The organism is Amycolatopsis albidoflavus, assembly GCF_039525725.1.
GTDB lineage: Bacteria > Actinomycetota > Actinomycetes > Mycobacteriales > Pseudonocardiaceae > Amycolatopsis > Amycolatopsis albidoflava.
This window is the reverse complement of sequence record NZ_BAAAHV010000003.1, coordinates 629,833-676,116: the sequence shown is the minus strand read 5'-3', so window position 1 is coordinate 676,116 and position 46,284 is coordinate 629,833. Positions and strand designations below refer to the sequence as shown.

Genomic DNA, 46,284 nt, shown 5'->3' with positions numbered 1-46,284 from the left:
CGGGAAAGATGCCTTGACAAGCACCCCCAGACCGCAGGGGAGCTTCGTATCGGGGTGCGGGGGTGGTGTGGGTGCCTCGATTTGAGTGCATCGGTGCGGGTTTAGGGACGTGAGGGGAACCCTGAGGGACTCTGAGTCCTTCAGGGTTCCCCTCACGGAAAAGTGCGGCTTACGACTCGCCGGTTGGGTTGGCGGGCTTGGCCAGCGGCCCGGGTGACCAGATTCCGGAATGCGTTACCGACTGCTGGTGCAGCGCCGCCGAAGCCGGAAGTGCGTTCGAGACCTCGGGAGTCACCTCGTACAACGTGCCCCAGTCGCGGTCGACATCGCCTTCCAGGTACGTCGGCAGTGCCTGCATCTGGGTGGCCACGTTCATCCACACGAACGACCCGCCGCCCGCCGGCGAGGACCAGTACTTGCCGACTGTGCGCAGGTCGTCGCCCGCGCTGATCCGGTACTTCGGCACCTCGGCGATTCCGTTGTGGATCGACGAGGGGCGCAGGCACGGGTGCTGCGCTGCGGCGGCCCACTCCAGGAACACCGGGTCCTGCCCGACGACATCGGTCATCTTCGCGATCTTCGGCGCCCGCGGCGCGCTGAACGCGACCCAGCCGTCGCTGCCGAGCCCGCGGCCCTTCGCCACGATCCGCACCTGGTCCGCGCCCTCGGGCACGCTGACCCGCGCGTCGCGCCAGTTGGTGTCCTTCTTCTTCGCGTCGAGTTGCTCGCGGCCGAGCACCTGGAATCCGGCGGGGGTGTTCTTGCCGAATTCGGCGGTCAGCGAGTTCGGGTCGTCGGCCTTGCCCGCGAGGGCGACCACGATCGGCACCGAGCCGTCGCGCGCCCGCTCCGGGACCGAGTACCACGGGGTGCGCAGGTCGCCCGCGTTGTCCCCGGACTTGTGGTAGCTGCCCCAGATCGGGGCCCCGTCCTTGCCGAATTGGTACGGCGGGTTCCAGCTGTCGGCGTTCTCGGTCGGCAGCCCGCCGTTGGTGACGAAGCCCTTCTGGGTGCTGGCCAGCCAGTCCTTCGGGGTGACGCCGCGGTCGGCGTCGGCGGGCACTGTCCAGCCGGGTGCGGCGTTCTCCGGTTGTTGCGGCGCGGCTTGCAGCAGCCCGGCCTTCGGGTCGCGTTCGACCTTGATGTAGTCGGACAGCCCGCAGCTCTGCCCGGCCAGCTGGCGGATGTTGTCGGCACCCATGTTGTAGGTGTCCCAGCGCTTTTGGATGCCCTTGGCGATACTGCCGATCTCGAACAGCACCAGAATCGCGCACACCGTCGACAGCGGTGCGAGCCCGAGCCGCAGCGCGCGGCCGCGGTTTTCCAGGTCGCCCTTCGCCACCGGTGCGGGCGGAACGAACGGTTCGTGCTCGTTGTGCTTCATGTGCTCGATCGCCGCGATCGCCAGCGCGACCGCCGCCGCCACGAGCGCCATCGTGCTCAGCTTGATGCCGAACACCTGCGGCGGCAGGTCGAACCACGGCACGCCCCAGGCCGACACGTACCACCAGGCGTTCGGCCCGGTGGAGGCCAGCGCGACGATCACCATCAGCCCCGCGAAGAACGCCGCGCGGTTGCGGCGCGACAGCAACACCGTCGTGCTCGTCGACAACGCGGTGAGCGCGGCGAGCGGTCCGCCGACCGCGACCAGCATGCCGAAGTGGTGCGTGTGCTTGGTCGGAGCCAGCGCCAAGACCACAAAGGACAGTGCGCTGATGCCGAGCAGCCTGCGGCTCGGGCCGAGCGCGGCGCCGCGGATGTTGCCGCGCCGCAGCAGCACGACCGCGCAGGTCGCCAGGCACAGGAAGATCAACAGCACCGGGAACCGGCGCGTCATGGAGCCGTCCGGGCCGTTGCTGAACAGCATCGAGTACCGGTCGAGCTCGTCGTACCAGGAACCGGTCGGTCCGAGCGACGACCGCAGCCGCACCGATTCCAGCGCGCCGCGCAGGGTCTGGTCGCAGAAGATCAGCGCGAGAATCACCAGCCCGGCGGCGGCGATCGGCGCGATCACCGGCACCCAGCCGAACTGGCGGGCATGCCGCAGCACGATCTTCGCCAGCGGCTTCAGCCCGACCACGAACGGCAGCACGGCCATCAGCCCGTGCGGGTTGACCGCGACACACAGCGCCGCGACGGTCAGCCCGATCGCCGCCGGACCCAGCCGCCGGGTCGCGACCGCGCGTTCGACGGTGCAGATCGAGATCAGCGACAGCAGCGCGACCAGGTTCTCCGGGCGCAGGCCGTTGTCGTAGGGCAGCCAGAAGGCGAGGAAGACCGCGCCCGCCGCCCAGCCGGCCGCGCTGCTGATCCGCACCTGCCTGCCGAGCCGCGGCAGCACGCCGCGGCTGATCAGCATCCAGCAGGCGACACCCATCAACAGCGACGGCAGCCGCATCCACGGCGTGAGCGAACTGACCTTGGCCATCGCCGCGTAGACATCGACAAACCACGCCATCGGCGCGTCCGGCGCGGCGAACCATCGGTAGTACTCGCCGATGTAGCCGGCGTCGCCGCGGACGCGCGCCATGGTCGTGAAGTAGCCGTCGTCGGCGGTCATCGCGCCGATCAGCCACCAGACGACGAGCGTGCCGAGCACCGCTATGTCGAGAAATTTCAGCTTCCACCAGCCGCGCGCGGCGAAGCGGGGCGCGCGCCGGCCGGTAAGCCGGTCCAGGCGGTACAGCGCGAGCACCGCGCCGATGAAGCAGAGCACCGACAGCACGATGGCGGCGAGCTTGATGCCGGTCGCGGTGCTCGCCCAGCGGTTGTCGACCTGTGCGGAGACCGACAGACCGTGCGTGTCGTCCTGATTCGTGAGGTCTGAGTAGTAGCCGGTGAGCTGCGGCCGGTGGTCGTCGGTGACGTCGGCGATCCGGTTCCCGCCGACGGACGCTGTCGTCCGCTTCGCGTCGGTGTGCACGGTGATCGTGCAGTCGCCGTCGCCGACCGGGGCCGAGCCGAGTTGCTGGCCCTGTGAGGAAAGCGTGAGCTGGCCGTTTCCGACCTGCAGCGCCATCCCGGTGACGACGCCGATGCCGGAGTTCGGCGGGTTGGTGCTGAACAGCACGGCGCTGCCGTCGGTGCGCGCGTCGAGGGCCCGCGCCGTCGTGCAGGGGACCTTCGCGTCGAGCGAGATCGGCGCCTGCGCGGTCAGCGGGGCGGTCACCGCTCTGGTGCCCTGGGCGGTCGGCCAGTCCAGGGTCGTTTGCTCGAGCGTGACGGGCAGGAACGGGACCGCGATCGCGAGGATCGCGCCCGCGATTCCGAAAACCGCAGCGAGCAACCGCGCCCGACGACCGGCTTGGCTCTTGCCGATAGCTGTCGGAGACGCCGATTCGGCGGCAACGGATTCGAGGTCGACCACGCCCCGCAGGCTATCCAAGCGGAAACGGGCCTCCCGCTGGGGACTCTCCCGGGGGCGGCCCCACCTGGTCGAGCCGGGATTCCCTCGACAAATAACTACGGTCGGTAAAGGAAGCCCGACCTCGCTTACGGCGAACGGGTGACATCGAGCAGGTCAGGGCCAGGAGTCCGGCGGACCGTTTCACGATCCGGAAACGGTCCGGACTCGGTTGCCGAAAGCGGACTCGGCGAATCGATGAACTCAGCCGGGCGCGAAGGTAAACGGCGGTCCGGAAACTGTCCATCCGTTGTCGATGACCGGTTTTCCGAGCACTTCGGCGCCCACGTGCTGGCTCCGGGTAGCCGGAACACCCAGGGTAGAAGCGGTGCTCGTCCGTGCCGCCGCGATGTCCGCCGCCGACAGCTCGCCGTGGAACCGGTCCGTGCGCTCGGCGGTCGACTGGCTCGTCGCGGCCAGCGCGTGCACCGGACCGAGGTCGCCGGACACGCTGTGCCGCTCGGCCGACTCCAGCCGCGCCACGTCGAGCTTGCCGGTGAACTGGCCGAGTACGTTTTCGTCCGAGTTCGCGACCACCGAGCCCGCCGGGCCGAGGTCGACGGCGTCGGCGGAGGTGCGTTCGAAGCGAGTGCCGCTCATCAGGTCGCCGGAGAACCGGCCGGCCAGACCAGTCTCGGCGCCGGTCTTGCTGCTGGAGAGCGCGTCGACGCCATGGGGCAGCTGCACGCCGTGCCGCATGGACTGGTCCAGACCGGCCACGTGCGCACCGTCGAACGGCCGCGTGTGGTGCACGCCGAGGTCGTTGCCGGTGAACGCGCGACCCGGCTCGCCGAGCCGCAGGTCGTGGGTCTGGGACTGGCCGGCGGTGTCCTGGCCGAGCGTCTGGCGCAGGTTCGACGCGGCGGACGCAGGCAGGTCGCGGCTGGCGATCGTCTCGTCGCGAGTGAACTGGAGGTCGGAGGAGGAACCGTGTTGGTGCAGGTCGAGCGGCAGTCCCCCGCGCGGGGTGTCCGCCAGCGCCGCGGCCGGGCCGGCGAGCAACAGAGCGAGGGGCGCCGCACCGGCGGCCATCCGGGGCAGATATCCGGGCGTCCGCTTGGTGTGCTTGCCCATGCGCCGGACCATACTGCGCCACCAGGGCGAACGCAGCTGAAAAACGGGTAGCTTCACCCACATGACCACCACTTCTCTGATCACCGGAGCCACCGCGGGCATCGGCGCGGAATTCGCGCGCCGGCTCGCCGCCGAGAAACACGCCCTCGTCCTGGTCGCGAGGGACGAGGAACGGCTGAACGCGCTGGCCGGGAAGTTGCGCGCGCAGCACGGTGTCGAGGTGACCGTGCTGTCCGCCGATCTGTCCGAAGTGGACGGCCGCGCGCAGGTCGCCGAGCTGCTCGAAACCCAGCCGATCGACCTGCTGGTCAACAACGCGGGCTTCGGGCTGAGCGGCGAGTTCTGGGAGATCCCGGCCGAGGACCTGCAGCGCCAGCTCGACGTGAACGTGACCGCCGTGCTGCAGCTGAGCCGGGCGGCGCTGCCGGGCATGGTCGAGCGCGGGCGCGGCGACGTCATCAACGTCTCCAGCGTCGCTGGGTTCTTTTCCGGCCGCGGCTCGACCTATACCGCCAGCAAGAACTGGGTCACGTCGTTCACCGAGGGCATCGCGATGTCGCTGCCGAAGGGCGTGCGGATGATGGCGCTGTGCCCCGGCTTCACCTACACCGAGTTCCACGAGCGCGCCGGGCTGCAGCGGGAGGGGCCGAAGGCGCTGTGGCTCGACGTGGCCCAAGTCGTCGACGAAGCCCTCGCCGACCTGCGCCGCGGCAAGGTGATTTCGGTGCCCAGCCTGCAGTACAAAGCCCTGGTCGGGATCGGCGGACTGCTGCCGAGGCCGGTGCTGCGCAAGCTCGCCGGAGGCTTGGGCAACCGCCGCCGCACCTGAGGGGGGTAGGGAAAGCCCTACCCCGTCCCGGCGTGTGCGCCCCAGGGTGTTTTCTCCCGTAAACCCATAGCGTTTTCCCCATGGCGACTGGGGAAGCGGTGCGGCTCGAATCCGTCCGCAAGGAATACGGCCGGGTCACGGCACTGGACGGGGTGAGCCTGTCCTTTCCGCGCGGCGGGTTCACCGCGGTGATGGGTCCGTCGGGTTCGGGCAAGAGCACGTTCCTGCACTGCGCGGCCGGGCTCGATCGGCCGACCAGCGGTTCGGTGCTGCTCGACGACCAGGAGCTGGGCAAGCTCTCCGAGACCCAGCTGACGAAGCTGCGCCGGGACAAGATCGGGTTCGTCTTCCAGGCGTTCAACCTGCTGCCCGCGCTGACCGTCGAGCAGAACGTCGTGCTGCCGCTGCGGCTGGCCGGGCGTCGTCCGGACCGCCGCCGCGTCGCCGAGATGCTCGGGCACGTCGGGCTGAGCGACCGGCGCAAGCACCTGCCGGGCCAGCTGTCCGGCGGCCAGCAACAGCGGGTGGCGATCGCTCGCGCGCTGGTCAGCCGTCCGGCGGTGCTGTTCGCCGACGAGCCGACCGGCGCGCTCGACACGCGGACCGCGGGCGAAATCCTTGGCCTGCTGTCGGAATCGGTGCGCGGTGGGCTGACCGTCGTGATGGTGACGCACGATCCCGTCGCGGCTTCCTATGCCGACCGCGTTGTGTTTCTCGCTGACGGCCGCGTCGCCGGCGAGCTGCTCCGGCCGACCGCGGCCGCAGTCGCGGAACGCATGACCCACCTCGGCGCCTGGGCCGACCGGACGCCGGTGGGCGGCTTCTGATGTTCAGTCTTGCCTTGCGCACCTTGCGTTTCCGCACCGGCGGGTTCATCGCCGCGTTCGTGGCCGCGTTCCTCGGCGCGGTGATCGTGTCCGCCTGCGCCGGTCTGATGGAGACCGGGATCCGGTCCGCGACCCCGCCGCACCGGCTGGCCTGGGCGTCGGCTGTCGTTGCCGGACAACAGGAATTCGAGATGCGAAAGAATTCCGAAAAGCCCAAGACGCAGGCGGTCGCGCTGTCGGAGCGGGTCCGGCTGGACCGGTCGATGGCGGACACGATCCGCGCGATGCCCGGTGTGTCCACTGTGGTCGGTGAGGTGAATTTCCCGGTATCGCTGGGCAAGCAGCCTCTCGTCGCGCACGGTTGGGAATCTGCTCGGCTTCCCGGCCCCGCGCCGCGAGCCGACGAGGTGGTGCTTCCTGCGGCTAGCGGCGTGCCGGTTGGGTCCACTGTGGATCTCGCCGTGCAGGGTTCGATGCGCCAATACCGCGTCGCTCAGGTCAGCGACCGTCCCGACGCGTTCTTCGCCGACAATGTGGCCGACCAGCTCTCCGGTCACCCCGGAACGGTCGACTATTTCGGTGTGGTCACTGACAATCCCGCCGCTTTGCAGCTGGGTTCGGGCGTTTCCGTGCTGACTGGGGATGAGCGCGGACTCGCCGAATTCCCGGAGGCGCAAGCGAGCGGCGGCAGGCTGATCCCATTGTCCGGCGTCGCGGGCGGGCTGTCCCTTTCGGTCGCCGTGTTCGTCATCGCGAGCACGCTGATGCTGTCGGTGCGGCAGCGACAGCGGGAATTGGCTCTGCTGCGTGCGATCGGCACGACGCCGCGACAGTTGCGTCGCATGGTTCTCGGCGAAGCGCTGGTCATCGGCGTGCTCGCGACCGGAGCCGCGGCGGCGCTGGGCCCGGTGTTCGGCGGGTGGCTGTTCGGGCAGTTCACCTCGGGCGGGTTCATTTCGCCCGCCGTGCAGTTCCACCAGGGCTGGATCCCGATGATCATCGCGGCGGGCGCGACCCTGCTGGCCGTCGGGATTTCCGCGCTGGTGGCCGGATTCCGGGTCGGCCGCATCCGGCCGACCGAGGCGCTCGCCGAGGCCTCCGTGCCGCGCGGCTGGCTGACTCCGCTGCGGCTGATCCTCGCCATCCTGTGCTTCGGCGGCGGGACCGCGCTGGCCATCGTCACGCTCGCGGTGATGACGGGACCCATCGCGGCGAGCACCGCGGGTCCGGCGGTGATGCTGTGGGCGATCGGCGTCGCGATGATCAGCCCGGGCGTCACGAAGCTGACCGCGATCCTGTTGCAGGGCCCGATGCGCCTGTTCAGCGGCGTCACCGGCTGGCTGGCGATCACCAACACGCGCAACGCGGCCACCCGGGTGGCCGGCGCGGTCACGCCGATCATGCTCGCCGTCGGCATCGCGACCGCCAACATCTACCTGCAGACCACGACCACCGCCGCTTCCGCGCAGTCCTTCGCCGAAGACCTCCGCGCCGACGCGGTCGTCGCGGGTCCCACCGGGGTCTCGCCCGAGGCGATCGACCGGATCCGGCACGCGGACGGCGTCGCGGCGGTCTCGACCTACGTCTCCAGCCGCGCGTTCATCACCGCGCCGTTCGACGAGAACCAGACCAAGAAGGGCTACCCGGCGCTCGGCCTCACCGACGCGACGACCAACGCTGCCACGGTCGTGAAGGGCAACCTGGCGGACCTCAAAGGTGACACGATCGCCTTGCCCGACGCCGCCGATGTGTCCCGTTCAGTCGGCGATTCCGTCACGCTCCGTCTCGGCGACGGGACCGACCGGACCCTTCGCATCGTCGCGATCGTGCAAGAGCGGGCCGGGGCCGAACAGCTCCTGCTGCCCGCCGAACTGCTCGCCGGGCACACCACGTCCGGCCTCGCCAAGCAGGTGCTCGTCCGCGCCGCGCCTGGCGTTGATCAGGCTCGGCTGACCCAGAGCCTGACCGCCGCGACCGCCGGCCTCCCGGTGTCCGTCGGCGACCGGAGCACGCTGGCCGCCGCGAACGCCAAGAACGACGAGACCGGCGCGTGGGTGAACTACCTGCTGGTCGGCATGATCGTCGGCTACACGGTGATCTCCGTGGTGAACACCCTGGTCATGGCGACTTCGCGACGGCGGCGGGAGTTCGGCCTGCAGCGGCTCGGCGGTTTCACCCGCGGCCAGGTGCTGCGGATGGCCGCGGGCGAAGGCGGCCTGATCGCCGCGATCGGCATCCTGCTCGGCACCGTGGTGTCGGCGGGCGCGATCGTGCCGTTCTGTCTCGTCGCGACCGGCCGGGTGCTGCCGGACGGGCCGATCTCCATCTACCTGGTGATCGTCGCGACCGCTGTCGCGCTCGCCTTGGTCGCCGCGGTCGTCCCGGCTTGGGTGGCGACCCGGACGCGTCCGGTGACCGCCGTCGCGACCGGGGAGTGACGCGCGGAAGTTGTCGGTGGCGTGTGTAAGACTCTCGGCCGTGGCGTACCCCGGGTTGGATCAAACTGCGAAGCTCGAACTGGCCAGGCTGGTCAGCGAACTGGCCGTCGTGCACGGCAAAGTCACCTTGTCCTCGGGCAAGGAAGCCGACTACTACGTCGACCTCCGGCGGGCGACGCTGCAGCACGCGGCCGCCCCGCTGATCGGCAAGCTCCTGCGGCAGCTCACCGCTGACTGGGACTACGTCGCGACCGGCGGGCTCACGCTCGGCGCGGACCCGGTGGCGCTGGCGATGCTGCACTCGGCGGCGGCCGAGGGCGTGGTGCTCGACGCGTTCGTCGTCCGCAAGGCGATCAAGGAACACGGGATGCAGCGCCGGATCGAGGGCGTGGAGGTGCGCGGGCAGCGGGTGCTGGCCGTCGAGGACACCTCCACCACCGGCGGCAGCGTGCTCACCGCGGTCGAGGCGCTGCGCGAAGGCGGGGCCACCGTGGTCGGCGTCGCGACGGTCGTGGACCGCGACACCGGTGCGCGCGAGGCCATCGAGAAGGCCGGGCTCGAGTACCGGTACCTGCTGAACAAGGACGACCTCGGGCTCAGCTGAGGCTTAACCGAGGCTTCAACCGAGCGGGAGTGAGCACAGTCACCCACAATGCGTGCGTGACGAATGCCCGCCATGCGGTGTCCCCCTGACGGAAGGGGGTGCCGTGACCACGACCAGTGTCCCGCTCGACGACGCCACCCTCGTCGGCCGTGCGCGAGACGGCGACGTGCGCGCGTACGAACAGCTCGTGCTGCGTTATCAGGGCCCGATGTTCCGGCTCGCCCTGAAAATGCTGCACCACCGCGGCGACGCCGAGGACGTAGTGCAGGAAGCGTTCCTCGGCGCGTGGCGGAAGCTGGCGCAGCTGAACGACGACAAGGCGTTCGTCGGCTGGCTGTACCGCGGAACGACCAACCGCTGCCTCAACGTGATCCGGGCGCGCCGCCCGCAGGCCGACGTCGACCTCGACCTGGCCGAATCGCCGCGCCGCGACACTCAGCCCGAGCACGCCGCGCAGGTCAGCGGCCAGCTCGCGGCGCTCGACGACGCGCTTCAGACGCTGACGCCGCAGCAGCGCGCGTGCTGGCTGCTGCGCGAGGTGCACGGCCGGTCGTACGACGAGATCAGCGAGATCGTCGGCGCGAACCCCACCGCGGTCCGGGGCCGGATCGCCCGGGCCCGTGCGCAGCTGGCGGAGGTGATGAAGCCATGGAGGTGAACCAGGACTACGGATTGCCGTGCGGCCGGGAACTGGAGACGGTCTGGGAGAACCTGGACGAGGTCGACGAGCATCAGCTGGACTGCGTCCACTGCCGCACCGCGCGAGAAAGCCTGCTGGCTCTCCGCGCGGCGACCCAGGAGCTGATCGACGAGCCCGACCCGACCCCGCCGGACCTGGTAGGACGGATCATGTCGGCTGTCCGCGCCGAAGTGCGTCGCGGACAGATGCTGGACCTTCCGGCTGCCGAACCGGGCTCCGTCGAAGTGAGCGAACAAGCCGTCGCGGTCGTGCTTCGCTACGCGGCCGACTCCGCCGGCAACGTCCGCGCCCGCCGGGTGCGCGTGCGGAAGGTCGGCGTCGACTCTTCGGGTGCCGCTCAGGTCGAGGTCGAACTCACCCTCACGACGCGGCTGGGGAACACCAGCGGCGCGGACACGTTGGCCCGCGTACGAGAACTGGTGTCCGCCGCCGCGAGCTCACGAGTGGGTATTTCGTTGGTAAGCCTGGATCTGCTGGTGGAAGACGTGTACGAGGACGGGGAATGACCGCCGAATACGTGATCGCCGCCCCGGTGATCGCGAGTGTCGCCGCCCGGGCGGCCGCCGAAACCGCCGGAGTCGTGCGCCTGGAGCCCGGCCTGCGCGGTTTGGCGACCGCCTGGACCCGCGCCGCCCGGCAACGCTGGAAGGGCCTGGAACCGGCTCCCGCGGACGGCGTCCGGGTCCGCGCCCACGAGGACAGCCTGACCGTCGAGGTCGACGTGGTCATCTCGGGCGCGGACCAAGCCGCCGCCGTGGGCCGCGCCGTGCAGCTCGCGGTGTTCCGGGAAGTCCTGGCGCAGACCGGCCGTTCCGTGGACGCCGTCCGAGTGTCCATTTTGGACATCGAAGTGGGGCGGCAGTGACCGATCCGCGTTCGCTGGCCGGAAGACTCGCCGACGCCCTGTCCGCCATCGACGGCCTTCGCCCCGCGACGAGCGTGGCCGCGGAGATCAGCTGGCTGTCGACCGATCCCGCTGGTGGGTCGATCGATCTGACCTCGGAGTCAGTCGAGATTCGGTTGGTGGCGCTGCGATTGCCGCTGCCGCCCTTGCTGTCGGCCGCCGAGACGCGGGTGCGCGAGCTGCTCGAGGGGACGGAGTGGGCGGACGCGCGTCTTCGCTTGGTGGTGACGGACATCGACGGAGCGGCGTTCGCTGACTGAACGCTCCTGCTCATGCCTTTGCGGTGGTCGGCTTGTTTGCGTGGCGAGAGGGGCTTCGTTCGAGGTTGCGCTGACGGTATTCGCCGCTGTGCGGGACCGCGATGGTCGCTGCGTCCTCCCAGCTGAGCGAGTCGCTTTCAGCCGGGACTCCTCTTGCCGCGTTGTCTGCCCGAGCTTCGTGCCGTGGCGGACCTCTTGGCTCTCCAGGACGGTGGAGCCAGGGTTTCGCAGCTCAGGGATAGGTGCGTGAGCGACTGGCGTGTTGGAAATCGCCTGGTCGTTCATCGACATGCGGGACGTGCGGTCCCCTCTAGCCCCCGAAAGTGAGCCTGGCCAGGTGTCGATCGATCGGCCGGGGTTCTCCATGCTCCCCGCAGCGGCGGGCTGAGAAGGGCAGCCTGACCTACTGTTGACCGACAACGGGGATCTTGACTACGCTGGTTTCGGTGCTCTTTTTGTTCTCCGTGTAGTTAACCATGGCGACCAAGTACATTATCGCGGCACGCGTGACTTGCAGGGCTTGAATTGCCACCCTTTCTAGGCTGTCGATTCCGATCAAGCTGATAGAATCGCGACCCAGGTCCTTAGTTTCGTCCAATGTTGCGACTACGATCCGATGGGTTCCGGCATTTCTAAGGTTATACGCATCTGGATATAGGCCGTTTGGATTTACGTCGTCGACGAGTTCTCGTAGTGCGACAAGTGCGGGGATTACGTCCAGCTTGGAAATAACTTCCGCGCGAAAGCCTGTCTCGCCTTTTTTTGCCAAAAAGCTGCGGAAGGATACTGACGATGGTCTATCCCCGATCTCGAAGTGTTCGTTGATGCAAACGCAAATCTTGTCTAGGACGTCGAGTGTTGCTCGCTGGCCAAGCACGAACATTCCGGGAATTTTTCCATAAACTCTGTTGTCCTCGGTGTCCGCGTACCAACCTGTATCTGACGGGTGTTGGAGCCCCTCGGACTCTTCCGCCATCTGGCAAGCGGTATATATTATACTTCTTGCAACCAGGTACTCTGCCTTGATTGAGTTAATCATGGCGAAGATTTTTGGTGGCCCACCTTGGGTTACTGGGGTATGCACGGTATCGATATGAGCGCTATCCCACTTGGTCTCTGCGGAGCCAAGTCCTTCCAGTGCTGTAGTAGCAAGTATCAATCGATGTTCGATAAGCCACTTCTGAAGATGGTTATCCGGGTTGCCGGGATGCCAGTGGTCCTCGACGTCGAAGAGTTCCATGCTGGCCCAAAAATCTGCGGTCTGTTGGCCGGCCAGTTCCGAAACCCTACCTAGGTGGTCGTGCGCGATCCGAAGAAACCTGTTGTGCAGCACTGCGGCGTGGCCGACGTCAACGGTACCTTCATGCATGGCGATACGTAGAAGCAGGGCTGCGTTGCCTGCCGCGTTGCCGTTCGTTGGATCGATGGCCAGTGCGCTCAGGTACGCATCATAGGCCTCGACCCATCGGCCAGAGAAGTCCAACTGGTTCGCCAAATTGCAAAAACTACGTCCTCGTTGATCAATGTCAAGATGCTCGTTCATGCCAGCGGAGTAGTAGAGGAGGCGGGATTCCGTGAGAGATGAACGGAATTTGAGTCTATGTGCTAGATATTCTAGCTTGATTTTCTCTTCGTCTGCATCTTCGTTAGCCGACTCTGAACGAGTTTTTGAAAACTCATGATCAATAATTGACGTGAGACAGTTTGCCCGGTTGTACTGTGCTTGTGCAACCTGCCCCTTTGTTAAGTGAGTGGATCCTATGAGTTCGGCTGTCAGTTCTGCCGCGATGTCTAGTGCTTCTTTGTTGTTGGCTCGAGATCCAGCATCTATTAGGAGGCTTGAACAATTTAGCAAAACCTGCTGTTGGATCGGCCCGGACGTGATGTCGTGAACGCGATCAAATACCTCCTTGGCTGCATATACGGCGTCGCCGGGTAGATTGTCAACGTCTGCGTATGCTGCAGCAATCGCTGAGTCGGCTAAGAACAAGATCTCATGATTGGTGAGGCTCATTTGAGCCCAATCGGGGCTTCCGGGGTCGTTGTTACACGTTGTCCAGGCGGTGCAGGGATGGTTCTTGAACTGTGATCCTCGTGCGTCGCTGGTGGCACAGTGGCGCGTAGTGCGCCCGGTGTGCATGACAGTCACGCACCATCTGGGAAGCGGCGGTTTTGTGGCAATGACCTATGCGGCGCGAGGACGCCAGTTGGCCGGATGCTTGCGCGACCACAGCGGAGGCTCGTGATCAGCAGTTGCGCTGATCACGAGCCTTTGTGTTGTCCGTCAGGCTGACAGGGTTTGAACCTGCGACCCATTGGCCCCAGTCAAGTGATTGCTGCCGCGTCGATCGCAGGCGTCAACTCCTTGGCTATCGGCTCCCTTTGTCGCGTTTGCTACAGCCCTTCCGTCGCAGCCACGGACTGCTCGCCTCCCGTCGCAGCCACGGAGCAGGGTGCCTAACGCCGCATTGGGTCGCCCGTGGCAGGTGTCGCGGCGGGTCTCCTACCCGGAGTGATCCCTCCGTTACCTGCCGGGTGAACTCGTTGCTCCGGTGGGTCGAACATCACATCGAGTCCCCCGATATCCCGCTCCCGGTGCGGTAAATCGGAGTAAAGTCGCTGGTGGGTGCACTGGAAGGGGGCGAAGGTGGACACGACGGTCGCGCACGTTCTCGCCGACGTAACCGTGGCGGTGCACATCCTTGCTCTGCTCTTCATCGGTTTCGGCGGATTCCTCGCCTGGCGGTGGCCGAAAGTCATTTTCGGGCACATTTTCTTCGCGGTGTGGGGCGTGCTGGTCAATGTCACGCCGATTCCGTGCCCGCTCACCGCGCTGGAAGATTTCTTCCGGCATCAGCAGGGTCTCGGCGATCTGCCCGGCGGATTCAACGCCTACTACCTGTACGGGACGGTCATCCCGCGCTCGCTGCTGCCGGTGGTGGTCGTAGTGGCCTTGGCGGTGCTGGTGATCTCGTACCTCGGGGCCTACCTGCGCTGGCGACACCGCCACGACGACAGTCCGGCGCACGGCGTCAGCCTCGGCTGAGCGAGAATCGTCCTTCGTGACGACGGAACACCCCGAAGCGGGCCCCACCGAGTGGGTGAACCGCGAGGAGGTCGGCGTCGGTCCGTGGCCAGGAACCTGGCCGGACGACCCGCGCTACGACCCCGAACTCCTGACCAACGGCGACCGCCGCAACGTGGTCGACGCCTACCGCTACTGGCGCCGCGAAGCCATCGTGTCCGATGTAGACACCCGACGGCACCCGTTCCACGTCGCGATCGAGAACTTCCAGCACGACCACAACATCGGAACGGTCGTCCGCACCGCGAACGCCTTCGCCGCCGCCGAGGTCCACATCGTCGGCCGCCGCCGCTGGAACCGCCGAGGCGCGATGGTGACGGACCGCTACCAGCACCTCCGCCACCACGAGGACGTCGCGACCTTGCTGGAATTCGCCACCGCCGAGGGCTTGACGGTGGTGGCTGTCGACAACACCCCCGGCGCCGAACCGGTCGAGACTGCCGAGCTGCCGCGCAAGTGCCTGCTGCTGTTCGGCCAGGAAGGCCCCGGCCTGTCCGAAGCCGCCCAGTCGGACTCGGCGAAAGTCGTGTCGATCGCCCAGTTCGGCACGACGAGATCAATCAACGCGGGGGTAGCGGCGGGGATCGTGATGCACGCTTGGGTTCGGCAGCACGCGGACTTGTCCAAGGCCTGGTGACCCCCGACGCCGCGCCGCCGACGGGGTGTCTCGTGAGTGGGTGCGCCGGTTAGAACCGGTATAGCCACTGACGAGAACCCAGACTTGGCTCTGGCCGCGGAATTGGCTGTAACTCGCGCCAAGCAGTTCGAGCGCGCGCTGGCAGATCGCTCCATTCTTGATCCCCGCCCGGCTAGCGCCGCCGACTGGGGCAGTCCAGCCGCGGCGGCCGGTCCGCTCGACACGGCACTGGTTGCAGGGCTCTTGAGCGATTGGCGTGGCAAGGCTGCGGGCTCTCGAGCGATCGGCGCGGCAATTGGTTGGCCGACGGCAGTAGCGGCGGTGGCTGCTCGGGCGGCCTGGCGGATCCCCCGAGCTGTTCCTCGGTCGGCAAATGTCGTGGAGAGGCAAGTTTTCCGTAGCGCAGGCAGAATCGGCCTATGACCGCCGATCCATCCGAGCCCGGTAAGCCCGCCGATTCCGCTGCGAGCAGCGCTGCGACCGGTCCTGCCGAGGGCGCGGCCGATCCCGCTGGGCGTGCCGGGGCGGTCGACCCTGCCGAGGGTGCGGCCGATCCCGCAGGAGGCACCGGAACGACCGACCCTACAGAGGGCATGGCCGGCCCTGCAGTGCCTGCCGCTGCGGTCGATCCCGGCGAGGGCGCGGCCGATTCCGCAGCGCGAGCCGCGGCGGCCGGGCGAGCCGCGGCGGCTGACCGGGCCGCGGCCGGGCGATCCGCTGCTGCTGACCGGGCGGCGGCGGCTGAGCGGGCCGTATGCGCCCGACACCTCCGTCGGCTATGGGCGCTGCCCGGCACCGTCCTCGGTCGCAGTGGGTGGCCGCCTACCTTGGGGCAGCGGGTTCACTGGCACTGGAACTACTGGTGGCAGGCCCATCTCCTCGACAGCCTCGTCGATGCCCAACTCCGCGAACCCGCCGAAGACCGCGCGCGGCTGATCAATCGGTTCGTCACGACGGTGCACCGGCGCAACTTCGGCTCTTGGGTCAACGACTACTACGACGACATAGCCTGGCTAGGGCTCGCGTTGCAGCGAGTTCGCCAACTCCAACTGTCCACAGTGGACGAAGCGACGATTAACCAAGCGATCGAGGCCATCGACAAACGGCTGCATGAAGGCTGGACAAACGACCTTGGCGGGGGAATCTGGTGGCGGCGGGGCGACTCCTTCAAGAATACCCCCGCAAACGGCCCGGCTGCTATCTTTCACGCTCGTGTGGGTGATCAAGACCGTGCCCGCGCGATGACGCAATGGCTCACCGACACCCTCGTCGACCCGGAAACCGGACTCGTCTGGGACGGGATAAGGGCGGACACCGGCGAAGTCGTCAAGCATATTTTCTCGTACTGCCAAGGGGTTTACCTCGGCGCGTGCCTCGAACAGCAATGGTGGGAAGATGCGGCCCGCACCATCCGGGCGGTCGAGCAACACGGAGCACCCGGCGGCATCCTCCCCGGTTCGGAAGGCGGCGACGGCGGGCTCTTCTCGGCGATTTTGGCTCGCTACCTAGCACTTGCGGCGAAAACGCTCCCCAAGACGGAAGCAGAGACGGCTAAGAAGCTAGTCCAGAAGTCGGCCGAAGCGTGTTGGAACGGGGCGACGCAAGAGAAAACCGGGCCACTCTTCAGTGCGGAGTGGGCAAGGCCAGCACCAAACCCGCCAGGAAAAGCGGAGAAAGACTTGTCTGTCCAAATTGGAGGATGGATGTTGCTGGAGGCAGCGGCCACCCTGTAAAGATCAGCAGCCGCAAGAAGCGCGGTGCAAGAACCGTGGCGCGAGACGGACTGACTCCGGCCGGCGCTCCGGCTCCCGGCAGCGCGCCAGCAGCAACTGCACCGCCCGGCGGCCGATCTCCGAGATCGGTTGCGCCATCGTCGTCACGCCAGGCGAAACCGTCCGCGCCCAGTCCATATCGCCGTAACCGACGACCGCCAGTTCCGACCCGATCCGGATTCCGCGGCGGTGTGCTTCCCACTGCACCCCGATCAGCATCGCTTCGCCGGCGACCACCAAGGCCGTGGGCGAAGGCCAGCCGTCCAGGAGTTTGGCCGCTGCTCGGGCCGCGCCGCCAGCCGTCGACTGGCCGGAGGCGACCAGTTCTGGGTGGTAGCGCAACCCGGCGCGGCCTAGGCCCAGGCGGTAGCCAAGGGCGCGTTCTTCGCTGACGGTGGTCCCCTCGGTGCCGGTGATTAGCGCGATCCGCCGGTGCCGTCGCGCGGCCAGGTGCTCGACCAGTGCGGACATGGCCTGGAAGTTCTCCGACCCGACCTGGTCGACGTCGTTGCGGCCGGCGATCCGGTCCACCAGCACGGTGGGCACGCCGGTGCGCACGAGTCCATTGACCACCGCCTCGTCACCGGGGGCGGGCACCAAGAGCACACCGTCGACGCGGTCCGCCTGCAGGGCGCGCAGCACTTCGGCTTCCTCGCGCGGGCAGTCGCTGGTGTCGGCCAGCAGCAGGTCGCAACCCGCCCGCGCGGCAGCGCCGCGGATCGCACGCAGCAGCTGGTCGTGGTACGGGCTGGCGTGCCTCCCCAATGCCACCCCGAACCGATGGGTGACCGGCAGGTCCCAGTGGGAGACCTCCGGCGCCAGAACGGTCATTTCTCATGGCCCTCGTCGTAGATACCTACCCAACAGTAGCCACTGTCGGGCCGCCTAAGAGAGGGTCCGAGACGATCGGGTCCCGAGAATCACTGAGGTGAGTGAACGAAGCACGTGCTTGGTTACACCGGGCAGTCAAGACCGGCGGCTACGCGCACCCGCAGGAAGCCCGGTGCCGCAAAGTCGGCGGCAACCGCACAGTCTCGGCGGGACGTCCGGGATCCGCCAGTCGAGCCAGCAGCAACTGCACCGCGCGGCGGCCGATCTCGTCGATCGGCTGGGCCATGGTCGTCAGCGGCGGGTCCACGAGATCGGCCCATTCGACGTCGTCGTACACCACCACCGGCAAGTCCTGGCCGATCCGCAAACCCCGCCGCCGCGCCTCGTGCAGGACGCCGACCATCATGCTGTCGTTGGCCACCACCAAGGCCGAAGGCGGTTCCGGCAGCGCCAGCAGCGTGCTCAACGCCAGGCCGCCACCGTCGCGAGAGGACTGTCCGCACGCCACCAGGTCCGGCGACCAGCTCAAGCCCGAGCGGCCCAGGCCAAGCCGGTAGCCCAGCACGCGTTCGTCGCTCGTCGTGAGACCGGGCGCGCCGGAGATCATGCCGATCCGGCGATGGCCCAGCGACGCCAGATGCGCGGTCAGCGCCGAGGTCGCCTGGATGTTCTCCGCTCCGACCTGGTCGATGTCGGTCCGCGTGGTCAGCCGGTCCATCAGCACGGTCGGCACGTCCAGCGACACCAGTTCGCCGAGCACTGACCCGTCGCCGGGCGCGGGCGTGATCAGCAGGCCGTCGACGCGGCGCGATCGCAGCGCGCGCACCACGTCCCGCTCAGTGCCCGCGGTGTCGTGCGTGTCCGCCAGCAGCACGGTGTATCCATTTGCCGACGCCTCCCGCTCGATCGCGTGCATCAGCGCCGCGAAGTACGGGTTCGCGACCAGCGAGATCGCCATCCCGATCGACCGCGTACCCCCGGTGACCAGCGAACGGGCGATCGCGTCGCCGGTGTACCCGGTGGTCTCGATCGCCCGCAGCACCGCGGCTTTCGTCTCCTCGGCCACCGCCCGCGTGCCGTTGACGACGTGCGACACCGTCGTGATCGACACGCCCGCCATTTCGGCGATGTCGCGCTGGGTCGGGCGGGCGGAGCGGGGTCGCGGCATGTCTGTCCTTCACCAAGCGAGCGAAACCAGGAGCGTTGGCAAGCGTTTGCGCAAACGCTTGCGTCATGGCATGAGTCTGTCTACCTTCCCGTCCATCGGCAAGCTCGCACCTCGATTCGGAGGGCATCCCCATGAGACACCGGAGTCTCACCGCACTCGCCTTGGCGGCCGCTGTCGCGGTCTCCACCGCCGGGTGCACCGTCGAACGCCACTGGGGCGGCAGCTCCAAAACCGGCGGCAGCGGCAAGGCCAAGGTCGGCCTCGTCACGAAGACCGACACCAACCCGTACTTCGTCGAACTGCGCAACGCCGCGTCCGCCGCGGCGAAGGCCAACGGCGCTGACTTCAGCGCGCTCGCCGGGCAGTTCGACGGCGACAACGACGGTCAGGTGCGCGCCATCGAGAACCTGATGCAGCAGGGCGTCAACACCATCCTGATCACCCCGAGTTCGTCCACCGGCGTACTCAAGGCCATCAAGGACGCTCGCGACGCCGGCATCCTGGTGATCGCCCTCGACACCGCCACCGACCCGCCGGACGCGGTCGACGCCACCTTCGCCACCGACAACTTCGCGGCAGGCGAGCAGCAGGGCGCGTACGTCAAGGCGGCGCTGAAGGGCACCGACCCCAAGCTCCTGATGGTCGACGGCACCGCGGGCGCTTCGGTCGACACCCAGCGGCACGGCGGGTTCCTCAAGGGCATCGGGCTCAAGGACGGCGCGCCGGAGATCAAGGGGCACGCCAACGCCAACGGCGACCAGAGCCTCGCCCAGCAGGGCATGGAGAACCTCCTGCAGCGCACCACTGACCTCAACGCGGTGTACACGATGAACGAGCCAATGGGCCGCGGCGCGTACGCGGCGCTGAAGGCGAGGGGCCTCAACGCGCAGCTCACTGTCGGCTCCATCGACGGCGGTTGCGAGGGCGTGCAGAACGTCAAGAACGGTCAGTTCGCCGTCACCGTGATGCAGTTCCCGCGGAAGATGGCCGAACAGGGAGTGCTCGCGGCGGTCGAGTACGCGAAGACCGGGAAGAAGCCGAGCGGGTTCGTGAACACCGGATCGACCGCGATCACCGACCACCCGATGCCGGGTGTGCCGAGCAAGGACACCGCCTGGGGTCTGCAGAACTGCTGGGGAGGCGGGAAATGACGACCGCGACGGCAAAACCGGTCAACAACCGCGAGCGCGAAACGCTCGGCGAGTTCTTCCTGCGCGCCCCGGCGGTCGGCCCGGCGCTGGCACTGGTCGTGGCGATCGTGGTGTTTTCCTTTGCCACGGACACCTTTTTCGACCTGGACAATCTGTCCACAGTGGTCCAGCAGTCGCTGGTGGTCGGCACGCTCGCGCTCGGCCAGACGCTGATCATCCTGATCGCGGGCATCGACCTTTCCAACGCGTCGTCGATGGTCGTGGCGACGCTGGTGATGGCGAAACTGGCCGCGGTCACGAACGTTTTCTTCGCACTGCTGGCCGGGGTCGCGCTGACCGTCGTCGTCGGCCTGTTCATCGGCACTCTCGCGACGCGGATCAAGCTGCCCGCCTTCATCATCACGCTCGGCACGTTCACCGGCCTGACCGCGGTGGCGAAGCTGATCGCGGGCGGCCAGGCGGTTCCGGTGTCCGACGGCCTGCTCACCTGGCTCGGCACGAAGCGGTACCTCTTCGGCGGCATCCCGATCACCTACGGCATGACGCTCGCGCTGCTCATGTTCCTCGCCGTTTGGTACGCGCTCACGAAAACCGCGTGGGGCAAGCACGTTTACGCCGTCGGCAACGCGCCGGAATCCGCGCGGCTGTCCGGGATCAAGGTCAACCGCACCGTGCTGTCGGTCTACCTGGTCGCCGGTTTGTGCTTCGGCATCGCCGCGTGGCAGGCGCTCGGCCGCACGCCGAACGCCGACCCGAACCAGTTCCAGCTCGGCAACCTCGACTCGATCACCGCCGTGGTGCTGGGCGGCACGAGCCTGTTCGGCGGCCGCGGTTCGGTGCTGGGCACGCTGTTCGGCGCGCTGGTCGTCGCGGTGCTGCGCTCGGGCCTGACGCAGATGGGCGTGGACGGCAACTACCAGGACCTGGCGACCGGCGCGTTGCTGATCGCCGCGGTGGTCGTGGACCGGATCGCACGGAGGCAGCAGCAGTCATGACTACCACGCAGCAGCAGCCGACTCTTTCCGCGCGCGGCCTGGTGAAGCGCTACGGCCGGGTCACCGCCATCGACGGTGCCGATTTCGACCTCTACCCGGGCGAAGTGCTCGCCGTGGTCGGCGACAACGGGGCTGGAAAGTCCAGTCTCATCAAGGCATTGTCCGGAGCGGTGGTGCCGGATGCCGGAGAGATCAAAGTGGACGGCAAGACGGTCCACTTCAAGTCCCCGTTGGACGCACGGCACTACGGAATCGAGACGGTGTACCAGGATCTGGCGGTCGCGCCGGCGCTGGACATCGCGTCGAACATGTTCCTCGGCCGGGAAAAGCGGCTGAAGGGACCGTTCGGGATCGGGTTGCGCAAGCTCGACAGCGCGACCATGCGCACCGAAGCGCAGCGAATCCTCGACGACCTCGGCATCAAGGTCAAATCCATTACCCAGCTGGTGGAAACGCTGTCGGGCGGGCAGCGGCAAGGCGTCGCGGTGGCGCGGGCGGCGGCGTTCGGCACCAAAGCGGTGATCATGGACGAGCCGACGGCCGCGCTGGGCGTCGCGGAATCCGCGAAGGTGCTGGAGCTGATCGGCCGGATCCGCGACCGCGGCCTGCCGGTGGTGCTGATCAGCCACAACATGCCGCACGTCTTCGAGATCGCCGACCGCATCCACGTGCACCGGCTCGGCAAGCGCGTCGCCGTGGTGACGCCGAAGTCGCACAGCATGAACCAGGTCGTCGGCCTGCTCACCGGTGCGCTGAAGCTCGACGACAACGGCGAAGTCGTCGAGGTCGCGTCCACCACGCACGCCGGGTTGACCTGACGTGCGAGTGCTGCTGGCGGGATTGTGCACCGTCGATGTCGTACAACGGGTCGCGGAATTTCCGGAGCCGAGCGAGAAAGTGCAGTCGCTGCAGGTGGATGTCGCGGCGGGCGGGCCGGCGACGAACGCCGCGGTGACCGTCGCGGCGCTCGGTGGCGAAGCGACTCTCGTGACGGCTCTCGGTGCACACCCGCTGGCCGCACTCGCGCGGGCTGACCTCGAAGCCTGCGGCGTCGACCTGGTCGATCTCGCTCCAGAACGCACGCAGGCACCGCCGGTCAGCGCGGTCGTGGTGCGAGACGGCGACGGCGAACGCACCGTCGTCTCCCGCAACGCCGCCGCCGACGAGCCGCTGGAACTGCCTGACCTAGCACCGCTTTTCGACGGAGTGGGAGCTGTCCTCGTCGACGGCCACCACCCCGAGCTAGCGCTTGCTGTCGCCGAGGAAGCCGGTACCCGCGATGTGCCGGTCATCCTCGACGCGGGCAGCTGGAAACCGGTACTGGACCAGTTGCTGCCACTGGTCCGCGTGGCAGCCTGTTCAGCGCGGTTCCGTGCTCCCGCACCGAGTTTGGCCGAACGCGGAGTGTCAGTGACGATCACGACGGCAGGCCCGGAGCCGGTCGCCTGGAGCACTACGGAAGACTCTGGGCAGGTCCCCGTGCCGCTCGTCGAAGCGCGCGACACCCTGGGGGCCGGAGACGTGTGGCACGGCGCGCTCGCGTACGCCGTGGCGAACCGGGACAGCGCCGTCCCCGACTGGATCGGATACGCGAACGCGGTGGCCGCGGAACGCGTCCGGCACGTGGGTCCGCGTTCGTGGACCGGGCCGGTCGGAGAACTGGCGAAGAGCAGAGAAGAGGGAGTGCGATGACGGCGTTCGAGGACCTCCTGGCGCGGGCCGAAAAGCTGGCCAAACCGCGGGAGCGGCACGTGCTCGGCATCATCGGCGCGCCCGCCTCCGGCAAGACCACGCTGGCCTGGGCGATCGCCAACGCGCTCGGTTCGCGCGCCGCGGTCGTCGGGATGGACGGCTTCCACCTGGCCCAGGTCGAACTGCAGCGGCTCGGCCGCACCGATCGCAAGGGCGCGCCGGACACCTTCGACGCGGCCGGCTACGTGCACCTGATCCGCCGGCTCGCCGAGGGCCGCGAGACGGTCTACGCGCCGGAGTTCCGCCGCGAGATCGAGGAGCCGATCGCCGGCGCGGTCCCGGTCGCGCCCGAGGTGCAGCTGGTCATCACCGAGGGCAACTACCTGCTGCTTCCGGACGACCCGTGGAGCGGCGTGCGGCAGTACCTCACCGAGGCGTGGTTCCTCGCGCCGGACGAGCCCGAGCGGATCGAGCGGCTGGTGTCCCGGCACCGGCGCTACGGCCGTTCGCTGGTCGAGGCCCGGCAGCGCGCGCTCGGCTCCGACCAGCGCAACGCGGACCTGATCGCGAACACTCGCGACCGCGCCGACCTGGTGCTCGAGAACCTGCCGCTGACGAACTTCGCCCTCTGAGCGGGCTCTGCGCAGGTGATGTTCGACGATCCGGCGACGACGGATCCCTACGCCGGCGCGGTCACCTGGGACCGGGCCGGCGACGCCCGGATCGCCGTGCTGTACCCGCCGTACGTCCCGCTCGTGCGCACGCACCTGAACGGACTGCGGGCATTGGTCGAGCGGCAGTTGACCGAGCCCGCGGTGCCCGCCGCGGATCCGAGGGTGGTGCTGCTGGTGGAGCGGATGCGCGAGACCAGCGCCGAGCCGCAGCTGGAGCCGGAGGTGCTCGCCGACGTGCGGACCCGGCTGGACTGGGCGTTGTCGGTGCTGCCGGAACACGGCGGGGTCCTCGAACTGCACACGCCGATGCACCAATGGTGGTGGGGACGCGCGCTGCTCGACGTGTGCACGGCGATCACCGCGCTGCTGGGAGCGTGGTTGCGCGGAGAGGCGGTCGACGGGCAGCACTGTCCGGACGACGCGACGTGGTGGATGTGGATGGCGCAGATGCGCTGGCTCGACGCCCAGTTCGTCGAGCCGCTCAAGCCAAGCTGACGAGGGAGTGACCTGTGGGGGTTTTGGTCGTCACCGGCGGCAGCCGGGGCATCGGAGCGGCGATCTGCGACCTGGCCGCCACCCGCGGCTACGACGTGGTGGTGAACTACTCCGGCGACCCGGCTCCGGCCGAGGAGGTCGCCGAGCGGGTGCGTTCCCACGGTGCGCAAGCGCTTGCGTACCGCGCCGATGTGTCCGATGAACAGCAGGTCAGCGAGCTTTTTTCGGCGGCGGCCGAGTTGGGGCCGATCGTCGGGCTGGTGAACAACGCGGGCATCACCGGCAACAGCCCGGGCAGGCTCGACGAGCAGAGCGCCGAGACCGTGCGCCGGGTGCTGGACATCAACGTCACTGGCGTTTTCCTGTGCTGCCGGGAGGCGGTGCGGCGATTGTCGACTCGCTACGGCGGGTCGGGCGGCGGGATCGTGAACATCTCGTCCACGGCGTCGCGGACCGGGTCATCGGGCGAATGGGTGCACTACGCGGCGTCCAAGGCCGCGGTCAACACGCTCAGCTTCGGCCTCGCGCAGGAAGTCGCCGACGAGGGGATCCGGGTCAACGTCGTGTCGCCCGGCCTGGTCGAGACCGGATTGCACGCCGCCGCGGGAATGCCCGACCGGCCCGAGCGGTTCAGCGCCCTGATCCCGCTCCGGCGCGTGGGCCAGCCGGAAGAGATCGCCGCAGCCGTGCTGTGGCTGTTGTCCCCGGAGGCGTCCTTCACCGTGGGCGCGGTGCTCGAGGTCGGCGGCGGTCGCTGATCGATCTCGGACTGTGAGACGCCCGGAGACGGGCAGATCACGATTGACCCCGGAACTCGGTCAACTCGCCCGTAGCGGTTGTGCCGGTGTGCGAGTCTGGAACGAGGGGTTGAAAGGACGGCCGCGAAAGTCATGCCCAAGCTCACGTCTGTGCACCATCTGGCGCTCACCGTGACCGATGTGGACCGAAGTGTTCCCTGGTACGTCCGGGTGCTCGACCTCGAGGAAAGCCATCGGCGCGAAGACCCGGAAACCGGGGTGCGCAAAGTAGTTCTGCGTTCGGCGGGAGACGGTTTCTCCGTGGTGCTGGTCCAGCATCCGGACACTGAGAGACCCGCGTTCGACGAAAGACGCACTGGTCTGGACCATGTCGCGTTCTCGGTTTCGTCGCGCGCCGAGGTCGCCGAATGGGAGGACCGCCTGCGGGAGTACGGCGTTTCCTACCTGCCCGCGACGGAATCGCAGACCTTCGAGGATTCGGCGGTGATCGTGTTCCGCGATCCGGACGGCATCCAGCTGGAAGTCTGGTCCGACCCGGCGTGAGAACTCAGGCGTGCGCGTCGTCGGGTTCGTCGACCGGACGCCGCATTTCCTGGCGGTAGCGCAGCACGCCGTACGCGGTGCCGAACACGAAGAACGCGATGCTCACCCACAGCGCCGCGGTCTTGACCCACGGGATCGCGTCCAGCAGGCCCGCGCCGTAGTAGCCGAGCAGCACCAGCGTCGGCACCCACAGCAGCCCGCCGACAGTGGTGGCGAGCAGGAACCGGCGCGAATCCATCCGCGCGGCTCCGGCGATGAGCGGGGCCAGCGTGCGGATCCACGGGATCCACCTGGCCGCGACGATCGCGAAGAAGCCCTTGCGGTCCAGGAACTCCTGCGCGCGTTCGAGGTTGCGCCGGTTGAGCATCCGCCCGCCGCGCCGGGCGATCAGCGTGGTGCCCGCGCCGCGGCCGATGTAATAGCCGATCTGGTTGCCGAACACGGCGGTGAGCAGCGCGGCCCCGGACAGCAGCCACGCGTTGAGGTCCGATCCGTGCTGCGCGAGCACCACGCCCGCGCCGAACAGCAGCGAATCGCCGGGCAGGAAGAGCCCGATGATGAGCGCGCATTCGATGAGCACGAACGACAGCACGATGACCCAGACGAGCACCGGGCCGGCGGTGTCCAGCCAGCTCAGGCCGATTCCCGCGGCGTGCGCGGGCTGGGCGGCGTCGAGGTTCACGCGAAGAGCCTACGTGGCTGGGACCGGCTGCAGCACGCAACCATCGAATCCTCCGCATTCGGTGACTTTGGGTATTCCTGGGATAACCAGACTGTTCACCCTTTTCGCCCAGGACAACGAACAGGCCGCCCGGAACAGTTCCCGGGCGGCCTGTCGCGGTTTTCTCTAGAACTGCGGCAGGGACTCGCCCTGCACCGCCTCGATGTCCAGCTCCACCTTGACGGTCGTGCCGATCGCGGCCACGCCCGCCCGCACCATCGCGCTGTAGTTGATCGCGAAATCGTTGCGGTGCAATTGCGTTTCGGCGTGGAACGCGGCGCGCACGCCGCCCCACGGGTCCGGGCCGTGCCCGGTGTAGCGCAGGTCGAGCGTGACGTCGCGGCGTTCGCCGTGCAGGGTCAGCACTCCGCGCAGCGCCCAGTTGTCCGTGCCGAGCTGGGAAAGCCCGGCGCTTTCGAACGTGATGAGCGGATACGCGTCGACGTCGAGGAATTCGGCCGAACGCAGGTGGTCGTCCCGCATCTTGATGCCGCTTTCGATGCTGCCCGCCTTGATCTCGGCGTGCACCGTCGACCGCTCCACCGGGCGGGCGACGTCGATCCGCCCGGCCACGTCCGGGAACCGCACCTTGATGCTCGCGATGCCCATGTGCCGCGCGGTGGCGACCACCGACGAGTGCATCGGGTCGATCGTCCACGGACCCTCCGGCGGCAGCTCGACCGCGCCGGAAACCGGCACGAGCGCGATGTCGCCGAGCAGCCCGGCCCCGTCGGAGCCGATCTGCACGGTGCGGGCCAGCGGCGTGTACCCCGGCGCGGTGATCACGGCGGTGTAGACGCCCGGGGGCAGCGGGTCAGTGACCACTGCCCCCTTCGCGTCCGTGACCTGCCGCGCGACCTGGCGACCGTTCAAGTCGGTGACCGTGAGCACCGCGTTCTCGACCGGCCAGCCGCCGTTCGAGCGCAGCTGTGCGCGCAGGCCCCCGCTCATGACCGGTCGACCAGCTCGTCGAGCGCCTGGTCGTAGCTCAGCCGCACGTCGTGCTGGGCCTCGCCGTCGTTCAGCGTCACCTGGCTGGTGGCGGGCGGGTAACCGCTCGCCACGACCGTGTACGAGCCGATCGGCAGGTCGCTGACCACGTACCGGCCCTCGCTGTCGGTGCGGGCCACCGCTGCGACGTTGCCGTTCGCGTCGAGCACGGTGATCCGCGCGTCCGGCACGATCCGGTCGCCCTCGGTGCGCGCGACGCCCTGGAGCAGCACCGCGCCGGCGAGTTCGACGTCGTGGCGCAGCACACCGCTGTCCGGAACCGTCAGCGTGACCGCGACCGGGCGGTAGTGCGGGCCGCTCGCGACCAGCGTGTACTGCCCGGCGCCGACGCCGCTGAAGGTGTAGACGCCGTCCTCGGTCGTGATGAACGCGCCGTTGACCTCGCCGCGCGAGTCGGTCAGCGTGACCGTCGCGTTGGCCAGCGGGGTCGCGGTGCCGATCGAACGGACCACGCCGGTCAGCTCGCCGGACCCGGTGAGCGTGACGTCGAGGTTCGCCGGGTGCCCGCCGACCACCACGCTGGAGGCCTGCGGCTGGTGCCCGGGAGCGGACACGATCAGCACGTACGTTCCCGGACCCTGGGTCGGGATCGAGTAGCTGCCGTCGCCGTTGCCGGTCGCCCGCGCCACCTGACGGCCCTGCTGGTCGATCAGGGTCAGCGCGGCCGCGCTCACGTGGCTGCCGTCCTGGCGGCGCACGTGGCCGGTGACCGGGACGCCGCCCGAACCGGTTGCCGTGCCGAATTCGGCGTCGGCCAGCGAGTTGGTGATCGGCATCGGCCGGGCGTCGGCCACCGCCTGCGCGTCGCCGTGGCCGTTGGTCAGTGCGTGCTTGCCGCCTGCTCCGACGAGCACCGGCTCCTGCTTCGGGGCCTCCTCGAACAGCGAACCCGTCTTCAGCTCAGCGGTGTCGTCCTGCGCGGCCGGGACCGGCTCGTCCAGGTCTTCCAGCAGCGCCTCGCCGCCTTCGACCGCGGCCGCGGCCGGGTTCATGCCCGCCAGCGGGATCTCCTTCATGAACAGCAGCACCAGCGTGGCCAGCAGCGCGACGCCGCCGGCGACCCAGAACACCGTGGTGATGGACTCGGTGAAGCCGATCAGGATCGGCGTGCGCACCGCTTCCGGCAGCGTCTGGATGACGCTCGTGTTGCTCGACAGGTCGCCGAGGTTGGTGCCCCCGCCCGGAGGCAGGTGGCCGCCGAACGCCTTGGTGATGTTGCCCGGCAGCACGTTGAACAGAATCGTCAGGAACACCGCGACACCGGCGGTACCGCCGATCTGGCGGAAGAACGTGGCCGACGCGGTCGACACGCCCATGTCCTTGCGCGGGCCCGCGTTCTGCACCGCGATGATCAGCGTCTGCATGCACTGGCCGAGGCCGAGGCCGATGATCAGCGCGGCCACCAGCGGGTGCCAGATCGGAGTGTCGTACTTGACCAGCGCGAAGAAGAACGCGCCCGCCGCGATCAGGATCGTGCCGACGACCGGGAAGATCTTGTAGCGCCCGGTCTTCGAGGTGATCCGGCCGGAGATGATCGAGGCGGACATGATGCCGACCATCAGCGGCAGCATCAGCAGACCCGATTCGGTCGGCGAGTAACCCTGCACGACCTGCAGGTACTGCGGGATCATCGTGATCGCGCCGAACATCGCCACACCGACGATCACGCCGCCGATGATGGCGACGGTGAAGGTCGAGTTCTTGAACAGCCGCAACGGAATCAGCGCGGCGTCCTTCATCAGCTTCTCGACGACGATGAACAACACGACGCCGACGCCGCCGATGATGTACATCCAGATCGACTTCTGGTCGCCCCAGCCCCACTTCTGGCCCTGTTCGGCGACGATCAGGAACGGCACCACGGCGATGACCATGGTGAGCGCGCCCCACCAGTCGATCTTGTGGTCGTGGCGGTTGTGCGGAACGTTCAGCACCTTCGCGACGACGAACAGCGCGACGATGCCGATCGGCACGTTGATCAGGAAGACCCAGCGCCAGCCGTGCAGGCCGCCGAGGGTGTCGAAGCCGGCGAAGAAGCCGCCGAGCACCGGGCCGAGCACCGTCGAGATGCCGAACACGGCGAGGAAGTAGCCCTGGTAGCGCGGGCGTTCCCGCGGCGGGACCACGTCGCCGATGATCGTCATGGCCAACGACATCAGACCGCCGGCGCCGAGACCCTGCACCGCGCGGAACGCGGCCAGTTCGTACATCGTCGTCGAAGCCGACGCCGCCGCCGAACCGACGACGAAGATCGCGATCGCGGCGAGGTAGAACGGCTTGCGGCCGTAGATGTCGGAAAGCTTGCCGTAGATCGGCGTGGCGATCGTCGACGTGATCAGGTACGCCGTGGTCGCCCACGCCTGCAGGTCGAAGCCGTGCAGGTCGTTGGCGATCCGGACGATCGAGGTGCCCACGATCGTCTGGTCGAGCGCGGCGAGGAACATGCCGCACATCAGGCCGCTGATGATCGTGACGATTTGGCGGTGAGTCAGCCGCGGACCGCTCTCGCTGTCGTCAGCGGGCGCTCCCCCTCGCGACTGAGGTTGTTTTTCAACGGTGGACGTCATGCGTTCGAGGCCCCCTTGGCCTGTCCCGCCGCCGTGATTTCGGACAGCGACGGATTGTTCTTTTCGATACCTGTGTTGAGCCGCGCGAGAAGCTCGTTGAGCGTCTCGCGCTCCTCCTGGCTCCAGTCGCCGAGTACTTCGGCCAACCACCGGGCGCGGTGCTTGCGGTTTTCGTCGAAGACGCGAAGGCCTTCGGCGGTCGGGGCGAGCAAGCAGGCGCGGCCGTCCTCGGGGTCGGCCTGCCGTTCGACGAGCCCGTGCTGCACGAGCGAGCTGGACTGCCTGCTGATCGTGGAGATCTCCGAGTGCAGGAACTCGGCCAGCTTGCTGGTGCGTTGCGGGCCTTCGTGGACGAGGCAGAAGAGGATCGCGTACGCGGCCCTTTCGATCCCGTCCGGACCATGCTTGGCGACCTGGGACTTCGCCTTGGTGATCAAGCGCATGAACCGGACCAGCTCGTGTCCGAGCTGGTCGGCAAGGTCGAGGTCGGCCTCGGGCCTGACGGCGGAGTTCTGAGGTGCCATGTGGGTCTTCCTTGGGGTGGAGCAAACCATTGGTTGGCGACTGCAACTAGTTGCCTTAAGCAAGAGTGTGCCCGTACGGCGTATTTCGCAAGCGGCCGACCCCTGGTTGTGTCACAGGACACTTTAGTTGCCGCATGCAAGCAGATTTCAACCGGAGAGGTAACGTCCGTTTTCTCCCGGTATGCGGACGCCGCTGGTCACCCGTGGTTTCGGGGCGGGAACAGATCCTTCTCGCGGGGCCTTGTAGGGGTATGACTGACGACACAGCGCTCTACGACCTCATCGCGGCGGGCAAGCAGGGGGTCCTGGCGACCCTGAAGCGAGACGGCCGTCCCCAGCTGTCGACGGTGACGCATTACTTCGACCGCGACGCCCGCCAGCTGCAGGTGTCGATCACGGACACGCGCGCGAAGACGAAGAACATGCGGCGGGATCCGCGGGTGAGTTACCACGTGGCGTCGTCGAATGGCTGGTCGTACGCCGTGGCGGAGGGGCGGGCGGTGCTGTCGCCGGTCGCCGCGGCTCCGGATGACGAGGCGGTGGAGGCGTTGATCGCGCTGTATCGCAAGGTCGCGGGCGAGCATCCGGACTGGGCGGAGTACCGGGCGGCGATGGTGGCGGATCAGCGGCTGGTGCTGACTGTGGAGATCGAGCGGGTTTACGGCTTGGCTCGCTGAGGTTCTCGGCTGGGTGTGCTTGCGCGCCTTCGGGTCGTGAGGGGAATCCTGAGGGAATCAGAGTCCCTCAGGATTCCCCTCACGGACGTGAAGTCGGGTGCGGCTAGGTGCCCGGCCGTGGTGTTTTTCGGAGCTGACCCGGCGCGGCCGCCCGGTTTGGTCGAGCTGCTTGCCGTCGCGTGTCAGTTTTTCCGGTGTCCCGCCGCGATTGTCGCCTTGGCAGGGGCTCCGGCCTCGATTCGGTCGGCGATTTCGTCGATCTGCGCCAGCAGGCTTTCCGTCGCCTCTTCGCCCAGCGCCGCGCGCATGTAGAGGCCTTCGCCGACCAGCATCACCAGCTCCGCCGTCAGCCGGTCCTCGACGTGCTCCAGCATCAGCTCGCGGGTGCGCTCGGTGCAGCGCCGCGACACCTCCGCCGCGGTCGGGTCGTTGAGCACCAGCCGGATCGCGGCCATCGTCGTGCGGTGCAGCGCGAGGTCGCTCGTGACGTCGGTGATCGCCGAGCGCAGGTAGTAGCGGACCACGCCCTCCGGTGCGGTGCGCGCGCGTTCGAGGTCGTCGTCGGTCAGCCGCTCCAGGCGTTCGAGCAGGCCGTCGCGCAGGGCGTCCTTCGAGCCGAAGTGGTAGAGCAGGCCGCCCTTGGACACCCCGGCGTGCGCCGCGACGGCGTCGAGCGTGATCTCGGCCGGGCCGCGGTCGGCGAGGATGACCTCGTACGAACCGAGGATGCGTTCACGTGCTGAAGGTTTAGCCATCGCCTTGACTATACCGTCCAGACGGTTTACCTTCTACCTCAGGAACGAAACTGTACCGTCTGGACGGTATAAGAAAGGAAGAGTGCGCCATGGTGCGGCGCGGAGGCCAGTGGTGGGCTTTGGCAGTGCTGGTGCTGCCGGTCCTCTTGATCAGCGTGGATACGACAGTCCTGGGCTTCGCCCTGCCCTATCTCAGCGAGGATCTCGCGCCCACGGGCGCGGAACAGCTGTGGATCGTCGACGTCTACTCGTTCGTCCTGGCCGGATTGCTGGTCTTCATGGGGACGCTGGGCGACCGGATCGGCAGGCGGCGGCTGCTGCTCATCGGCGGTGCGGCGTTCGGCGCGGCCTCGGTGCTGGCGGCGTTCGCCACGTCGCCGCTGATGCTGATCGTCGCGCGGGCGCTGCTGGGCGTCGGCGGCGCGACGCTGATGCCGTCCACGCTGTCGCTGATCCGCAGCATCTTCACTGAGGACCGCACGCGGCGCACCGCGGTCGCGATCTGGAGTGCGGCGTTCTCCGGCGGGATGGCGGTCGGCCCGGTCGTCGGCGGCTGGCTGCTCGAGCACTTCTGGTGGGGTTCGGTCTTCCTGATCAACGTCCCGGTGATGGTGCTGCTGCTCGTCGCGGGCCCGTTGCTGCTGCCGGAATTCCGCGATCCGAATCCGGGCCGGTTCGACCCGTGGTCGGCGCTGCTGTCGCTGGGCACGATGCTGCCGGTCGTCTACGGCGTGAAGATCGCCGCGACGGAGGGCCTCACCTGGCCGGCCGGGTTCGCGATGATCGCCGGGCTCGCGCTGGGCACCGCGTTCGTGCGCCGGCAGCGGCGGCTTGACCAGCCGATGCTGGACCTCGGCCTGTTCGCCAACCGCAAGTTCGCCGGTTCGGTGATCACGAACCTGCTGGGCGTGTTCGCCCTGGTCGGGCTGCTGTTCCTGCTGCCGCAGTACCTGCAGCTGGTGCTCGGCCTGACCCCGCTGGTCGCGGCCTTGTGGATGCTGCCCGCGACGGTCGCCGGTGTCGTCGGCGCCCTGGCGGCAGCCTGGCTCGCCCGCCGAGTCCGGGTGCCGGTCCTGGTCAGCCTGGGCCTGCTGCTGGGCGCGGCCGGCTTCCTGGTCCTGACGACGATCGGCGCCGAAGCCGGATTGGCCGCGGTCGTGGTCGCGTTCGTCCTGGTCGGCGGCGGGGTGGCGCTGTCGGAAACCCTGACGAACGACCTCGTGATCTCCGCCGCCCCGGTCAACCGCGCCGGCGCCGCGTCGGCGATCTCGGAAACGGGCTACGAACTGGGCGGCGCACTGGGCACCGCCCTGCTGGGCAGCCTCGCCACGGCGGTCTACCAGTCAGGCCTGCCCGCCACCACGCCCGCCGCGGCCCACGACACCTTGGGCGGTGCGGTAGCCACCGCGCATGGCATGCCCGCCGCCGAAGGTGCGGAGTTGCTGAGCACCGCCCGCGAGTCCTTCGTGACGGCGCTGCACACGAGCGCGTGGGTGGGTGCCGCGATCCTCGTGTACACGGCACTGCAGGCGTACTTCCTGTTGGGACGCCGTCGAAACCGCCCACAGGCAACTCGACCGGAGGAGCCCGCGATGTCGTCGTGACTCCGGCCCGTCGGGCAGGCGAACAAGAGCCGCCTGCCCGACGGTCGGCGCGGGTTCCGCGTGCCAGCGTGCCAGCGTGCCAGCGTGCCAGCGTGCCAGCGGAGGATTCTACTTGCTGGGCAAGAAAAATTCCTCAGAGCGGCCTCCGCTGACACTCGGCGAACGCGGACCCGCCGCCATCCGGTCCACGGAGGCGCGGGAGCGGTTGCTCGCGCGGCATTCGTGGATTCGGTGAACCTGCTCCGGCGCGGCCAGCCCGTCCGGCCACCCGAAGCAATCCCCCCTGAGTCTGGAGAACTGCGGTTTCGGTTGGCGGGCCTGGAAAACGCTTCTGGGCGGGCAGCAATCCGTCGATGCTTGACGAGTGCGGGTGCCGTCCTGCTCGAGATGCGGGAACGGGCGCTGAGGCGAGCGGAAACCTTTGGCGCTGCTCGGATCCCGCTTGTGCAGCTCAGTGAAGCGCTTGCCGCTCGAAGTTCTTCGGGCACAGTCGCGAGGTGCTCCGCCGGATCAGTAGTTGCTTTCCGGCCACACGGAATGACTCCGCTCGACGGCGAGCGCTCCCGGTTCAGCGGCGGTCGCTGGTCTGGGCGCGGATCTCGCCCGGACTAAGACCTGGTCTCAAAACTTAAGGGTGTGTCACTGCGTAGCCTGCCGGTCCTGGTCGTCGATCGTGGGCAGTCGTGGCGAAGACGACGCAGCAGCGACGGGTCGAAGACCGGCTCTGGGAGCTGATCGAACCCCTGATCCCGTCCCGACCAGCGGCGCGCGGTCCGGGTGGGCGGCCCCGGATCGATGACCGTGCCGCGCTAGAGGGGATCTTGTTCGTGCTCGACACCGGCTGCCGCTGGCGAGACCTACCCGAGCAGCTCGGATGCGGTTCCGGGCACACCGCGTGGCGGCGGTTACGTGAGTGGCAGGATGCCGGCGTGTGGGACCGGCTGCACCAGCTCGTGCTCGACGAGCTGTCCAACATCGACGAGCTCGACTGGACCAGAGGCTGCATCGACGCGGTGTCGGTGCGGTCGAAAAAGGGGGGCGAGCTGACCGGCCGCAGCCCCACTGACCGGGGGTAAAGCTGGCTCCAAGTACCACGTTCTGTGCGACGCGAACGGGCTACCGCCGCACATCATGTTGTCGGCGGCAAACACCCACGACAGCATACTGTTCGAGCCGCTGCTGTACACGAACCCGACCGTGCGCGGCCACCACGGCCGGGCGGGCCGGCCACGATGCCGACCGGACAAGCTGCACGCCGACAAGGGCTACGACTACCGCCGCTGCCGCCGCTACCTGACCCGCCGCGGTATCAAGGTCCGTATCGCCCGGCGCGGAATTGAGGGCAAGTCCCGCCTCGGCCGGGACCGCTGGGTTGTCGAACGCACCATCTCCTGGCTGCTGCGGTTCAAACGCCTCGGGCTGCGCTACGACCGGACCGAACGCACCACGCTGGCGCTACTCACGCTGGCCCGCACCGTGATCAACGTCCGCCGGCTCATCAAGATCGAGCTCTGCGACCAGGTCTAACGCATCCATTCACTCGTTTGGGATACATCGGTAGCTCTGTGTCGTTGGGTGGGGTGACTGGTGAGTTTCTGAGCGCGGAGCAGGTCCTCGGGTCGGCACGGGGCCCCCGTCACCACGAGGGAGATCGATCTCCTGGAGGAGGCTGCAGCCCGCGTTGCCGGCGGCATCATCGACGGGGATGAACGAGCACTCTCGTCGGGAAGTGATCAGCCATCGGTGGGGCCGACTCTTCAGAGGCGTTCGACGCGGTCGGCCTGCGGGCCCCGGTCGCTCTGACGCACCGCGTACCGGACCCGGTCGCCCTTCTGCAGCGGCTCCGACCCCATGATCACGGACGCGTGGGCGAAGAGATCGTCGCCGCCTGCGTCCGGGGTGATGAAGCCGAAGCCGCGGTCGTCGTCGTAGCGCGCGACGACGCCCTCGCCGCCTCGTACGGGCGCGTCCCGCGCCGCCGGCCCTGCGGCCGCGGCAGGTGCCGACCGCTGCGGCGCCGTCTGGGGCTCAGCACCCCGGACCAGTTGCACGTCGCGGGCCTGCGGGCCCTTGTCTCCACTAGCCACCTCGTAGGCGACGCGGTCGCCCTCCGCGAGCCACGTCAGCCCCTCGGCCAGGGCCCGGGCGTGAACGAAGACGTCCCCGGCGCCGGAGTCGGGGTTGATGAAGCCGAAGCCCTTGTCCTCGTCGTACCAGGCCACCGTGCCGTCGGCACCGTCCGCGATACCAGCCGCAGCGGGTGAGCCGGCCCCTGCTCCCAGCGGGATCACGTGCCCGGCCTGCGGGCCGCGCTCGCCTTCGACGATCAGGAAGGCCACCCGCTGCCCCTCGGTGACCACGCCGCCAGTCACGATGGCGGAGCTGTGCACGAAGATGTCGGCGCCGCCGCCGTCCGGCGACGCGAAGCCGTACCCCTTGCCCGGCTCGTACCAGTTGACGGTGCCGAGCAGGCCCACGGCGCTGCCGGTGGCCGCATCGGCGGTGACGCGAACGCGCAGCGCCTGAGGCCCGCGGTCGTTCTCGCCGACCTCGAACACGACGGCCTGACCCTCGCGGAGCACTTTCGCGCTGCCGTCCCCGACGATCTCGGAGGCGTGCACGAACACGTCCGGCGAGCCGTCCTCGGGCGCGAGGAAGCCGAAACCCCGTTCGGCGTCGAACCAACGGACGGTCCCTTGCAGCATCAAAGTCTCCAGGTCGAGAGGGCGGGCACTGGCCCCCAGTCTCTCTGACAGACCTCCGGTCCGTCGGGCCGGGCCCACAGGCGGGCGGTGCGGAGCCAGGGGCGGGCCGTTGGTTCACCTTCCGTGCGCTAGCGGAAAACCCCTCGGTGGGGGCGAGACCCCCCCGTGCGCTAGTGAGAAAAGCCCATTGAGGTGCTCGCTGCGCGAAATTCCTCACTGGCGAGAGGGAGTCGCTTGTCTGGGAGCGGATGCCGTCCGGCCCAAGCCGCACGCGGGCGGGCAGGATCGGCTCCGCCGGTCAGCCCAGCGAAGCGCTGGCCGCGCGAAGCTCCGCCAGCGCGGCCACCAAATACTCCGCCGGATCAGCGGCATCCCCGCGGTCGCTCTCCGACCACTCGAAATAACCCCGCTTGAAAGCCAGCACCCCCAGCTCGCTGGCGAGCGCCGCAGTCGCGTCGGGCAGGCCTCGGGCGGTCAGCGCGGCCGTCATCGCCGCGGCGAGGCCGACGCTCTTCAGCGCGTCCCGCTCCTGGAGTTCCGTACTTGCCGCGACGGCGGCCTTCAGCCGAGGGGCGAGCTCCCGGTTCATCGGGCCCATCGCGGTCGCGGCGCGGCGCAGGCCTCCTGCGACTGCTTCCAGTGGGCTGGAGTCGGCGGGTGCGTCGGCGATTCCCTCCGCGAGCAGCCGGCTCAGCGTTTCCTGCCCGGCCACCAGCAGTTCCCGCTTGTCCGGGAAATGCCGGAAGAACGTGCTCTTGGTGACGCCGGCGCGCTCAGCGATCTGCGCGACCGTCGTGGCGTCGTAGCCCTGTTCGGCGAACAGGTCGACAGCCGCCACGACCAGCCGTTCGCGCGCTCCGGGTTCCCATCGGGCCATAAAAACCATCCTATGTGATGAGACCTTTGTCCCGTCACCTTGGTAGCGTGTGACGGGACAAAGGTCTCATCGCTGTGAGGGAGAAATCCATGCGCGTGTTCGTCACCGGAGCGACCGGTTTGATCGGCTCCGCTGTCGTCGCCGAACTGCTGGGCAACGGCCACTCCGTCCTCGCGCTCGCTCGGTCGGAAGTCTCCGCCGCGGCGGCCGAAAAGGCCGGTGCCGAGCCGGTGCGGGGTGCGCTGGCTGACTTGGACGTCATCCGCGAGGCCGTGGCCAAGGCCGACGGGGTGGTTCACCTCGCCTTCGCCAATGCGTTCAGCAGCGACGAAGCCCTCGCGAACGCGGTCGCCGAGGAAACGGCGGCGCTCAAGGTGCAGGCTGAGGCGCTCGTCGGAAGCGACCGGCCGTTGGTCACGGTTTCCGGAACGCCGTATGCGCCGGGTCGCGCGTCGACCGAGGTTGACCCGGTTTCGACTGACGGGCCCGTCGGCGGGAGGGGGCGCACGGTCGCCGAGGTGCTGGGGTACGCGGATCGTGGGGTCCGGACGTCCGCGGTCCGGCTTCCGCGCACGGTCCACAACAACGGCGAGGGCGGGTTTGCCGGTCTGTTGACCACCATCGCCCGGCAAACGGGCGTGTCCGGTTATCCGGGCGACGGCACCCAGCGGTGGCCGGCGGTGCACGCGCTTGATGCGGCGGTTCTCTTCCGGCTCGCGTTGGAGAACGCGGAGCCCGGTACGGCCTGGCACGCGGTCGCCGACGAAGGCGTTCAGGTCGCTGACATCGCGGCGGTGATCGGACGGCGGCTGGGGCTCCCGGTCGAATCGGTGCCGGAGGAGACTTACGGGCCGCTCGGTCCCATTTTCGCGACCGATCAGCCCTCCTCCAGCGCGCACACCCAGCAAGCGCTCGGCTGGGCGCCGAAACACCCCGGCCTGCTGGCGGACCTGGAGAATCTTCAAGGCTGATTTGCGGTTCCGGCAAAGAACCTTGCCGTCCGGCGCGGTCAGCGGAATCGTGAACGGCGGAGGTGGCAACGAAAATGGCTCCGTCCGGAAAACCCGAAGCACCACAAGACGCACAGTTCTGGGAAGACCTCTACCGCAGCCGTGAGCAGGTCTTCAGCGGTGAGCCCAACGGCGTGCTCGTCACCGAGGTCGAGGGGCTGCCGCCGGGGCAGGCGTTGGACGTCGGGTGCGGCGAAGGCGGCGATGCGCGGTGGTTGGCCGCGCGTGGCTGGCAGGTGACGGCGCTCGACATCTCGCGCACCGCCTTGCAGCGGGCGGCCGCCGCTAACGCCGGGATCGCTTGGGTGTGTTCGGATCTGGCCGCGAGTCCGGTTCCGGCGAGGGCGTTCGACCTGGTCAGCGTGCAGTATTTCCCGCTCCGGCCCGACGACGGGGTGGTGCGGAAGCTGCTCGACGCGGTCGCACCCGGCGGGACCTTCCTCTTCGGCAGTCACGACCCGCGCGACCTGGGGCCGGAGCATTCCGGCTACTGCCAGCCCGACGACATCGCGCGGGCGCTCGGCGACGAGTGGACGGTCCTGGTCAACGAGAGTCGGCCGCGGGTGTCTCCGGCGCCGCCGGGCACGGGGCACACCCGCGACACCGTCCTGCGCGCCCAGCGGACCAGCTAATATCGGAATTAATATTCCGCACTGCGAACATCCCGGTTTACCATGCGGGAATGAGCAACGACGCCCTCCTCCAGCGGCTTCGGGACGACCTCGGCCCGGCCGCGGTGCTCACCGACGCTGACGTCACCGACGCCTACGCGCGCGACATGATGCCGCTCGCTCCCTCGGGAAAACCGCTGGCGGTAGTGCTTCCGGCGGACACCGCGGGAGTGCAGGCGACGGTCCGTGCCTGTGCCGAAGCGAGAGTCCCCATCGTGCCGCGCGGGGCGGGCAGCGGGCTTTCCGGCGCGGCCAACGCGATCGACGGCTGTGTCGTGCTTTCGCTGACGAAGCTGAACGAGATCGTCGAGGTCGACGCGGGCAACCGGCTCGCCGTCGTGCAGCCGGGTGTCGTGAACCTCGACTTCCGGTCCGCGGTCGAGAAGCACGGCCTGTTCTATCCGCCCGACCCCTCCAGCTACGACTGGTGCACCATCGGCGGAAACCTCTCCACCAACGCTGGCGGCCTCTGCTGCGTGAAATACGGCGTGACCACCGATTCGGTGCTCGGCCTCGAAGTCGTGCTCGCCGACGGATCGCTGCTGAAAACCGGCCGCCGCACGGTGAAGGGCGTCGCGGGATACGACCTCACTAAGCTGTTCATCGGCAGCGAGGGCACGCTCGGCGTCATCACCCAGGCGACCGTCTCGCTGCGGCCGCTTCCGCAGGCCCCGGCCACTTTTGTCGCCGGATTCAACACCACCGAGGCGGCCGGCGAGGCGGTCGCGCGGGCGGTGCGCGAGGGGCTGGTGCCGTCGCTGCTGGAGATCATGGACGCGGCGTCGATCAAGGCGTCCGAGACCTACCTCAACACCGACCTCGGTGCGGGCTCGGACTGTCAGGCGCTGCTGCTCGGCCAGTCCGACGCCGGTGGCGAGGCGGCTCGGCGCGAGCTGGCGTTGCTCGAACAGATCTGCACCGACTGCGGCGCGGACCTCGTCTACGCCACGGACGACCTCGAAGAGGGCAAGATGCTGCTGCAGGCCCGCCGCGTCGTGCTGACCGCGCTGGAGACCTACGGCGTGTGGCTCACCGACGACGTCAGCGTGCCGCGCACCCGGATCGCCGAGCTGATCCGCGGCTGCGAGCGGATCAGCGAGAAGGTCGGGCTCAAGATCGCCGTCGTCGGCCACGCCGGGGACGGCAACATGCACCCGACCATCGTGTACGCGCCCGATTCCGAGGACGAGTTCGCGCGCGCCCAGCAGGCGTTCGACGAGATCCTCGAGGTCGGCCTGTCGCTCGGCGGCACGGTGACCGGCGAGCACGGCGTCGGCAAGATCAAGCGCGAATGGCTCGCCCGCGAGATCGGCCCGGTCGGGATCCGCGTGCACCGGCAGATCAAACAGGCCCTCGACCCGGAGAACCTCTTCAACCCGGGCTCGATGTTCTCGATGACCGACTGACCCCGGAAACGATCGAAGCGGCGTCCGGAAAGTCCGGACGCCGCTTCGGTCAGCCAAGAAAACTCAGTCGCGCACGCGCGGGATCTGCTGCGTGACGTCGCCGGAATCGTCGGCCGGGCGGGCCTTCTTCTCGCGGCGGCTCTTCAGGTACTCGATGGCGATCGGCACCACCGACACCAGCACGATGAGGACGAAGATCGCGTCGACGTTGTCCCGGATGAAGCCGATATTGCCCAGCAGCGACCCCAGCACGGTGATGCCCGCGGCCCACAGGATGCCGCCGAGGACCGTGTACGTGAAGTAGCGCTTCGGGTCCATCCGGCCGATGCCGGCGATCCAGGTGATGAACGTCCGCACGAACGGCACGAACCGGGCCAGCACGACCGCCTTCGGACCGTGCTTCTCCAGGAAGCTGTGCGTCTTGTCGACGTACTCCTGTTTGAAGAACTTCGAATCCGGCCTGCTGAACAGCTTCGGCCCGACGAAGTAGCCGAGGTAGTACCCCACGACGTTGCCCAGCAGCGCGGCGACCGTGACCAGCACGCACACCAGCCACAGCGGCGCCTTCAGCGTGCCGTTCGCGATGAACAGGCCCGCGGTGAAGAGCAGCGAGTCGCCGGGCAGCACCGGGAAGATGCTGCTCTCGATGAAGATGATCAAGCACAGCACGGCGATCACGGGCGCCGTCAGCCCGTTCAGCAGATGCTGCGGGTCCAGCCACGACGGCAGCAGGGACATGGTGGTCACTGTGTTCTGGGCGAGAATCACACCGAAAACGGTACAGGGTGACTCACGGTGGCCTCATCGGGCAAGGAATCGCAGGTCATCGGTGTGGGATCGGGGTTAAGAACTCGGCCCGGGAGTGCCCTCCCGCGGTGGCCGTCCGGGCAAGCGAGGGCGGTTTCGGGCCTCAGATCAGCGTCAGCAGGCCGATGACGGACCCGGCGGCCAGCCCCAGCAGTACGGCCAGCAGCAGCACCCAGTGTGCGGGCAGGGGGCCGCTCTGCGCCGCCTGCGCGGGACGGCGGACGGTCGCGTCGCTGGCCCCGACCGGCGGGATCGAGCCGGTCGTGCCGGGCGAGGTGTAGTCGGCCGCGTCGAGGGCGGCGCGTTCGCGGGCGAGCGAGTCCGCGCCCGCGCCGGACAACAGCCCGTAGTTGGGCGGAAGTTCGGTGGTCGGGCCGGTCTGCGACGGCGCGCCGGTCTGGGCCGAGGCGCCGAACGATCCGGTGCCGGAAGCCGGAGCGGCGTTGAACGAGCCGGTTCCGGCAGTGCCAGGGCCGGAGATGCCAGGGCCGCCGGCCGCGTTGAACGAGCCGGTTCCGGCAGTACCAGGGCCGGAGATGCCAGGGCCGCCAGCCGCGCTGAACGAGCCCGTGCCGGAAGCGCCGGGCTGGACCGCGCCCTGTGCGCCGGTCCCGGCCTGCTCTTCGACCGGGTTCGCCGCGACGTGCGGAGCGAAGACGGCTTGCGCACGCAGCGCGTCGGCCAGTAACCGTTCCGGGTCTTTCGGCTCGCTCATCCGCTCCGTCCGCCTGTCGAAGTGCTAGCTCGTCACGTACTCAAGGTAGCCCGGCCCGCCTCGGCCACCCATTCGCCCCGGTGCAGTACCCGGGACGGGCGCAGGTCGTCGTCCAGGATCACCGCGTCCGCGGCGAGGCCGGGGCGCAGTGCGCCGGTGCGGTCGGCGATGCCGAGCAGTTCGGCCGGTCGCGCCGACGTCGCCCGGACGGCGTCCAGTACGTCGAGTTTCGCACCCTTCACCAGGTTGCGGAAGGCGTTGTCCATGGTCAGCGTGCTTCCGGCGAGCGAACCGTTGTCCAGGGTGGCGACGCCGTCGTGGACGTCGACCGCCAGCCTGCCGAGGGTGTAGCGGCCGTCGGCGGCGTCGGTGGCCGACATCGCGTCGGTGATCAGCACCGTCCGGCCGCGGCCCGCGTGCTGTGCGGCCAGCCGCACGACGGTCGGGTGCAGGTGGACCAGGTCGCAGATCAGCTCGACGGTCACGCGCTCGTCGTCGAGCAGCACGCCGACCGGGCCCGGCTCGCGGTGGTGCAGCGGGCGCATGCCGTTGAACAGGTGGGTGGCGACTGTCGCGCCGGCGTCGATGGCCGGAACCAGCTGGTCGGCGACCCCGTCGGTGTGCCCGATCGCGGCGATCACGCCCGACTCCGCGAGCTGCCGGACCGCCTTGACGCCGCCGTTCAGCTCCGGCGCGAGCGTGACCATCCGAATGGAGCCGTGGCCGGCGCGCAGCAGCTTCTCGACGGTGCCGGTGTCCGGTTCGCGCAGAGTGTCCGGATCGTGCGCGCCGCAGCGGGCGCGCGAGATGAACGGCCCTTCGAGGTGGATGCCCGCGAGGTCGCCCTCCTGCACGAGTTCGCGCAGCGCGGCGATCTGCTCGGTGAGCAGGTCGATCGGGTCGGAGACCAGGCTCGCGAGCATGGTCGTGGTGCCGTGCCGCCGGTGCGCGCGGACCGCGGTGCGGATCTCGTCCGGGTCGAGCGTCGAGAACGACGCACCGCCGCCGCCGTGGCAGTGGGTGTCCACGAAACCGGGGACGACCAGCGCGCCGGCGACGTCGACCGTCGCGGCATCCGGGCTGCTCGGGGGCGTGCCGGTGCCTACCGCGGCGATCTGTCCGCCGGACACGGCGAGCCAGCCGTCGTCGAGTACGCGGTCCGGGGCCACGACGCGGCCGCCCGTGATGACGAAGTCTCCGGGGTGCTTCACGCGGTCCAGCATATATTGGTCTGGACCAGAGAGGGCCGACCAGCGCGAGATTGGTCCGCCCAGGTCACTGGGGCGGCTGCATTGCCTTCTGCAACGCCTCAAGCGCTCGGCTGGCGGTTGACTTCACGGTGCCCTTCGAAATGCCCGCGGCTTCCGAAATCTCCGCTTCGCTCAGCCCGCCGTAGTAGCGCAGCACGAGCACCTCGCGCTGGCGCGGCGGAAGCTTCGACAGCGCGTTGACCACGGCCTGGTGCTCGCTGGAGAGCATCGCGAGGCTTTCCGCGGACCGGGCGTTCACCGCGTGCGGGGGCACGTACTCGCGGGCGGTCTTGCGCCGCCGCAGCACGCTGCGCGAGCCGTTGACCACCGCGGTGCGCAGGTAGCCGACCGCCGCGGCGGCGTCGCGCAGCCTGCCCCAGTTGCGGTGCAGCCCGGTGAACGCCTCCTGCACGACGTCCTCGGCCGTGGCCGGCTCGTCGACCAGCAGGATGGCGAGCCGCACGAGCCGCATCCGGTGCTGCCGGTAGAGGTCTTCCAGGTTCAACGGGGCGGTCGGCGGCTGCGCCGGGACCGGCCCGTCCATGGTCCGCAGGTGGCCGAGGGTCGCCTCGACGCTGCGTTCCGCGTTCCCCTCCAGCATGTATCCCCGCCTGTCCTCGACGTGTCCGCTCCGCAGGCCCCAACGCGTGCGCGATAGGCACAGCGTGCACACAGGTTCCGCCCGCGCCTAGCCTATCGGGTTGGCCTCCCGCTGCCACCGCTCGCATGGTGCGTCCGCCCGGCCGTCACCGGTAGCGTCTGCGGCGTCACCGTCGTGTTCACCCCGGGAGTAAGCGCATGGCCTGGTACCTCGTCGAAATCCGCTACGTCCAGGAGAAGCTGGCCGACGTCCGGCCGCGCCATCGGGACTACCTGAAAGAGCACGTCGAGGCAGGTCGCGTGGCCGTCGCCGGCCCGCTCGCCGACAACTCCGGCGGGCTGGTGCTGTGGCAGGCCGAGGACGAGGCGGCGCTGGCCGAGCTGATCGACAACGACCCGTACGCGCTCGAGGGCGTGGTGGCCGAGCGCACCGTCCGCGAGTTCAAGCCGGTGCTCGGCGACTGGGTCCCCCCGCAGAACTAGAGCTCCAGGACGGCGGGCCCGCGGTCGACGCAGATCCGCACTCGCCCGCCGTCTTCGGCCGCCACCTCGCAGGTGCCGCAGAAGCCCTGTCGGCACGAGTACGGCACGTCGGGCAGCACCTCGCGCACCACGTCGAGCGTGGAGCGGTCGGCGGGCACGTCGAGGGTGTGTCCGCTGCGACGCAGGACCACCTGGAACGGCTCGCCGTCCACGATCGGCGGCGGCGCGAACCGTTCGTAATACACCGCGGCGGCGTCCGTGCGGGCCAGATCGACGCGCACGCTGGTGATCATCGGCACCGGGCCGCAGCAGTACACGGAAGCGCCTGAAGGCATTTCCTCCAGCAATTCCGCGCCGGACGCGGGAATGCCGAACTCCTTGTCCGGCCGGATCCGCACCCGCTCGGCCGGAAGCTCGTCGAGGAACGGCATCGACTCGCGGTCGCGGCCGGTGTAGACCAGCCGCCAGTCCGCGCCGCTCGCCTCCGCGCGGTGCACCATCGGCAGGATCGGCGTGATCCCGATTCCGCCCGCGACGAAGTGGTACGCGGGCGCGGTGACGAACGGGAAAGCGTTGCGTGGCCCGCGCACCGTGACGCGAGTTCCGGCAGTGAGCGCGTGCACCTCGGCGGACGCGGAACCGATGCGCCGCACGGCAATCCGATAGTGCGACAGGTCCGAAGGCGATCCGCACAGCGAGTACTGCCGCACTTCCCCCGAAGGCAGGATCAGGTCGACGTGCGCGCCAGGACGCCAAGCAGGCAACGGGTTTCCGTCGGGCCGCACGAGACGCAGGCTCACCACACCGTCGGCCTCGGTGCGCACGGCGTCCACGACCAAGGGCAGCCGCCGGTCGACTTCCCGCACCGGCGGACGCTTTCGGCCGGAAATCTCCGCCAGCCGCCGATAAGTCGCGGTGACCGCGACCAAAGTGGACATCAGCCGGTCGCGTCTGCCGCTGCCGTCGAGCCGGGGCGGGAACTGCGGTGCGGTCATCGCGGAGCGTCGGCGGCCTTGGCCGCGGGCGAACTCGCCAGGTACGCCACCGCCTGGTCGGTGTTGCCGGTTTCGGTGGGGTGATAGGACTTCCGGAAGTACGGCCGGATCTCGTGCAGCAGTTCGCGCGGTCCCGGCAGCAGTCCCCGGCGGGCGGCGCGCACGTACGCCCGCCAGCTGGTGCGGCCGGGGCGCGTCGGGTCGTTCTTCATCAGGAACCGGGTCCCGCGAAGGAAAACCCACGCCAGCACCGGCGTCACCACGATCATCGAACGCACCCGCCGACCGTATCGGCCGTCGAGGTGGCAGAACAGGTCGTAGGCCACCGACCGGTGCTCGACTTCCTCGGCGCCGTGCCAGCGAAGGAGATCCAGCATCGTCTCGTCGGCGCCCGCCGCGTCGAGTTCCTTCGCGTCGAGGATCCACTGGCCGAGAAACGCGGTGTAGTGCTCGATCGCCGCGACCAGCGCGAGCCGTTCGATCAGCCATTCCCGGCTCGCTCCGGGCCGGTCGCCGAGCAGCCGCCGGAACATCCACTCCATCTGCGCGATGTAGGGCCGCACGGAAACCCCGGCGGACTCAAGATGTTCCGCCGCGCCGTCGTGCGCCTCGGCGTGCATCGCCTCCTGGCCGATGAACCCGAGCACGTCCTCCTTGAGCCGCTCGTCGCGGATCAGCGGGACGGCCTGCTTGAACACCTCGACGAACCAGCGTTCGCCCTCGGGCAGCGCGAGATGGAGCACGTTGATGCTGTGCGTGGCCTGCGGTTGCCCGGGAATCCAGTGCATCGGCAGCTTGGACCAGTCGAACTCCACGTCGCGTGCGTGGAGCACGATCTGCTCGTGCTCGGCACTCATGACCGGCCGCTCAGTTCGTAGTCGCTCGGCTCGACGCGGCGGGTCTCCAGCCAGTACCGCCAGGTGAAGCCCGGCCAGATCGTCCGGTTGACGCCCTTCGCGTCGAGGTACCAGCTCTTGCAGCCGCCCTGGGTCCACACGCCCTTGACGAGCTTGTCCTGGATCTGTTCCTGGAATTCGTCCTGCACCGTCGGCCGCACGTCGAGCGCCGCCGCGCCGCGCGAATCGGCCAGCCGGATCGCGTCGACCACGTAGCGGGACTGCGATTCGATCATGAACACCACGGAGTTGTGGCCGAGCGCGGTGTTCGGGCCGAGCAGGAAGAAGAGGTTCGGGAATCCGGACACGGTGATGCCCTTGTGCGTCTGGATCCCTTCGGTGGCCCAGGTTTTCGCGAGATTTCGGCCCTCGACGCCGGTGATGTCGAGGTACTCCAGCGCGTCGGTCACCTTGAAACCGGTGCCGTAGATGATCGCGTCGACCTCGTGCTCGACCCCGGCGGTGTCGACGATGCTGTGCGCGCGAACCTCGGCGATACCGTCGGTGACCACGTCGACGTTCGGGCGGTCCAGTGCCGGGAAATAGTCATTCGACAGCAGGACGCGTTTGCAGCCCATCGTGTAGTCGGGCGTGACTTTCCGGCGCAGCGCGGGGTCTTTGATGCCCTTCGCGATGTGCCTGCGCGCGAGAACCTCGGCGGCCTGCATCAGTTTCGGGTGCCCGTTGAACCCGATCGCGCGGGATTCGAGCATCCAGTACAACGCGTTGCGGTAGAGCCGCTGCGTGCCCGGCACGCGCTTGAACAACTGCCTTGCCCAGCCCGGCATCGCGTGGTCCGGCTTCGGCATGATCCACGGCGGCGTGCGCTGGAACAGCGTCAGTTCGCCGACCTCGGGCGCGATCTTCGGCACGAACTGCACCGCGCTCGCGCCGGTGCCGACCACCGCGACCCGCTTGCCCGCCAAGTCGAACTCGTGGTTCCACTGCGCCGAATGCCAGGTCTGGCCCTTGAATTTGGCGATCCCCGGCAGTTTCGGGATCTGCGGGATGTGCAGCCCGCCGACGCCGGCGACGAGGAACTGCGCGGAAAACTCGGCGCCGCCCTTGGTTTCGATCGTCCAGCGGCGTCCGCTCTCGTCCCAGTGCGCGCCGGTGATCTCGACGCCGAAGCGGATCTTCTCGCGCAGCCGGTAGGAGTCAGCGACGCCC

At 68.7% G+C, this 46,284-nt stretch carries 45 protein-coding genes (1 of these 45 only partly in view); 26 read left to right on the top strand and 19 right to left on the bottom strand.

Going from position 1 to position 46,284, the window contains the following annotated elements; all coding sequences use genetic code 11:
• Nucleotides 1–169: 169 nt before the first annotated feature.
• Both ABD156_RS04270 and ABD156_RS04265 read right to left on the bottom strand, forming a co-directional pair.
• Nucleotides 170–3,367, bottom strand: coding sequence for an arabinosyltransferase domain-containing protein (locus ABD156_RS04270; RefSeq protein ID WP_344266638.1), 3,198 nt, complete (start codon nucleotides 3,365–3,367; stop codon nucleotides 170–172).
• A gap of 240 nt (nucleotides 3,368–3,607) precedes the next feature.
• Entirely contained in the window at nucleotides 3,608–4,477 is an 870-nt protein-coding gene (locus ABD156_RS04265) for a hypothetical protein (RefSeq protein WP_344266635.1), read from the bottom strand.
• A 61-nt stretch (nucleotides 4,478–4,538) separates the two neighbouring features.
• Between ABD156_RS04265 and ABD156_RS04260 the strand changes: the two genes are divergently transcribed.
• The 8 genes from ABD156_RS04260 to ABD156_RS04225 all read left to right on the top strand — a co-directional run bounded on the left by ABD156_RS04260 (nucleotide 4,539) and on the right by ABD156_RS04225 (nucleotide 11,039).
• Nucleotides 4,539–5,306 carry an SDR family NAD(P)-dependent oxidoreductase gene (locus tag ABD156_RS04260; protein ID WP_344266632.1) on the top strand — a complete coding sequence of 256 codons (768 nt, stop codon included), beginning with the start codon at nucleotides 4,539–4,541 and terminating at the stop codon, nucleotides 5,304–5,306.
• 80 nt (nucleotides 5,307–5,386) lie between these two features.
• Complete coding sequence (locus ABD156_RS04255; protein ID WP_344266629.1) at nucleotides 5,387–6,133, top strand: ABC transporter ATP-binding protein; 747 nt, start codon at nucleotides 5,387–5,389, stop codon at nucleotides 6,131–6,133.
• A gap of 14 nt (nucleotides 6,134–6,147) precedes the next feature.
• A complete protein-coding gene (locus tag ABD156_RS04250) occupies nucleotides 6,148–8,571 on the top strand; it encodes an ABC transporter permease (RefSeq protein ID WP_377926863.1) in 2,424 nt (807 codons plus the stop codon).
• Between the two features lie 40 nt (nucleotides 8,572–8,611).
• Nucleotides 8,612–9,175, top strand: coding sequence for an orotate phosphoribosyltransferase (gene pyrE, locus ABD156_RS04245; RefSeq protein WP_344266623.1), 564 nt, complete (start codon nucleotides 8,612–8,614; stop codon nucleotides 9,173–9,175).
• A 103-nt stretch (nucleotides 9,176–9,278) separates the two neighbouring features.
• Nucleotides 9,279–9,833 carry an RNA polymerase sigma factor gene (locus tag ABD156_RS04240; protein ID WP_344266620.1) on the top strand — a complete coding sequence of 185 codons (555 nt, stop codon included), beginning with the start codon at nucleotides 9,279–9,281 and terminating at the stop codon, nucleotides 9,831–9,833.
• Nucleotides 9,824–10,381: an Asp23/Gls24 family envelope stress response protein gene (locus tag ABD156_RS04235; protein WP_344266617.1), complete on the top strand. Its 558-nt coding sequence runs from the start codon at nucleotides 9,824–9,826 to the stop codon at nucleotides 10,379–10,381. Before ABD156_RS04240 ends, ABD156_RS04235 begins: the two co-directional genes overlap by 10 nt.
• Nucleotides 10,378–10,740, top strand: a complete 363-nt coding sequence (locus ABD156_RS04230; protein ID WP_344266614.1) for an Asp23/Gls24 family envelope stress response protein — start codon at nucleotides 10,378–10,380, stop codon at nucleotides 10,738–10,740. Before ABD156_RS04235 ends, ABD156_RS04230 begins: the two co-directional genes overlap by 4 nt.
• Complete coding sequence (locus ABD156_RS04225) at nucleotides 10,737–11,039, top strand: hypothetical protein (RefSeq protein ID WP_344266611.1); 303 nt, start codon at nucleotides 10,737–10,739, stop codon at nucleotides 11,037–11,039. Before ABD156_RS04230 ends, ABD156_RS04225 begins: the two co-directional genes overlap by 4 nt.
• 403 nt (nucleotides 11,040–11,442) lie before the next feature.
• Here ABD156_RS04225 and ABD156_RS04220 read toward each other — a convergent pair whose 3' ends face one another.
• Entirely contained in the window at nucleotides 11,443–13,053 is a 1,611-nt protein-coding gene (locus ABD156_RS04220; RefSeq protein ID WP_344266608.1) for an LA2681 family HEPN domain-containing protein, read from the bottom strand.
• 633 nt (nucleotides 13,054–13,686) lie between these two features.
• Here ABD156_RS04220 and ABD156_RS04215 point away from each other — a divergent pair.
• From ABD156_RS04215 to ABD156_RS04205, 3 genes are all read left to right on the top strand, one after another.
• Entirely contained in the window at nucleotides 13,687–14,085 is a 399-nt protein-coding gene (locus ABD156_RS04215; protein WP_344266605.1) for a DUF2784 domain-containing protein, read from the top strand.
• A gap of 16 nt (nucleotides 14,086–14,101) precedes the next feature.
• The gene (locus ABD156_RS04210; protein ID WP_344266602.1) at nucleotides 14,102–14,761 is read left to right on the top strand and encodes a TrmH family RNA methyltransferase; all 660 of its coding nucleotides are present in this window, start codon (nucleotides 14,102–14,104) and stop codon (nucleotides 14,759–14,761) included.
• A 785-nt stretch (nucleotides 14,762–15,546) separates the two neighbouring features.
• On the top strand, nucleotides 15,547–16,494 hold the full coding sequence (locus ABD156_RS04205; RefSeq protein ID WP_344266731.1) for a glycoside hydrolase family 76 protein: 948 nt from the start codon (nucleotides 15,547–15,549) through the stop codon (nucleotides 16,492–16,494).
• A gap of 3 nt (nucleotides 16,495–16,497) precedes the next feature.
• Here ABD156_RS04205 and ABD156_RS04200 read toward each other — a convergent pair whose 3' ends face one another.
• Both ABD156_RS04200 and ABD156_RS04195 read right to left on the bottom strand, forming a co-directional pair.
• A complete protein-coding gene (locus ABD156_RS04200) occupies nucleotides 16,498–17,364 on the bottom strand; it encodes a LacI family DNA-binding transcriptional regulator (protein ID WP_344266599.1) in 867 nt (288 codons plus the stop codon).
• Nucleotides 17,365–17,512: 148 nt separating this feature from the next.
• Entirely contained in the window at nucleotides 17,513–18,532 is a 1,020-nt protein-coding gene (locus ABD156_RS04195) for a LacI family DNA-binding transcriptional regulator (protein ID WP_344266596.1), read from the bottom strand.
• 131 nt (nucleotides 18,533–18,663) lie between these two features.
• On the opposite strand from ABD156_RS04195, the gene ABD156_RS04190 reads away from it, so the two are divergent.
• The 8 genes from ABD156_RS04190 to ABD156_RS04155 all read left to right on the top strand — a co-directional run bounded on the left by ABD156_RS04190 (nucleotide 18,664) and on the right by ABD156_RS04155 (nucleotide 24,840).
• A complete protein-coding gene (locus tag ABD156_RS04190; RefSeq protein WP_344266593.1) occupies nucleotides 18,664–19,683 on the top strand; it encodes a substrate-binding domain-containing protein in 1,020 nt (339 codons plus the stop codon).
• Nucleotides 19,680–20,678, top strand: a complete 999-nt coding sequence (locus ABD156_RS04185; RefSeq protein ID WP_344266591.1) for an ABC transporter permease — start codon at nucleotides 19,680–19,682, stop codon at nucleotides 20,676–20,678. Before ABD156_RS04190 ends, ABD156_RS04185 begins: the two co-directional genes overlap by 4 nt.
• A complete protein-coding gene (locus ABD156_RS04180; RefSeq protein WP_344266589.1) occupies nucleotides 20,675–21,496 on the top strand; it encodes an ATP-binding cassette domain-containing protein in 822 nt (273 codons plus the stop codon). Before ABD156_RS04185 ends, ABD156_RS04180 begins: the two co-directional genes overlap by 4 nt.
• Nucleotides 21,497–21,503: 7 nt before the next feature.
• On the top strand, nucleotides 21,504–22,370 hold the full coding sequence (locus tag ABD156_RS04175; RefSeq protein ID WP_344266728.1) for a PfkB family carbohydrate kinase: 867 nt from the start codon (nucleotides 21,504–21,506) through the stop codon (nucleotides 22,368–22,370).
• On the top strand, nucleotides 22,367–23,002 hold the full coding sequence (locus tag ABD156_RS04170) for a nucleoside/nucleotide kinase family protein (RefSeq protein WP_009084950.1): 636 nt from the start codon (nucleotides 22,367–22,369) through the stop codon (nucleotides 23,000–23,002). Before ABD156_RS04175 ends, ABD156_RS04170 begins: the two co-directional genes overlap by 4 nt.
• 18 nt (nucleotides 23,003–23,020) lie before the next feature.
• Nucleotides 23,021–23,539 carry a hypothetical protein gene (locus tag ABD156_RS04165; protein ID WP_344266580.1) on the top strand — a complete coding sequence of 173 codons (519 nt, stop codon included), beginning with the start codon at nucleotides 23,021–23,023 and terminating at the stop codon, nucleotides 23,537–23,539.
• Nucleotides 23,540–23,553: 14 nt separating this feature from the next.
• On the top strand, nucleotides 23,554–24,297 hold the full coding sequence (locus tag ABD156_RS04160) for an SDR family oxidoreductase (RefSeq protein ID WP_344266578.1): 744 nt from the start codon (nucleotides 23,554–23,556) through the stop codon (nucleotides 24,295–24,297).
• Nucleotides 24,298–24,429: 132 nt separating this feature from the next.
• Nucleotides 24,430–24,840 (top strand): VOC family protein, encoded by a 411-nt coding sequence (locus ABD156_RS04155; protein ID WP_344266575.1) that lies wholly within the window; start codon nucleotides 24,430–24,432, stop codon nucleotides 24,838–24,840.
• A 4-nt stretch (nucleotides 24,841–24,844) separates the two neighbouring features.
• On the opposite strand, the gene ABD156_RS04150 is transcribed toward ABD156_RS04155, so the two are convergent.
• The 4 genes from ABD156_RS04150 to ABD156_RS04135 all read right to left on the bottom strand — a co-directional run bounded on the left by ABD156_RS04150 (nucleotide 24,845) and on the right by ABD156_RS04135 (nucleotide 29,663).
• Nucleotides 24,845–25,522 carry a DedA family protein gene (locus ABD156_RS04150; RefSeq protein WP_344266573.1) on the bottom strand — a complete coding sequence of 226 codons (678 nt, stop codon included), beginning with the start codon at nucleotides 25,520–25,522 and terminating at the stop codon, nucleotides 24,845–24,847.
• 165 nt (nucleotides 25,523–25,687) lie between these two features.
• Nucleotides 25,688–26,512 carry a YceI family protein gene (locus ABD156_RS04145; protein WP_344266571.1) on the bottom strand — a complete coding sequence of 275 codons (825 nt, stop codon included), beginning with the start codon at nucleotides 26,510–26,512 and terminating at the stop codon, nucleotides 25,688–25,690.
• Entirely contained in the window at nucleotides 26,509–29,139 is a 2,631-nt protein-coding gene (locus ABD156_RS04140) for an MFS transporter (protein ID WP_344266569.1), read from the bottom strand. Before ABD156_RS04140 ends, ABD156_RS04145 begins: the two co-directional genes overlap by 4 nt.
• Complete coding sequence (locus tag ABD156_RS04135) at nucleotides 29,136–29,663, bottom strand: MarR family winged helix-turn-helix transcriptional regulator (RefSeq protein ID WP_344266566.1); 528 nt, start codon at nucleotides 29,661–29,663, stop codon at nucleotides 29,136–29,138. The genes ABD156_RS04140 and ABD156_RS04135 overlap by 4 nt, the downstream gene beginning before the upstream one ends.
• A gap of 251 nt (nucleotides 29,664–29,914) precedes the next feature.
• On the opposite strand from ABD156_RS04135, the gene ABD156_RS04130 reads away from it, so the two are divergent.
• Nucleotides 29,915–30,340, top strand: a complete 426-nt coding sequence (locus ABD156_RS04130) for a PPOX class F420-dependent oxidoreductase (protein ID WP_344266564.1) — start codon at nucleotides 29,915–29,917, stop codon at nucleotides 30,338–30,340.
• Between the two features lie 182 nt (nucleotides 30,341–30,522).
• Here ABD156_RS04130 and ABD156_RS04125 read toward each other — a convergent pair whose 3' ends face one another.
• Nucleotides 30,523–31,095 carry a TetR/AcrR family transcriptional regulator gene (locus ABD156_RS04125; RefSeq protein WP_344266562.1) on the bottom strand — a complete coding sequence of 191 codons (573 nt, stop codon included), beginning with the start codon at nucleotides 31,093–31,095 and terminating at the stop codon, nucleotides 30,523–30,525.
• An 89-nt stretch (nucleotides 31,096–31,184) separates the two neighbouring features.
• Here ABD156_RS04125 and ABD156_RS04120 point away from each other — a divergent pair, with 89 nt between their 5' ends.
• Together ABD156_RS04120 and ABD156_RS04115 are read left to right on the top strand one after the other, a co-directional pair.
• Nucleotides 31,185–32,699 carry an MFS transporter gene (locus ABD156_RS04120; protein WP_344266560.1) on the top strand — a complete coding sequence of 505 codons (1,515 nt, stop codon included), beginning with the start codon at nucleotides 31,185–31,187 and terminating at the stop codon, nucleotides 32,697–32,699.
• Between the two features lie 683 nt (nucleotides 32,700–33,382).
• Nucleotides 33,383–34,226, top strand: a protein-coding gene (locus ABD156_RS04115) for an IS5 family transposase (protein ID WP_344266558.1) whose coding sequence is annotated in 2 segments (ribosomal slippage) — nucleotides 33,383–33,769 and nucleotides 33,771–34,226 — 843 coding nt in all. Because the reading frame shifts where the segments join, the coding sequence is not laid out codon by codon here.
• 230 nt (nucleotides 34,227–34,456) lie between these two features.
• Here ABD156_RS04115 and ABD156_RS04110 read toward each other — a convergent pair.
• Complete coding sequence (locus ABD156_RS04110) at nucleotides 34,457–35,404, bottom strand: cold-shock protein (protein ID WP_425546099.1); 948 nt, start codon at nucleotides 35,402–35,404, stop codon at nucleotides 34,457–34,459.
• Between the two features lie 298 nt (nucleotides 35,405–35,702).
• Nucleotides 35,703–36,281 (bottom strand): TetR/AcrR family transcriptional regulator, encoded by a 579-nt coding sequence (locus ABD156_RS04100; protein WP_344266555.1) that lies wholly within the window; start codon nucleotides 36,279–36,281, stop codon nucleotides 35,703–35,705.
• An 89-nt stretch (nucleotides 36,282–36,370) separates the two neighbouring features.
• Here ABD156_RS04100 and ABD156_RS04095 point away from each other — a divergent pair, with 89 nt between their 5' ends.
• The 3 genes from ABD156_RS04095 to ABD156_RS04085 all read left to right on the top strand — a co-directional run bounded on the left by ABD156_RS04095 (nucleotide 36,371) and on the right by ABD156_RS04085 (nucleotide 39,368).
• Nucleotides 36,371–37,252, top strand: coding sequence for an SDR family oxidoreductase (locus ABD156_RS04095; protein ID WP_344266553.1), 882 nt, complete (start codon nucleotides 36,371–36,373; stop codon nucleotides 37,250–37,252).
• A 74-nt stretch (nucleotides 37,253–37,326) separates the two neighbouring features.
• The gene (locus ABD156_RS04090; RefSeq protein WP_344266551.1) at nucleotides 37,327–37,923 is read left to right on the top strand and encodes a class I SAM-dependent methyltransferase; all 597 of its coding nucleotides are present in this window, start codon (nucleotides 37,327–37,329) and stop codon (nucleotides 37,921–37,923) included.
• 50 nt (nucleotides 37,924–37,973) lie between these two features.
• Nucleotides 37,974–39,368, top strand: a complete 1,395-nt coding sequence (locus ABD156_RS04085) for an FAD-binding oxidoreductase (RefSeq protein WP_182892825.1) — start codon at nucleotides 37,974–37,976, stop codon at nucleotides 39,366–39,368.
• A 63-nt stretch (nucleotides 39,369–39,431) separates the two neighbouring features.
• On the opposite strand, the gene ABD156_RS04080 is transcribed toward ABD156_RS04085, so the two are convergent.
• From ABD156_RS04080 to ABD156_RS04065, 4 genes are all read right to left on the bottom strand, one after another.
• Nucleotides 39,432–40,136 carry a DedA family protein gene (locus tag ABD156_RS04080; RefSeq protein WP_344266545.1) on the bottom strand — a complete coding sequence of 235 codons (705 nt, stop codon included), beginning with the start codon at nucleotides 40,134–40,136 and terminating at the stop codon, nucleotides 39,432–39,434.
• Between the two features lie 142 nt (nucleotides 40,137–40,278).
• On the bottom strand, nucleotides 40,279–40,890 hold the full coding sequence (locus tag ABD156_RS04075; RefSeq protein ID WP_344266542.1) for a hypothetical protein: 612 nt from the start codon (nucleotides 40,888–40,890) through the stop codon (nucleotides 40,279–40,281).
• Between the two features lie 32 nt (nucleotides 40,891–40,922).
• The gene (gene nagA / locus ABD156_RS04070) at nucleotides 40,923–42,113 is read right to left on the bottom strand and encodes an N-acetylglucosamine-6-phosphate deacetylase (RefSeq protein WP_344266539.1); all 1,191 of its coding nucleotides are present in this window, start codon (nucleotides 42,111–42,113) and stop codon (nucleotides 40,923–40,925) included.
• 52 nt (nucleotides 42,114–42,165) lie between these two features.
• Nucleotides 42,166–42,741 (bottom strand): SigE family RNA polymerase sigma factor, encoded by a 576-nt coding sequence (locus ABD156_RS04065; RefSeq protein ID WP_051172562.1) that lies wholly within the window; start codon nucleotides 42,739–42,741, stop codon nucleotides 42,166–42,168.
• Between the two features lie 197 nt (nucleotides 42,742–42,938).
• On the opposite strand from ABD156_RS04065, the gene ABD156_RS04060 reads away from it, so the two are divergent.
• The gene (locus ABD156_RS04060) at nucleotides 42,939–43,223 is read left to right on the top strand and encodes a YciI family protein (RefSeq protein WP_344266529.1); all 285 of its coding nucleotides are present in this window, start codon (nucleotides 42,939–42,941) and stop codon (nucleotides 43,221–43,223) included.
• On the opposite strand, the gene ABD156_RS04055 is transcribed toward ABD156_RS04060, so the two are convergent.
• The 3 genes in view from ABD156_RS04055 to ABD156_RS04045 are tightly spaced (each overlapping or abutting the next) and all read right to left on the bottom strand, a layout consistent with a single transcriptional unit that may run on beyond the window.
• The gene (locus tag ABD156_RS04055) at nucleotides 43,220–44,218 is read right to left on the bottom strand and encodes a PDR/VanB family oxidoreductase (protein ID WP_344266527.1); all 999 of its coding nucleotides are present in this window, start codon (nucleotides 44,216–44,218) and stop codon (nucleotides 43,220–43,222) included. The two genes, ABD156_RS04060 and ABD156_RS04055, sit on opposite strands and share 4 nt — an antisense overlap.
• Nucleotides 44,215–45,075 (bottom strand): metal-dependent hydrolase, encoded by an 861-nt coding sequence (locus tag ABD156_RS04050; RefSeq protein WP_344266525.1) that lies wholly within the window; start codon nucleotides 45,073–45,075, stop codon nucleotides 44,215–44,217. The genes ABD156_RS04055 and ABD156_RS04050 overlap by 4 nt, the downstream gene beginning before the upstream one ends.
• Nucleotides 45,072–46,284 carry the 3' portion of a flavin-containing monooxygenase gene (locus ABD156_RS04045; protein WP_344266522.1) on the bottom strand. Its footprint extends 257 nt past the window's final position, so only the last 1,213 of its 1,470 coding nucleotides appear in the window; the start codon falls outside the window, past its right edge; it ends in the stop codon at nucleotides 45,072–45,074. Before ABD156_RS04045 ends, ABD156_RS04050 begins: the two co-directional genes overlap by 4 nt.

Excerpts from the sequence above, each read along its gene's own strand:
- ABD156_RS04140 (WP_344266569.1), bottom strand. The coding sequence starts at position 29,139 with ATGACGTCCACCGTTGAAAAACAACCTCAGTCGCGAGGGGGAGCGCCC.
- ABD156_RS04100 (WP_344266555.1), bottom strand. The coding sequence starts at position 36,281 with ATGGCCCGATGGGAACCCGGAGCGCGCGAACGGCTGGTCGTGGCGGCT.
- ABD156_RS04095 (WP_344266553.1), top strand. The coding sequence starts at position 36,371 with ATGCGCGTGTTCGTCACCGGAGCGACCGGTTTGATCGGCTCCGCTGTC.
- ABD156_RS04120 (WP_344266560.1), top strand. The coding sequence starts at position 31,185 with ATGGTGCGGCGCGGAGGCCAGTGGTGGGCTTTGGCAGTGCTGGTGCTG.
- ABD156_RS04155 (WP_344266575.1), top strand. The coding sequence starts at position 24,430 with ATGCCCAAGCTCACGTCTGTGCACCATCTGGCGCTCACCGTGACCGAT.
- ABD156_RS04055 (WP_344266527.1), bottom strand. The coding sequence starts at position 44,218 with ATGACCGCACCGCAGTTCCCGCCCCGGCTCGACGGCAGCGGCAGACGC.
- ABD156_RS04200 (WP_344266599.1), bottom strand. The coding sequence starts at position 17,364 with ATGACCGTTCTGGCGCCGGAGGTCTCCCACTGGGACCTGCCGGTCACC.
- ABD156_RS04265 (WP_344266635.1), bottom strand. The coding sequence starts at position 4,477 with ATGGGCAAGCACACCAAGCGGACGCCCGGATATCTGCCCCGGATGGCC.
- ABD156_RS04110 (WP_425546099.1), bottom strand. The coding sequence starts at position 35,404 with ATGCTGCAAGGGACCGTCCGTTGGTTCGACGCCGAACGGGGTTTCGGC.
- ABD156_RS04125 (WP_344266562.1), bottom strand. The coding sequence starts at position 31,095 with ATGGCTAAACCTTCAGCACGTGAACGCATCCTCGGTTCGTACGAGGTC.
- ABD156_RS04170 (WP_009084950.1), top strand. The coding sequence starts at position 22,367 with ATGACGGCGTTCGAGGACCTCCTGGCGCGGGCCGAAAAGCTGGCCAAA.
- ABD156_RS04260 (WP_344266632.1), top strand. The coding sequence starts at position 4,539 with ATGACCACCACTTCTCTGATCACCGGAGCCACCGCGGGCATCGGCGCG.
- ABD156_RS04235 (WP_344266617.1), top strand. The coding sequence starts at position 9,824 with ATGGAGGTGAACCAGGACTACGGATTGCCGTGCGGCCGGGAACTGGAG.
- ABD156_RS04065 (WP_051172562.1), bottom strand. The coding sequence starts at position 42,741 with ATGCTGGAGGGGAACGCGGAACGCAGCGTCGAGGCGACCCTCGGCCAC.
- ABD156_RS04165 (WP_344266580.1), top strand. The coding sequence starts at position 23,021 with ATGTTCGACGATCCGGCGACGACGGATCCCTACGCCGGCGCGGTCACC.
- ABD156_RS04190 (WP_344266593.1), top strand. The coding sequence starts at position 18,664 with ATGAGACACCGGAGTCTCACCGCACTCGCCTTGGCGGCCGCTGTCGCG.
- ABD156_RS04255 (WP_344266629.1), top strand. The coding sequence starts at position 5,387 with ATGGCGACTGGGGAAGCGGTGCGGCTCGAATCCGTCCGCAAGGAATAC.
- ABD156_RS04180 (WP_344266589.1), top strand. The coding sequence starts at position 20,675 with ATGACTACCACGCAGCAGCAGCCGACTCTTTCCGCGCGCGGCCTGGTG.
- ABD156_RS04220 (WP_344266608.1), bottom strand. The coding sequence starts at position 13,053 with ATGAGCCTCACCAATCATGAGATCTTGTTCTTAGCCGACTCAGCGATT.
- ABD156_RS04145 (WP_344266571.1), bottom strand. The coding sequence starts at position 26,512 with ATGAGCGGGGGCCTGCGCGCACAGCTGCGCTCGAACGGCGGCTGGCCG.
- nagA (WP_344266539.1), bottom strand. The coding sequence starts at position 42,113 with ATGCTGGACCGCGTGAAGCACCCCGGAGACTTCGTCATCACGGGCGGC.
- ABD156_RS04130 (WP_344266564.1), top strand. The coding sequence starts at position 29,915 with ATGACTGACGACACAGCGCTCTACGACCTCATCGCGGCGGGCAAGCAG.
- ABD156_RS04050 (WP_344266525.1), bottom strand. The coding sequence starts at position 45,075 with ATGAGTGCCGAGCACGAGCAGATCGTGCTCCACGCACGCGACGTGGAG.
- ABD156_RS04135 (WP_344266566.1), bottom strand. The coding sequence starts at position 29,663 with ATGGCACCTCAGAACTCCGCCGTCAGGCCCGAGGCCGACCTCGACCTT.
- ABD156_RS04230 (WP_344266614.1), top strand. The coding sequence starts at position 10,378 with ATGACCGCCGAATACGTGATCGCCGCCCCGGTGATCGCGAGTGTCGCC.
- ABD156_RS04195 (WP_344266596.1), bottom strand. The coding sequence starts at position 18,532 with ATGCCGCGACCCCGCTCCGCCCGCCCGACCCAGCGCGACATCGCCGAA.
- ABD156_RS04085 (WP_182892825.1), top strand. The coding sequence starts at position 37,974 with ATGAGCAACGACGCCCTCCTCCAGCGGCTTCGGGACGACCTCGGCCCG.
- ABD156_RS04075 (WP_344266542.1), bottom strand. The coding sequence starts at position 40,890 with ATGAGCGAGCCGAAAGACCCGGAACGGTTACTGGCCGACGCGCTGCGT.
- ABD156_RS04185 (WP_344266591.1), top strand. The coding sequence starts at position 19,680 with ATGACGACCGCGACGGCAAAACCGGTCAACAACCGCGAGCGCGAAACG.
- ABD156_RS04090 (WP_344266551.1), top strand. The coding sequence starts at position 37,327 with ATGGCTCCGTCCGGAAAACCCGAAGCACCACAAGACGCACAGTTCTGG.
- ABD156_RS04060 (WP_344266529.1), top strand. The coding sequence starts at position 42,939 with ATGGCCTGGTACCTCGTCGAAATCCGCTACGTCCAGGAGAAGCTGGCC.